Genomic DNA, 57,671 nt, shown 5'->3' on the forward strand with positions numbered 1-57,671 from the left:
CTCGACGACCTCATCCACCAGCTTGTCCTCGACCGGCTCGACAGCCGGCATCTCCTTGTCGTTCATGCCCGTTCCGTCCCAGCTGGCAAAGGCCCTGGCCCTGGCCCTGGCCCTGGCCCTGGCCCTGGCCCTGGCCCTGGCCCTGGCCAGCCTGTCATATCACGGACTTACACGATCTTTCAGACACGCTCGCGAACGGCCTGACATCACCCAATAGCTTTACAGACCCGGGTGAAGAGGGGAAACGGCATCCATCGTTGTGGTTATGTGGGTGGATGTGTCATTCGGTGGCATGAGGGTGAAGACCGGTGTGCCATCTTCGGTCATGTCGGTGCTGGGAAAGCCGAAAGCAAGGTAGCCGTCGCTGGAAACGGTCTGGGGATCTGGATAATCAACCTTTCCCAAGGTTTCGGCGTCAGCGGGGTTCAGTGAGTCGCACATCTTAGTCGAGCCGTCTTTCGCAGCCAGGGCGCATAGGGCAGTCGGACTCAGTGAATCGTATGCGAGGAGTTTCACGCCCGACTCTTCGGCTGTCAGTAGTCGCCCTATATAGCTGTTGGGGAGCATCTTCGCCCACAGTTGCTTGCCCGTATCCATGTTCACAGCCACCACACCGGTGGCCAGTTTTGAGTCCATGGACACCATGAAGTAAAGGGTGTTTTTGAACATGTGAATTTCGCTGTTCAAGCTCGCGGCTGTGAGCATGTTCGAGGTGCCGGTCGAGATGACTGGAACTAGCTTGGCCGAGTCGGCCCGCAAGGTGTAGAGGGTGTCGCCATTAAGATCCGCACTGCAGCCGATCAGCAAGTGGTTGGCACCCGTGACCAGGAAGTCCATGGTCTGCGCGGTTGACCTGACGGTGACCGGACCTGGTTCATCGCCCGTCGGGTCGCAGCCCGGGAGGTTCGCCACCGTAGAAGCCGGAGAAGGGGATCTTCCCTTGAATGCAAGCAGTTTGATGCGGGTGTAGTCGTCGCATAGTCCGAGCGTGTATACAGTGCCGCGAAATTCTTGTGCTTTTCCGGTGAGTGCGCACCCGTTGGGCATGGGGTTACCGCCATAGTCTGTCGACCAGTTGACGGTGCCGGCGTGCAGTGCAACATTGATAAGGTCGGTTCTGTTGTCGAATTTGTATTCTAGCGGTGCGGTTACTGTGCCGTCGCCGATGGAGAGGGAAGCGTTGTTTTCCCCGCCGAAGGTGCCAGGTTTGCCGCTGGCAACTCCTGTGACGGCCTTGGCCCAATTCAGGATGCCGGAGGAGAGTGAGATCGTTTGCAGATGGTCGCATTGCGGGCCGTACTCCGGGTCGTCTGTGCCGTAGATCAAGGCACCTATGCCTTCGGAACTGTGACGGCTCATCGTGCACAGTGCGCTGCCTTTGGGGGGCAGCCAGGACCAGACCTTCGCCCGGGTGGCAGGGTCGTACGCCGTCAGTCCGGTCGTGGTCCCGAGCACCACGCTCGAGGGTGTGGTCCACAGACCTACGTAGTCACCTGCCGCGCCCTTCGTCAACGACCAGAAGGCCCCCGGCGACGATGAAGCGCCCGGTCTGTTGCTCCGAGTGCCGGAGTATGCCGGCTCGTAGGCAATGCCGATGCAGATCGCTGCCAGCAGGGAGAGCGCGCTGGCCAACGCCGCGACCCCGCGGTGGACGGCCGAGGCAGGTCGGCGGAGGCGGAGACTGGGCCATGGGCGAATCCGGGCAGGTGGCCCTCCGGGGCCGGGGGCTTCGGGCGGTCGGGCCAAGGTCCCGTGCAGGTGCACCAATAGGCTCTCGGAGGTGGGCCGTCTCGCTGGATCCGTCGCCAGGCACGCGGAGATCGAATCCCGTAGGAGGTCGTCGTCGAGCCGGCTCAGGTCGGATTCGGGGTGCGCCGTGGGGTGGCCGAGTGTGCTCGCCCCGCCCCGGCCGCGCGGAGTCCTGCCCGTCGCCATGAAGTAGAGGACCGCGCCGAGTGCATAGATGTCCGATGCCTCGGACGGGGCCTCGCCCAGCAGCCGTTCCGGCGCGGTGTACGGGGATTCGGCCGTCAGCCGGACCGTGTCCGGGGCCAGTGCGCGGGGCACCGCGAAGTCGATCAACCGCGGGCCGTCCTTGCCGACCAGGATGGTGGACGGTCTGAGGTCGCCGTGGATCACCCGGGCGCGGTGCAGAGCGCCAAGCGCCTCGGTCAGTGCTGCCGCGAGCCGCCGCGCAGAGTCGGCCGACGGTGGCCCTTCCGCGGCGATCGACTCGTTCAATGAGGGCCCGGCGAGGTGGCTGGCCGCCACCCAAGGGTTCGTCGCGTCGGTGTCCGCGCCGACGACGGGTACGGCGAAACCCCCGCTCACCCGCTGAGCGGCCGCGACCTCACGCCGGAGCCTGGCGCGGAATGCGGGATCGCGCGCCACCTCGGCATCGACGACCTTGACGGCGACTCGGCGGCCGCCCGGAGAATGTGCCAGGTACACCCGGCCTGCCGCGTCCGCTCCGAGCCTGTTGAGCAGGAGATAAGGCCCTACCCGTACCGGATCGCCCTCGGCAAGCGGCTCTTCTTCGCCGAACCCGCTCTCGCTCATCGCCCCGCCTCAACATCCCGCCCGTCGGCCCGATGAGTCATCGCCGCCGTGCGATGATTATTCAACTGTTGCTGGTCACGCGGTAGTTGATAGAGAGGGGCGATGTGCGCGAGCTCGTCTACTTGTCGGAGCAGAAGCTTCAGCGCATGTTCGTGGCTTCGGGCCGGGGCATCGGGACGCCGAGTGCTGACGCGACCGTCGGCGTACCTGGACTCTCGGTCACACTGACCACCGCGTCGTCGACGCCGGCGCCGGACGGCCTGGCGGATGCGACCCGCAAGCTCGACAAGGTGATTCGGTTCCTCGAGCGGAACCACCGTCCTGTCGACTTCGCCGCACCGGGAGTCCGGACGGGCCACTGGGTTTCGTTCGACTTGCCGATGGGCTGGGGCATGGGTCCGGAAGCCGCCGAACCCGCTTCGGACGGCATCGCGTTGTTCGTCGGGACGGCGTCGGCCGATGCCGAGGGGCCGGGCAGCGCCACGGGACTTCTGCTGTGCGGTACCGCCGGCCACTTCCGCCACCGCACCGTGACCGCCTCGCGTCCCGGGTCCGACCGGGACGCGATGTATCAGTACCTGGCCGACCTTGGGGCCGCCGGGGACGAGGAGGACGGGCCTGAGACCGCATCCCGGGCCGATCGGCCGCCGGACGGGACCGACCTGGACGTGTATGTCGTGTGCAGTGCCTTCGACGCCCTGTCCGGACACTGGCCACCCCCGCAACGTGGCCGAATGCGAGGCCACGCACGGGTGCTGCTCACTGCCGATCATCCGGGCCGTGAGACACGCCTCGTCGTCGCGACGCCTCTGTATGTCGAGAATCCGCCTCCACGCCTTCCGTCCCGATGGTCCCGTCTTTGGCGTCGCGGCCATGCCCGTACGGGTTCGTGAGGCGGGCGCGCTGTGATTCCCCTGTCCCGTGACGATCCGACGGTGATCGGGCCCTACCAACTCCTGCAGGTGCTGGGGGAGGGCGGCATGGGCAGGGTCTACCTGGCCAGATCGCCCGGCTTCCGGCTGGTCGCCCTGAAGGTCATTCACCGGGAATACGCGAAGGACCCCGGCTTCCGAGAGAGATTCCGGCGAGAGGTCACGGCTGCCGGGAGCGTCAGCGAGTTCTGCACCACGCCAGTGATCGATGCCGATTTTGGCGCCGAGCAGCCATGGCTGGCCACCAGCTATTTTCCCGCTCCTTCTTTGGGAGAATTCGTCGACCGGTCCGGCCCCATGAAGGAACCCGAGCTGCGCGCACTGGGCGCCGGCCTCGCCGAGGCGCTCTCGGCGATTCACCAGGCCGGACTCATCCACCGCGATCTGCACCCTGCCAACGTGCTGCTGGCACGAGAGGGACCGCAGATCATCGACTTTGGCATCAGCAAGGCGCAGGACACGACGCGCGTCACCCGCACGGGCGCGATGATCGGCACGCCGGGCTACATGTCGCCCGAGCAGATCGTCCGGGAGCGTTCATCCGAGCCGGCCGCCGCCACCCGGGAATCCCGGGTCGGGCAGCCCAGCGATCTGTTCTCGCTGGGCTGTGTACTCGCTTTCGCTGCTACGGGATCGGACCCGTTCGGCCCCGGAAATGCCAGGGCTCGCTTGCGCCGTGCGGTGTACGAGGAGCCGATTCTGGAATGCCTGCCGGGCTCAATCCGTCCGGTCGTCGCAGCTTGTCTCGACAAAGATCCCGCGCGCCGTCCGAGTGTGGCCGACCTGCTCGAGAAGCTCTCGCCCGTCGATCCGCAGGCCCTTCAGACCCCGCGGCTGCGGGGCGAACTCGACGAGCGTGAACGACGCGCGGACCTGATCAGCAGAGGCCCTGTCCACCAGCTACCGGAGGAGGACCAAGAGGACCAAGGGGAGAGTCCTGCTGGGAAGGGCGCCGCGGGCAACGGCATTCGTCCGCCCGATTCCTCGTCGAGGCCGCGCGGGGGCGCCCGCCTGGCCTGGATCCTGGCCGGAGCGGTATCCCTGCTGACCGTCGGCGGCATTCTTCTTGCCCACGCGTTGTCCGGCTCGGACTCCGGTTCGGGCAAGTCGGACACCCCCAGCGCCAAGCCGAACTCCCCTTGGTCCTTGACCGTGAGCCAGGCCGACATTCTCACGGGCATGTGGAGCACCTCGTCGCACGTGGTACTCGGGTCTCCTTCCGGTCTGACGGCGTACGACCCGGATACCGGAGCGAAGTTGTGGTCCTGGAAGCCGCCTGGGAACAACGGAATTCTGTGCAACATGAGCCACACCACGTCGGATGGGATCGGCGCCATCACCTTTGGCACGTTCAACAACACCGTCGGCATGGAGGAGTGCGACCGGCTGCAGACGATCTCCGCGTCCTCAGGGGAGCTCAACTGGACCAAGGAGATCATTCTGAAAGGCCGCGGCTCGACAGGACTCCCGAACCTGACCGGCGGCGAATCCCTTTCCATCGGCGATGGAGTGGTGAGCGCGCCCTTCGCCGGCGGCACTGATCTGCTCAGCGTGGCCGTCGACACCGGCAAGGTGCGTTGGTCCACGGGGCCCGCGGAACCCGGAATCAACGCAACGGTCGACGGGTGCTCATTGAGCGGCCTGGCGCAGGTGCTCAAGGGCACTGTCTACGCGCTCGGCCAGTGCGTCGACGGTCAAGGGGAACTCCTCGCATTCCGTGAGGGTTCGACGCCCTCGGTCACACGAGTCGCGTCACTGGACGGCTGTGCCCGCGTGTCCAGTGCCACCATCTCGGGGTTCATGACGGCGAATGAGGACTACCTCTTGATCGGCTGCGGCAGCGGCTCTCCGGCGTCCAGGGTCTACACCTTGGCTGCTGGGTCGAGAACCCCGAGCACAGTGGATCTGACCGGTGTTGCCGCCAGCAGCATCGGAGCTCTCTACAAAGGCGACCTGCCGCCGGTGAACGTCCTCATGGCCGACAGCACGTTGTACTTGCTGAAAGGCCAGAACAGTTCCCTCGGACGAACGCAGGACGGCGTCGTCGCGGTCGACATGGCAACGGGCAAACAGCGGTGGGCGAGGACCGTGGCCGGAGCCTCCTCGGTGCGCCTGCTGGCGGCGGCCCGATCGGATGTCTCGATCCTGGCACGGGGGGCGGGGCCGCCCGCGCTGTACAACCTGGCTGCGGCGAACGGTGATGCTGCCAAGAAATACGAACTGAACACGTCGCAGGCCGACACCTTCAACAACCCTTACGAGTCGCAGACGCCGTATGCCGTGGCCACGCGCTCGCATCTGGCCATCGGCATTCCCTGGGCGCTCAAACCGGATCAGACGGTCCTCGTCGTCCTGCCCGTGGCACCCTCTGTCGATGTCCTGTGATGCGCGTCTGCCCTGACGTGTTCACGGGTCCCGCAAGAGCCGTGCGTGCCGGTCACGCCGGTCAACGCAGGGACTTGAGCACGTCCCGGGCGATTGCCGTCGAAGCGGCTTCCGCCTCCCGCTGGGAGACCGGCGCTCCGGTGCCTTCGCGAGTTCCGGAGTAGCTGACGGTAAACTCGGCGGTGCCGGAGAGGACGACGACTTCGGCCTCCGCGCTTTCCGGAACAGTCGAGATGCCGTAGTAGAAGTAGGCTTCGTCCCCAATTTTCGTGAGCGGGTGTGAAGCCTTGAGGGTGATGTGATCGCCGTCAAATTTGCGCGCGATGCCGTCCTTTTCCGTTCTGTAGCTGTCCCGCACGAGCGCGAAGGTGTGCGCGGAACTGTCCTTTTCTGAGCTGTACGTATCCAGTACGCCGGAACCGATGCGGAGATCGAGATCGATACTCACGTCTCTGCTCGTCCTGGAGAATGCGTCGGTGCTCCAGGAGGGCATCCTGATGGTCAGTCCAGGTGTGATCGGCCTGTCGAACGGTGACGGGGTGCAGGTGGCCCCGGGTGCGTATGCGTCGATGGTGGTCGGCCTTATCAGCGAGCATCCATCGGGAGCGTCGGTGAAGAACCGCCCGGAGGCCGCCTGGGGCTTCTTGGCCGAGTCGCTCCTTCCTGAGCCGTTGAGGGCGAGGACAGCGACAATCCCGCAGGTCACTGTCGCCGCACTGCCGCCGATCAGCCACAGCAGCTTCTTGCGGCGGGCAGGGACGCGCCTGCCGGGCGGCCGCCCCCCCCGGCCGGTCTTTGCCCTGCGACGGTTGCGACAGTCCCGGCCACCACGAGGGTGCGCCCGGCGAGGAACCCGCAGACTGCGACGACAACGCGGGAGTCGTCGGCCGCTCTGCCTCACCCTGGGGGACCTTTGGCGATGTGTCGTCCATCCCGAACTCTTCCTGCGTAGGCGAGATGACCACAATACTGAGCCGTTTCATCCGTCGCCTTCCCGGAGGCCGGCCGCAGCACCGCCGCCGCGAACCCCTCCCGGACTGTGGCTGGGTACACGAGAACCCCGCTCCGGAGCACTGCCAACGGCGGAATCACCAGTCCGGAACCCGACCCCATGGACATTGCGGTCACACCTCCGACCGCTCGAAACACCCCGCCTCGTTCAGCGGAGCACGAAGTCCTGCCCAACGGCAGCCTTCACGGCGGGACTTCACCGGGGCGAATGAAGATCACCAACAGCATCCGGAATCGCGGCCTGAACCAAATTCGCGACCGCTCACAGCAGTCGAGCAAGTACGGTCCTGGACCGCGCTGCTGGACTGAAACGCGCATCTGAGCAGCAAACACTGGCTCGCCGGAACCGACTGGTTCGACATGATCGACCGGGCACTGCATCCGCAGCGAGCCGCTGTCAGCGGCATCCTGCCCCAGAGTCCGCGAGACACCAGCCGCGGACCCGGTTGGCGACCTCGCGTAAACGAAAACCGATACAAATCAGCTGGTCCCACCGTCCATTCACCTCAAGACCCCGGGGAGAGTCGCGTTCGCCCGGTTTGATCACGGGACGCCGTGCAGGGTGAGGACGGCTTCGGGTCGGGTGTGAGCGCGTCGGCCGCTGGCGATGTTGATCCAGCCGGCGCGGTGGAGCCCTGCGCGGGCGAGGTCGCGAAAGACCCTCATGACCGCGGGGGTGTGGTGGCGTCGGACCTGGCTCAAGTCCTCGCCGAAGACGACGTCCTTGGACCAGTGCACGGTGGATTCGATCATCCAGTGGCCGCGGGCCCAGGTGGCGATCTCGGCGGGGTCGGCCTGGTAGGCGGCCAGGTCGGTGACGGCGTAGACGGCCTCGGTGCTCCACTTCTTCGTGCCGAGGCGGCGGCGTTTGCGGTGGATGCGCACGACCTGCTTGGCGTGCGGGAAGAGCAGGTTGTCGGCGGAGGCGACCTTGACCTCGCGTACCACCTCACGTCCGTGGCCGCGATCGCGGGAGCGGTCTTGGACCGGAATGTCACGCCACGGCAGCTGTGCCAACTGCCGGGCGAGCGTGGGCTGGTTGTGCTTCACGGACAGCAGGTAGTGAGCGCCTCGTCGTTCGACGAGCTAGCGGGCGTGCGCACTCTGCGCGTGCAGGGCATCGACGGTGATCACCGTGTCGGTCAGGTCGGTGTCGGAGATCTGGTCGAGCAGCGGGGCGAACTCCGGGATCTCGTTGGTCTTGGCGCCGATCTCGCGCAAGGCGGCGGACAGCGCGTCGTCGTGGCACACGGCGCTGAGCACGAACACCTTCGAGTCGTCGGCGCGCACCGCCCCGCGCAGGCACTTGCCGTCGACGGCGAACGCACGCCTGCGGGGCACCTCCCGCTTGGTGTCTTCGCGCCGGGCGCGACGGTGGGCGCGTCGTTGTTCCCGCTCGACGGAGCCGTCCGGAGCCAACGGCGTCAGGGGCGGGGACGTCAGCTGGGACAGGCGGGCGAAGCCGGCCGCCGTCAGGGCCGCGGGATCAACGCGGGCGAACGTGTCGCGCAGGGTGCGCTCGCCCGGAGCGCGGTAGCGCCCGGTGAACGGGTCGTAGGGGCAGCCGAGCCGGGCCCGGACCTCCTGCTCGCAGCGCCTGGCCCATTCGGCAGGGGAGACAAGGGAGTTGTGTCCGGCGCAGGTCATCGCGCAGACGCCGACGGCCAGCAGCGTGACCAGTTGGAAGCGTCGTCCCCGGCGGTCACTCGGGTCGGGCACCTGGGCCAGGGCATCAAGGAGTCCGGGCGGCACGACGGCCGCCGGATCGAGGGGCAAGGGCGCCGCAACCGGCGCGGGGGCAGTGAGGAAAGATGGAGCAGCGGGCACGGCGACCTTGCAGATCTGGGAGCGTAGAGAACTCCATGATCCACAAGAGCTGTGCCCGCACTGCGTCCCGGGCCTACTACGTGATCAAACCGGGCGAACGCGACTCTCCCCGGGGCCTTGGGTAGGCAGTTGGTGGCAGTCAACGGGACGTGTTTGGTTCGTCAAGCCGAGCCGGTGTAGGTGCCTGACACTGCGGTGACACGGTGACAGGGCACGGGTAGCAGGCTCACGCGGGTGTGGGGCTCCAACCGCTCGGTTGCGGCGGCCATGCGCGGCGGACGGTCGGGTCCAGCATGTGGAGCTGCTTTTCGTCCTGGGCGAGGGCGTCGAGCATGCGCAGCCTTTCCAGGGCCTGTTGCGGTGCGGGGTGGGAGTCCTGGAGAAGTTCCACCAGGTCGTCCCATGGGAGCGGTTCATCAAGGGCGGCGAGGTCAGTCAGGAGCGTGCGCATGTCAGGGGATGCCGTGAGCCCGAGGCCGTCCAGCAGGGCGGTGCCGAGCGCCCCAGAGGTGACTTCCTCGTCGATGTTCTTGCAGATCGTGAGAACGCGGCGACCCTGACGGGCCTGTACGAGTGCTTCGTCCAGGAGGATCGGCCAGCCCCCGGTGGTTTCCATGAGCCGGTTACGGGCTTCCGTCTCGGCGAAGGGCGCGAGCGCCTCCACGTCGGTGGCCCAACTACTGATTCCCTCAAGAGTGACCCGGCGCAACGGGATCAGGGCGTTGTCGGGATCGAATTCCGTAGCGAGGGCGAGATGTTCGGCCTTGCACGCGTCGGCGAGGGCGACGACGGTCCGGGTGACACCTGCGGGCGGCTGGATCGTCTCCGCCTGCCGGAGGCTGGCCCGGGCCTTGTCGATGTCGTTGAAACGGCTGAGCTTCACCACCACGATGCGGTGCAGTGGACCGGGCTTGCCCGTGCTTAGCAGCTCCTTGTAATGGGACGGTGATGTGGAACAGACGATCGGGTCCAGTTTGGAGGGGGCTCTCTTTTGCTGGTCGTCCAGGACGTTGGCGACGCTGCCCAGGCCGGTGGCGGCACTTCCGATGACGATCCGCAACTCGTTTCCCGGGGTGGTGAGGCGGGCGAGCTGCTGTTCGGTGAGCGGGCTGATGCGGTTGTCGGCGGCGATGGGCCGCCGCGCCTGAGCCGCGGTCAGCTTGGTCAGCGGCTTGGAGGTGTCGTGGTTTTCCAGTGCCTCCTCAATGGCATGCTGGTTGCCGAGGAGGCGAAGGACATTGGACGAGCGCAGCCTCCATCCCTGCGAGTCGCTGGCCAGAATGCCCAGGCCGGTCATTTCCTCCAGCAGCGCACGGAACTCGTCGGGCCCCTGGCCGGTGAACCCCTGCGGCCACCAGTCGTCGCACGCCCTGCTCAGCGCTCGGGTAGTTATCCGGCAGTCGACCCCGCCTGCGTGGGCTTCGAGGGCCACAACGAGCGCGATGAGCTTGTAGCGGGGATCCAGCTCAAGGGTCAGATTGATGGTGTTGCGCGTACGGTCGGTGAGTTCCTGCGACCCGATGACGCGTTCGAGGACGGCGTTGTCGACCCGCCACGGTGGCGTGCCGGGAGCAGGGGGCGTGCCGACGCGAGTGTTGAGGGACGCCTGCACAAGCGCCTGCCCTGCGAGCTGGAGCAGCTTGGGGTGGTAGTTGCAGTAAGCGAGGATCCGGTGGATGAGCTCGTCGGGGATCCGAGTCCCTAGGGCCTCCAGAGGCTGCCGGACGAGCCGGAAGGCCGGTGCCGGCGCCAGCGGCCCGATGACGACGGGCTTGCCGAAGTGGGCGTCGTAGAGGGGCTGGTTGGGAAGCCCGGAGAAGCGCTGCACCTGGTGGAGGCCGGCGAAGACGGGCTTGAACCTGCGGTTGGTGGTGCTCATGAGTTCACGCAGACGAGTCGTCTGGGGGAAGTTGTCCTGGGCTTCGGCATCGAAGAAGATGTCGCACTCGTCGAACAGCACGAGGAGACGGCGGGCGGCGTCGTCGTCGAGCCAGGTGGTGATGGCGGCTGTGACACGCTGTTGCGCGGTGCCGCGCCGGGTCTGCCGGGCCGGGACGACGTCCTTGCGGTCGAGTTCGCGGCCGATCATGTCCCACAGTTCGTCGGTCTTCTGACCGAGCCCGAGGGTGGTGGGCAGCGGGATATAGAGAGCGACATGATCCTTCGTCGTCTCGAAACGACGCGCGGCGGCGCGCAGGAGCGCCGACTTGCCGAGCTGACGTCCCCCGTACAGCAGCTGGGCGCCTGTCATGGAGGTGATGTCGTTGAGCTCTTGCTGGCGCCCGTAGAACATCTCGCTGGGGACGGATTCGTTCGCGTCGGGCCGGTAGGGGTTGGTGGCGGCGAACGGCGCGAGGATGCGCTCCGTGGTGGTGAACCGGTTGCTGGCCTTGGATGCCAAGTAGGCCAGGGATGCGGCGTCCAGGCACAGCAGGGGCTTCATGGGCTGTTTGGCGGTCTGTAGGGCGAGCTGACGTCGGGAGGCCGCGGGCAGCGTGCCCAGGACGACGACGAGGACGGGGAGAGTGCTGGTGTCTTGGTCCGCCCAGGCGGTCAGGGTGGTCACGTCCGATACGTCGGGGGTCAGCAGCACGCGCAGTCGGCCGCCCGCTTCGGAGCCGAAGGCCGGGAGCCGGCAGCCGCCCAGCAGCTGGACGTCGGTCAGTTCGCTCCACTTCCGGTTGGGGGCGTGCGGGCCGACCGGGTGTTCCTTGCCGTACTCGATGCCCGCGATGCGCAGTGCGCCGCGGAGCAGGTTGTTGCCGTTTTTGAAGGTGCGCCAGTTCTTGAGGAGATGGGCCCAGGAACGCAGCGTCTCGGTGGTGGTGTTGCGCTCGCGGGTACGCAGTTGGGAGAAGTCCAGACCGGAGTGTGTACCGCCGCTGCCGACGGCGTCGACAAGGGCGGGGGTGATGCCCTCGGGGAGGCTGTCGGGCACCGAGTGGAAGAACCCTTCGAGGTCGTTCTCGGGCGCCGAGGTGGGCGGGTGTTCCCCGGCGAGCGCGGTGAGCAGGTAGTCCTCCGCCGTTGCCAAGTCGCCTGCGTCGACGAGCTGCGTGATCTTCGTCATCACGTCGTCGGGGACGCCGCCCGGCGCGTTGTTGATCTCGCCCTTGGCGCGTTGCATGAGGTCGGCTCTGGCCAGGTCGGCCAGCTGGGGCATGAGTTCGTTGACGGAAGTGAGCTGCCGGTGCACGGCGCTGAAGTCGTCGCCGGCCAGGTCGGCTTCGGCGGCCTCGACCCGTGTCGTGATGTCAGAGCGCCCGGGTTCGGGGAGGCGGCCTTGTCGGGTAGCGGTCGCCACTTTGCCCCGGACCTTGTCGATCTCGGCGCGTGCTGCGGTCAGCGCATGGCCGCGGGACTGCTCGACGGCGTCCCGAAGGGAGTTGTCGTCCTTCTCGGACTCGCTCTCAGCGACCTCCACCGCGGCACGTGCCGCCGCGAAGTTTCCGGCGGCCGCCTGTTCCCGCGCCGCCTGTGCCCAGGTGCAGCTCTGGGCGCGCTCAATGTCGTCCAGGGACACCGCGCGCGCCGGTTCCAGTGTCCTGGTCAGCGGGAGTCCGGAGCAGCGCAGCAGGTCTGCGTTGAGCGCGTGGTCCGGCGCCGGTTCCGCCCCGGGCAGGGTGGCGCCGTCCAGCAGCCGGATCGTGGTCCGGACACTGTCCAGGACCGTCTCGGTGATGGCGGCACTGAGCGGCTGGGAGACCGTGTCGGCGTGCGCGCGCAGCTCGGTGCACGCGTCCTCGGTCTGCGCGCGGACATCGTTGCGCAGAGTGACGAGAATGCCGTTCAGCGCGGGGGTACGGGCCGCGGTACGGGTGGCCAGCACCCAGGTGCTGACGATGTCGAGTGACTCCGCCGCGTATTGAAGGATGCGGCGACGGGCGGCGCCCTGCAGCACGGCGCCTTTGCCGCGGAGCCGGTCGTCGATGCCCTTGAGGGCCTTGCCCAGTGCGGCGGGGGTGAGTTCGCGTACGTGGGCCGCGGCCTGGTCGGCGCGGTCGCGCCGGTCGTCAGCTGCCACCGCGACCAGCGAGCCGATCAGACCGTCGGCATCCCACCAGGCGCGGATGATCATCTCCGCGCGAGGGAAGTGCAGGTGCCGCGGTGCGGTGAGATGCAGACGGGCGTCCTCCGAGGCACGGCTGACCTCGGTGTCGGCCTCGGTGACGCTTTCGAGGACGTTGAGGCCCCCTGCCGCCGTGAGTTGGCCCCGTGCGGAGGCGGTTCCCACGGCACGGCACAGTTGCTGAAGGTGCGTCATGTCGGAGCAGGCGTCTGCCAGGGCGTTGACGAGTTCACCGGCGTTGGGGTCGGCGGTGAGCAGGGCGGCTCGCAGGGCGGCGGCGAGCAGCATGATGCGCTCGTCCTGACCGGTCGCGCTGGGCCGGCTGCTTTCCCAGTCGACGCGTTCGCGTACGGCGACGGCGCACGGACCTGTCTCCGAACGGACGCAGTGCGCCAAGTGAAGGGTCTCCAGCGCCTGTTGGAGGGAGAAACGGCCGATGGCGCGTGCCGCGTGGCCGGCCAGTGCGAGTTCGCCTGCCGAGATCAGACGCGTGATCAGGGCGGTGTCGGCGGGAGCAAGCGCCGGCGGCTCAGGCTGGGGGACGGGCGGTGCAAGGGCCTCCGGCTTTTGGCTGTCCGTCACTTCCTCCGCCGGAGGCACGGTGTGCGCGTCAGCGGGCAAGGCGGGAGGAGCGGCTACGGGCGTGGGAGCCGTCACGGGAGCGGGCGGCCCGTCGGATGGCTCCTCCGCTTCGGGTTCGGGGGCGGGAGCCGCGGGCGAAGAGGTCTCCTGCGGCGTCGGCAGGCCGTCAGTCGACTCCGTGATGTCGCCCGCCGGGGTAGCCGGCGCGGTCACCTTCCCTCGCAGGATCAGCGCGGCGACGCTGTTGACGTCCTGGGGAGCCTCCTTGAGGAGGACGAGGAGATCGTCCACGGCGGAGTCGTCGTCGCTGGTGTGGGCGTCGGCAAGTGCGACAAGCAGCCGCAGATGTTCCGTATCGGCCGGAGGGGCGTCGAGCAGACGCAGCGCCTGCTCCCGGATGGCCTCCAGGGGCGTGCTGCCCGAGGAGCCCTGGAGGGCGGCGACACGCAGCATCGCCGCACGATTCCGTGCCTGATCGGACTGCTCGGCCGCGACAGTACTCGCGGCGGCGCACAACGCCCGGACATCGGCCGGATCGGGCGGCACTGCGACGGAGGTTCGGGCGCTGAGATCTTCGTGCAGGGCCAGTGCGGCTGTCCGCAAAGCGGTGAGCGTGACGATGGCCTCGCGGGTGGGCGCCTGCTCCGAGGCCAGATGCGCGGTGATGTGCGCTGCGGCGGACCGCGCCGAGACGAGCAGCGAATTCAGGTTCTCGGCCCGGCTGCTCCAATCGGTGGGCTCCGGCTGCGACCCCGCGGATGACGGTCGGGAGGTGAGTCCGGCATCGTCGGGAGGCGGCGACACCGCCTCTGTGCTGCCGACGTTCTGGGCGGGCGGCATGAGAGGAAGCCAGGCGTTCTCCAAGGCGGAGCACGCGTCGATGACGTTCTGCACGTCCTCCTTCGGCCACGCCGGCATGGGGAACCGTTGTAAGGCGTGCCGCAAGAGGGCGGTGTGGCCGGGCGAGAAGAGCGGAGCCGAAAAGGCGGCCAGCATCAGTTCCGGGCGGGACTCGGAGAACGCGGCGACGGCATCGTCGAGGTGCTGGTGGCCGCCGTGGCAGTGGTGGTCGTGAAGGGCGTCGGCAAGCGCTCTGAGCGTGGGCTGGGAGATCGTGCCCGCGGCCCGCAGCTGTATCTCGGCGTTGCGTTTGCGCAGGGTGGCCAGACACTGCTCGGCGGCCCGCAGGCTGAGCCTGGCGGACGGCACACGCAGGTTCTGCAGCATCGCCACGCGGTCACGGTTGCGGACGCGTTGCAACAACTGGAGCAGGACGGTGGCGTCGAGTGCGGCGAGCACGTCCCCGACAGGGGTGCCCAGTTGCCCGACGGCCTGGCGAAGCTTCTCGGCCAGGTCGGCCGGCGGCCCAGGCAGCTGAGGTGCGTTGGATGGGTGTCGCGTCATGATGGACCTCAAGAGCATCCGGTCAAGTCGTCATGCCAGGCGGGAGGTTGTTCGTCACCGCGACGGTGACCGCGGACAAAGGTGTAGCCGTGGGGGAGGGTCGTGTCGGCTTCCGGGCCGAGCATGTCGATACGCCACCGCGCATAGGCGGCCCGTGCATGGTCACTTGCCTGCTGACCCGGGGGAAGCTTACGGCGATCAGGTGGTACGTAGTGTGCTTTTACATGATTTCGCAGTTCTTGGGGTTCGAAGGTGACCTGGCCCTTCGGGGCTGTGGGCGCCTTGTCGTCGGGCCACCAGATGAAGAGGTCCGGTTCGCCCGCGACGCTCTCGCGCTCCAGGAGCCCTCGGGCGGCCAAGTCCTCACAGGTGTGAATGACCGTCCACATCAGCCGGGGCGATACGGGGCCGGGCCCGAACAGCGCGGCACTGAGCCGGTGCCCCTGCATCGAGCGGGCCTCGAACATGCCTGGTACGCCGTGCCGGCGGAGCCCGGCGACGATGAGGGAACAGAGACTGCCGACCGCGGGGGCATAGCCGGTATGTGCTATCCGCCGGGGAGCCGGAGGTTGCGGTTTCGGCTCGGGCGCGGTGAGGCCGAGATGGCGCCGCAGTACATCGGTGTCGCAGTCCCAGAGGAACGGGCCGTTGCCGTCGAAGTGGAGCGGCTCGTCCAGCAGGGTCGTGACGGCGTGCAGACGACGGCCGCCGCGTGGCACGGTGACGGTCAGTCTGATGCCGGGGTAGAACGACCACGGCCAGCTCACTCCGGTCAACGCCGCTTGCGTGAGGACAAGTTCCTGTGCACCGTGCGTGTCGTCCGGGTCCCCGTCGTGATGGAGTTCGAGGACGACGGGGCCGTCCGCCAAGCCCTCGCGCACGGACGCCGGAAGCGGGAGCGTGTCGTGGTCGATGTGCCGCGGTTGCAGGCAGCAGGTGTAGACGGTGATGCTGTCGTCGAGGTGCTCGATGACCGGCATGGGTTCGTCGGGTCCGGACTCCTCCGGGAGGGGAGGAGGCGCGATGTCCTGCGGCGCGGCGAAAGACTCTTCAGCAGGCGCTTCTTGGGGTGGGGGCACCTGCGGGGACGGTGACGCGCCGGAGAGCGAACCGGTGTGTTCGCCGTGGCCGATCCCCAGCGGCGCCAGCGGGTCGGCGCCCTGGACATACCAGGGCAGCGGGGGCTGCTGGGCGCGCCAGATGCCGCCTTGCTGCCACATATCGTCGATACGCAGGTCGACCTGCGCCGTCGGCTCGGTCGCGCGGTCGGCGAGCGCGAGGTTGACGACCGCCAGGGAAGCCAGCGCCTTCGGACCCTCGGTGAGGTCGCCTGGTCCGGCCGCTTCGCAGGCGGCACACAGCAGAGGCCAGGTCGCGGTGTAGCGCGGCGGACCGGTGCGAGCCCGGTGGACCCGGTGCACGACCTCGCCGACCGCGGACTCGGGCAGGCCGGCTGTGTCCGTCTCGGCGACGGCGTACGGTCCCCAGGTACGCAGGCCGGGGGCACGGCGGAGCAGGTCACCGACGGTGTCGAAGCTCGCGGCCAGAGCCTGGGCCAGCAGGTCGGTGTCGTGCGGGTCGTCCAAGAGCCCGGCGAGCGGACCGGTGGCCAGCAGGGGACGCGCCTCGGTGAGGAGATACCGCTGGTAGAAGGCCGCGTCGTCGAGTAGGGGAAGGTCCGGTGTGGCGTACAGGGCGGTCGATGTGAGGTGCCCGCGCGCGTCCAGAAGCCCGGACCGGCGCAGTCTGGCGGTCTCCTTGACCTCGATCGCGGAGGGCGGGCCGAAGGCGCCGGTGTCCACGATCACGGTCTCCTCGCGCTCCCAGAGGCCGTCCGTCCGGGGGGAACCGGCACGGTCGCCTGACCTGGAGGCGGGGATCCAGCCGTCGTCGTCACAGTCCTGGGACGCGCCGAACTTCCCCACGGCCTCCGCCCACAGCCAGCGGGTGCCGCGCTCGATGCGGAGGAACGCGCCGACCGGAACCGCGACCCGGCCCGGATCCGCGGCGGGGAGGACCGCATGGAAGTGCTCCGGGTCCAGCAGCGCCGAGTGGTAGGCGCCGAGGGCGAGGTCGAAGCCGAAGTGCAGCGCGTTCCAGGCACCGGCGACGTGCAGGACACCACCGCGTGCGACGGTGACCTGGCGCAGATAGCGGCCCATACGATCCGCGACTGCGGCCTCCAACTGGTCCGCGCCGAGGAGCAACTCCGATACGAACAGCGGCTCGTCGTCGAAGGGGGCCCACGCGGGCGAATCTGTCCGGGGTGGCATGTTCACACCTCCTGCCGGGGGCGCTCGGCGTATCGGCGTAGCCGCCACAGGGCCCCGTCCTCGGTGGGCAGCACCTGGCCGGTGCCGTGAAGGCGTTGCAGCGCCGCGGTCACGTCTGTGGACCGGATCCCGGGATCCACGCCGCGCAGACGGTGGTACAGCAGGCGCGGCCACAGCGGTCTGCGGACGCCGTCCCGGCGGGACAGATAGGTCTCTTCGCCGCGCAGCACCCGGCGGATCATCGTCGGTGCCAGTCCTCGGTAGTTGTCCCAGAGCAAGGCGTAGACCCACTGGTCGGTCGCGCGTCGGTACGGTTCGCTGTCGCGGTGCACCGCCGGCCGTGGCCGCGGGGTGTTCAGGGCGCGCAGCAGCCGCGGTGTCGTCTCGGCCGACATGTGGGTGTCCCAGCAGGCCGAGCAGCGGGTCGCCGGGGTCGCGCACACGTGACGGGCGCGACCGAGCGGGATGTCGGTGAAGTAGACCTGGAACGCCGCGGTCGCGCATTCGGTGGTGTCGTACCAGTTGCGCAGGTCAGCCAGGTCCTGGCGGGCGCGATCCCGGGCGGCGCGCATGCGCGCGTCGAAGGCGTCCGGCAAGGGAGTGCCATCGGTCACCCGCACCGCGGTCAGGGTGCGCCGGTTGCCGGCCTGAGAGACATCGACCACTCCCAGATCGTGCAGGGCGGCCAGCGTGGTCCATGCGGCAGCGGGGTCGGGCACGGCCGCTTCCGTGCCGCTGTCCCGGAGGAGTGCGTACACGTCGGTCACCTGGTGGGTTCCGGGCCGCCGCTCGGCGAGCGCGCCGACGACGGCCGCAGCCGGGCCCCACTCGGGGTCGGACGGCGGCCGGACGCCGGGTATCGGCGTGATTCGGACGCGCTCGGGGAAATCCCCCAGGTCGGTGAGCGCGTCCAGCGAGGCCAGGACGGCCAGCGCCCGTACCACGGAGGTGCGGTACGTGTCCCACACCGAGGCCTGCTGTGCCTGCTGGGCGGGGAGTAGCCCCTCCTGGAGATCGGCAGCCATGCAGTCGGCTGCGATCCTCTCCGTGTCGAGGACCCCCAACTCACCGGCTCTCAGAACCGAGTGGCCCAGCCGGCGCAGGACGTCGGGGGAGAGACCCTGCGCCGCCAGCCAGGCCACGGTCCGCAGCCCACGCCCCGTACCCAGCGCCAGACCGGCCGACGGCGCGTCGACCTCGCTCTGCGCCCGCCCGGCCTGGTCCCGGCCTGCGCGTCCGAGTTGTTGGTAGAGGGCGGACAGATCCGTGGGCGGCGACACCACGAACACACAGCGGATGTCCCGCCGGTTCACCCCCAGCCCGAATGCGCTAGTCGCGACGATCAACAGCGGTGCGTACCCGTCCGCACCGCGGCCCGGCGCCTCCCGGAACTCCGTCAGCACCGCGGCCTTCTCTGCCTCCGACAGCCGCCCGTGGAAACGCCGCACGCGCTGACCGCCCTGGACCGCGAACTCGCGCAGATGGGCGTAGAGCGCCTCGACCTCCTTCACCGTCAGGCAGTAGAAGATCGCATGGTCCTCGCACGCTTCGGCGACCCGCTCGGCGAGCCCGGCGATTGCCTGCGGGCCGCCGGCCCGCATCGCCCGCCGGTAGACCGCCAGCTCGGGACGGAGCGGCGACGCTTGCACCGTCACCAGAGCCTCTTCGTCCGCCGCAGCGCCATCCAGACCGAGCAGACCCTCCCGAAGCCCGGCTCGCACCTGTCGGTTCGCCGTCGCGGTCACCGCCGTCACCCGCACCCCGAACTGCTCTCTCAGCTCCCCGAGCAACACCTCCACCCGGCGGAAACTCGGACGGAAGTCGTCGCCCCACTGCACGAACGTGTGCGCTTCGTCCACCGCGACCCGCTCCAGCACGCCGGTTCGCGCGGCCTCCCGCAGCAGATCTGCGAAACGGCGGTCCGCGAGCCGTTCCGGGGACACATACACCAGCTTGATGCCGTGCGGGCGACCGCGGAGCTGCTCGGCGACCTCGGTCTTCCCTCCGCGGCTGTTCGACTCCGCCATGGGGCCGACCAGCGCCCGCACCGCGCCCCCGACCGCCGACGACAGCTCCAGCGCCTGGTCGGCCATCAGCGCCACCAACGGTGAGACCACCACAGTCACCCCCGGGAGCACCAACGCCGGCAACTGGAAAGTGAACGACTTCCCAAATCCCGTGGGCAGCAGCGCGAGCACGTCCCGGTTCTCGCCCACCGCGCGGACCACCGCCCGCTGCTCGGGTTTCAACGCTAGCGGGCCATCCTTGAAGCGCAGGTATCCGGCGACCGCCTCGCACCGCTCGACCAGCAGCGAGGCGAGCGTCCCGTCCTTGCGGGCCCGCGCCACCTCCTGGACACTGAGCTCCGCCTTGCGGATCTTGAGCGTGGCAGGCAGTACTGTGTGCTCTTCCAGCGCCCGCGGTGTGCACAACTCGCGGGCGCGCGGCGCGTCGAGACGGCCCTGCTCTGCCAGAAATCGCCAGATCGTCTCCCAGCCCTGCGCCATCGTCACGACGTTCCCGCCCGCCGGCTCGCCTGTGAGCGGGTCGGCATTGAGCAGTCCCGGGTCCAGCGACTCCAGGAAGACCCGGCGGTAGGCCCGGCGCAGCGCGGTCCCACCGGCGAGTTTGCGGTCACTGATCACCACGACGCCACGGTGATCCACCGAGCGCAGCAGCCGTCCCACCGCCTGGCGCAGGTCCATCGCCGCCAGCGGCAGGTAGTACTCACGCGTCGCGGCTGCCTCGGGGTCGGCCGCCCCGGCAGCCCTCGCCCGCTCCGCGGCCGCCGCGCGCCGAGCGGCGATCACCGGGTCCGCGAACGGCGCGAACGGCAGCTTGTTGATCCACACCAAGCTCAGCCGACGCGCCGGGAAATCGACCCCCTGCCACATCCCGCGCGTGGCCACGCAGAAGCCGCCCAGGTCACGGAACTCCCTCGCGGCACGCGCATTGCCCAGCAGCGGCGCCACGGCCACCGGCAGCGAAGCTCCGTCCACGGCGAGCTGTTCCAGCAGCCGCTCCGAAACCGCCTCCGCGGCCGCCGTTGACGTCGTCAATACCAGCGCCCCGTGCTCGAAGGCCCCGTGCCGTTCACGGACGACCTGACGCGCGTACCCCGCCAGCTGGTGCGCGACCGTACGGTAGGCAGCCTGCGGGTGCTCGGCCCAGCTGGGAAAGTCTGCGAAACACAGCAGCCGGGCCTGCCGGGACGCGTCGAAAGGACTCGGCAGCGCGCACGCGTCCACCTCGCTGCCCAACCCCAGACGCTGCCGGACGAACGCCCAGGACCCCGCGACCTGGAGTGTCGCCGACACATACAGGATGCGGCCGAAGCTGTTACGGACCCGACGCCACTGCGGATCCGCGCTCAGCTCGATCGGCGCGGAGGACACCGAGAAGGGATAGCGGCGCGCTACCACCGCAGCGGTCACCTCCCCGCCCTCGCTTGCGAAAACCACCCGGTTCGCCACCGCCGCCGTCAGGCCACGAAGAGCCTGCTGCAATGGTTCCTCCCCCAGATCCTGCACACTCTCCGGAGGCTCCTCGTCCCACTCCAGATCCTCATCGTCATCCGCATCCACCTCATCCGCGGTGCCCGCCTCATCCGGAGACGTCCCGAGCACATCGCGGGCATCCGCCACCACCGTCGCGGCCTCCTGCGCCAGCAGCGCCACGCGCGCCACGAGCAGCGCGACACGTTCACGCTCCCACCACGGCGCCTGCCGCACCTCCGGCAGACCCGTCAGCCGGGCCAGCTCCCGGCCCGCCGCCTGAGCCCAGCTGCCCAACCGCTCAAGCCGCTCCAGCAGCTGACGGGCACCGGCCACCGTGACCAGCCCCCCGTATGGACTCGCCAACGTCGCCACGCGGCGCCCCGGTTCGCCGCCCACCGCATCGAATACCCCTTGTGCCGCACGCGGCATCGCCTCGGTCTCCAGTAGCCGCTGCCCCTCCCGCAGCAGCTTCGAGAACTCCGAGGCGTCGGCGCGCCGGAAATCACGAACCCACCGCTCTGCGTCCGCGAACAGGTTCTCCACCGCGCGGATGTCGACCTGTGCCGTCGACGCCACGGTCACCGCTTGTTCCAGCGCGTGTGCCTCGTCGGCCACCAGCAGGGTGGAACGGTCGAAGGCACCAGCCTGCACCTGGAGTAAGGCATGATTCGCGATCACCAGTCGATGGCCCGCGACGGCCTCGCCCACCGAGTCCGTCCACGGGGCGAGCGGCGAATCCGAACCACGGCGGTAGTCCTCCGCTTCCTGGCTCACGCTCGCCAGCCACAGTGGCAGCACCCCGCCGGACGCGGCCTGCACGTACTCGACCAGGAACGCCGGTAGATCCTGTATGTCCACGCTGCGTGCCGACCACATCTGCGCTCGCCCTCGTGCGGTCGTCAGACGGCGTAGGAACCACACCAGCACCTCACGGAATACCACGTCGCCGACGAAGCGGGTCCGTCGAGCCCGCCCCCCGCCAGCCGCCTCGGCCGCGTCTACCAGCGCGGCCACCAAGGCCCGCAACGACACGCGGTTACGCTGACCCTTGACTACAGCGGCGAGCGACTCCAGGCCTGGCACCACGCGTGCCAGGGCCAACACATCTCCCGCTAATTGCCCCTGCAACTGGCGTGTGAAGGTTGAGACGACCACCCGCCGGCCGGGTTCGGCCGCCAGCCAGTCCAAAGCCACCCCGAGCACTGCCAGACTCTTCCCCGTCCCCGTCGGCGCCTCGCACATCCCGTCCCGCCCAGCGTCGACCTGCCCGCCGAGCCATCTCGCCATCTCTTGCTGCGCCGGTCGCCACTCCACATCCCTGCCTGCTGCGACGGCTAGCGCGAGCCGATGCGGATCTACCCGCCCCTCAGGTCCCAGCAGTTGAGCTGGAAGCAGGAGAGCAGCCAAACCTGGACTCTCCCCGTCCGGCGAGCGCAGAGGCTCGCCCCATTCGCGTACTGCCTCCGCCAGCAACTCCGCGACGCTCTCGTCGTCCACGGTCCCGCCCGGCTTCCGGTCCATCAGCGACGCCACCAGCGCCCACGCTGCGGATCCCGCTCCGACGGATGCCACGAGTCGCCACCAGGAATCAGACCAGCCGACCACCTCCCGCACCGCTGCCCTAACGACCAGTGCGGTTACACGGGCGTCCATCACAGCGTCATGCAGCCGCCCGGCCTGCACTGCCGTTCCCGCGGACACGGCCACGTCTCCCAGCCGGTAGGAGTCCAACCACGGCCACACCGCCTGCGCCAGGTACAGAGCGTCCACCCGCAGCACTCCGTCGACAGCGGGAAGCTCCGCTCGTGAGCACTCGGCGTCGAGCCACCTGAAGTCCGCGACCGCGCCGTTGAAAGCCACCAGAACGTCCGCGTCCCCGAGCCACTCCCGGAAATCGCCTAATACATCACTGGCGGCCCGGGCTTCTTGGTGGTACCGGGTCGAGGCGTCCACACCGCGGATCAGCGCTTCCCACTTCGGGTCCGGCAGTCGCAGCCAGCCCTCGAACTCCGGAGCCTCGTCCACCCATCTCGCATCAGCGGACAGCCTCACTGCACCGAGCTGGTAAATCCGACGCTCCCCACCAGGATGTTGGGCACTGGCACGGACCGCGGCCTCGACATCCAACACCACCGCTCGCAATACCCCAGGCTTGCGCTGGTCCCCCTTCTCCGCGTCCGCGATGCCGGCCACCGCACATGCCTCAACTACCCCGTGACGCGTCCTCACGGCTCCCAGGCCCTCGGCGGTGCGGACCAGTTGCGCCAGACGCTGGCGGCTTACTCCGGGCCAGAACTCGCGGGCAGCCCGTAACAGGGAATCCGAGTCCATCGCACCGCGAACTCGCAGGAGTTCGGCCAACCGGTGAACCAACGCATCCGACACCCGTCGCCCCCTTGCCCTGGCTGAGTGTTAAGTTGATCACATTTGCGCCCGGGGCGACCAGTGATTCGTCGAACCTTCCCAACACGATCTGGGGCGCCTTCTCTCCCTTGAGCTCTGTGCCCGTTGGTGTGTGATGCCGCGCGCCTGCTCGATTGGCTGCCAGGCCTGGGAGCCTGCCAGCCATTGAGTAAGGCCTCGGCGTAGTCCGCAGATCATGCGAACACTGGTTGCTTCCGCGCGCGATTCTGGCCGCGCTCCTCTCGCGGTGCGCGTGAAGATGCCAGGAAGGGTGCCGGGCTGCCAGACCAACCAGGTAGGGGCGATTTGCTGCCACCTCACAGGCGCTCTGGCCGCCGTGGTCATCCCAGGAGGGTGCGACCACGCATTGTCGCTGGGTGGGGGCAATCCAGTTAGCCTGGGATTGCCTTAACGGAGGTTGGCGGATATCAATATCGACAATGTCAACCGTCAGGTGCGGTTGAGCTTCCTGGGCTAGAGCGGTTTGGCCGCGAGGGTGATGGGCGAAGACGAGGGCGGTTCTGGTGATGGAGACCGGATCCAACTGGTCAGTGCTTCACCCGCGAGTCACGCTGGCGTGGCCGCTGCCCTGCATCATCGGCAGCATCGGCTGAGACCGGTCCTGCGCCCGCACGTGTGCGGCCACGCCGAGTTCCGGCATCTGATCGCGCGGCGGGCGCGCGTCCAAGGGGCCGTGGTCCTTCGGGCTTGCGGGGCGCCGTCTCCTGGGTGAGTCGATCGAGGGTCGCGAACAGGTGGCTGTTGCCGCGCCGTCCACGTTTCGCGCTGGTTCGCCAGGCTTCGTGGGCCGGCCGTGGGGGCCGAGCGGAGTAATCGGTACGGATGGGCGGGGGCCGCATGCCGTCCAGCGAGGGGGCAGGAAAGGGCAACCGGTGGTGCGCACGGTCGGCCGCGACCACAACCGGGTGTCCGACGTTTCTCACTGCTTGCGGGTGAACCACGAGGCCACGCCCTCGTGCCGACCGAAACTGGACGATTGCGCCCGTTATTGTCAGTTCTTGTGCCTTTGAGTTGTGCTTTTGTGAATCTCAAGCCCGGTGTCGGAAAGACGACGAGTGCTGTGTGGCTGGCCCACGCGTTCCATGAGTCGGGTATGTCGCCGCTGCTGGTCGACGGTGACCCGGCCGCTTCCGCGCTGCGCTGGAGCGAGCTGGCCAGTGGCTTTCCGTTTCCGGTGATCGCCCTGCCGGTGGGGGACGTCCACCGTCGCGTGAACGACTTCCTCGGCAACCGGCAGGCCGTCGTGCTCGATGCGCCCCAGCTGGAGGACCATCCCCGCATCGCCCGCAGCATCATGAGGTACGCCGGCGAGTGGATTGTGCCCGTGACCCCCGCCCCCATCGAACTGGACCGGATGGCACCCATCCGTGGCGAGATGGCGGACGTGCAGTCCCTGCGTGCCGAGCCAGCCCGCTCGGCGGTACTGCTCAATCGCACCAACCGTCCCGATGCCACGCGCACCGGGCCCGATGCAGACGCTCGCGAGGCGCTCACCGAGCGGGGTTTCGAGGTGCTGGTCACCCAGATCGCGCGGCTCGACCTCTACGCCCAGTCTTTCGGGAACTCGGTCCAGGCCAAGGGTTCGGCGTATATGGACTTCGCGGAGGAACTGATTAAGCGTCAGGAAGAGGCATGAGCCAGCGCAAGGAGAGCTACCGCGCCGCATTGCAGCGCGGGCAGGATGTCCCGGCACCCCGATCCACCAAGGTCACCACGCTGAAGAGCAGATACATCCAGGTGACCGTCGAGGTCGATCCCGACCTGGGGGGCGATCTGATGCGATGGATGGGACGGCCGGTCTCCTCGGTCGTGCTCGCCGGCGCGACCGTCCTGCGTACCCTGGCCGCCACCGCCGGTTGGGTCTCTCGGCCCGGAGACCAGGCTGCGTCCTCCCCGCGTGAGGTTCCGGATTCGGGTCGCTGAGCAGGTGGCTCGCACGGGAGGGCGGCCCTTCCTGAGGTAGCCGTCGCGCAGCGCAGGCCCCGGCCGTGTTCCGCATTCCGGATTGCGCCTGGAGAGACGACGAGGTTGTTGTCGCACTCGGCAGGTGGTCGGTTCCGGCGGGTGTCTGCGCAGCCGCTCGACTCCGTTCCTGCGAACACGGCGCGCCGCATCGAAGCCGGTGGGCCTGCTGCTCACGGCGTTCGGGAATGGTGTGCTTGATCTGGCGACGCCGCAGGTAACGGCGATTGCGGCGTGATGAGCACGCTGTGTCGTCGCCGAGATGGTCCGGCCGGGTGCGTTCACGCCGGACCCCGGTAGCCCGTTCGGGCTGTGTGCCTGAGACCGGTCGGCGTCCCCTCTCCGATCGCCCGGTCCGCGGCCACGAAGGGACGCGTTCCCTGTCGACCAACCGGGCAAGCCGGCGATCGGCAGGGCGTAGTGCCGCACCGGGGGCGCATCGGTATAGCTCGGGCCTGGCGAGGGGGTGGGGTGGGCCGGACATCGCCGCGCCAGTAGGGTGCCGCCATCTGGGGGGACGGGGGCGGCGACCGGAGGAAACGGACAACCGCATGGACTACTGCGTTGGATGCGGGAACTATCTCGATCGGGCGGAGGTGTGCCCGACGTGTGGCCATGCCCACGGTGGCGTAGCCACCAGGTACCCCCCGGCACGGCCGCACCCCCTCTACCAGAGCGGCGTTCCGCTGATGCCCGAGCCGCCGGTCTACGAGCACACGGGAACGCCCGGGTACGGCGGGGGCCTCGGGGCCCCGCACACGTACGAGCAGACGCCGGCGTACGAGCCCCCGGAGTCGTACGAGACAGGGCCCCTTCCCGAACCGGGCGGCGAGCCCTACGGACCCGGCCTGGCCGATGGAGACTTCGACCCCGGCACGGCCACCGGCTTTGACGCGGCTGCGGCTGCCGCTCCCGGTGACGGCGACGAGGCGTACGCCTCCCACCGGACGTCGGCGACGCGCCGCCGCGGCAAGGGCCCGCGCCGGGCACGACGCCGCAAGGGCGGCAAGGCCAAGCTGGCCCTCGGCGTCGCGGGTGGGGTGGTACTGGTCGGCGTCGTCGCGACGGGCCTGTCGGGGGAACTGCTGCCCACTGGTCCGACGCACGGACGGCACACGGAGTCGCAGGCGTCGCCCACGCCCGTCGACGCGTCCGCCACCGCGCAGCCCGCACCGGGCCGGACCGCGGGAGAGCCGGCTCGTCCGTCACACGCCGCGAAGCCGTCGGCATCGGCATCGGACGTCGCCGTCTCCCACTCTGCGATTCCCGCATCCGCGACCACGGCACCGCCTGCCGCCACCCGACCCACTGCCAAGGAGCCGCCCCGGCCAAAGCCGTCACCCACGAACGCGGGGTCGACCCCGGCGCCCGCACCACGCCCCACACGGTCGCGGACCTGCTTCCTCTTCTGGTGCTCCTAGGCGATCGATGCCAAGGGGGCTGGAGCCGGAACAGATGCGACGGCAGGGGGCACGGTCGGCCGCACCGAGTTCGGACGACCTGTTGAGGCGACTCCGTGCGGAAGAGGGGCGATGCGCCGGGGAAGGCCGCGGCACCGGTGCTGGGTGCGCGTCCGCAACCCGGTCAATCTGGGTTTGTCCCAACGGAGTTGCGCGGATACCGATATCGACGATGTCAACCGTCAGGTCCGCCTGAGCTTCCTTGGTCAGGGCGATGTCGCGGTGAGACCGTAGAGCGGTGAGACCGTGGAGGCCCCCGATGGCGGGTGGCCTCCACGGGATCCGGTCAGCTCGTGTAGAAGCGCTTGACCGCCTTGAGGAATTCCTTGTCGCTCAGCTGTCCGTCGCTGTCGCTGTCGAGCGTCGCGAAGTAGGTGGATGCCTCAGCCGCCGGCATACACAGGAAGTCGGCCGCGCGGAGAAACTCAGCCTGGTTGATGGTGCCGTCGTCGTCACCGTCGAGGACGGCGAAGAGGGACTGGCAGACCTCGCCCTTGCCTGGACGGTTCGGGGAACGGAACTCGGGGGAGGTGCGGGTGGTCACGTACTCGTCCGAGGTCAGGGCCCCATCGCCGTCGGCGTCGCCCAGGGAGAGGAAGGAGGCCCACTGAGTCTCGTTGGCCCGCATCAGGGCCTGGGCCTTGGGGGCGTCCTCCGGGATGTCGAGGGTGGCGAGGAGCTTGCGAGGAGCGCGCAGGAAGTCGGCGAGATCGACGATTCCGTCGCCGTTGGCGTCCATGCGCTGGAATTCTTCAACGATGGCAGCATGTGCGTTGTTGCCGGTAGTGGTCATACCGCCACAGACTGCCAGCCGCGGGTTCCGGCACCGGGCCACTGGACGTCCGGCTACCCCTCACGGGTGATCGGAGACGTGCACGTACGTGGTGGCCCTTGCCAACAGGGGTCGGGTCGTGGAGCGGCTGCTGGTGGCACCGGCCCGGACTTCCGGGGCCCAGGAGTCGACGAACTGCTCGACATTCCTGGGGCTGGCCCGGCGCTGGGGGAGTGCGGGGCTGCACTACCCGTACCGGCGCCTGTCGGCGCACGTTCCAGACCCCAAGAGGCCTGGGTTCCGCCCAAGTTCAAGATGCGGCACCGCACTACGAGCGGTAGCGTCGGGGCTATATGAGCATTGGCGAGGCGCTCGGTCGTGGGGAGGGTTCACGGCCTGAAAATCCTCCATGCCCGCTGAGCGTCTGCTGATTTCTCCTTCGTTTTTCTCGAGCGCCTTCTCGGTTGTTGTTATTTCGGGAAACTTGTTCTCCGAGCTCTAGGGGAAAAGGAAGTTCGGAAAGGGGAGACGATGAACCAGGCAGACACACTCATCGACATCGAAAGAGCCGAGGTAGGGTATCGCGAAGGTTACTCGAACGGTCACTACAACAACCATCAGAAATATTCCCCCGCAGTCCCCGGGCTGGAGTGGTCGCAGAACCAGGCGTGGTGCGAGACGTTCCAGTCCTGGGCCTTCCAACAGGCCCATGAGAAGGACCTCTCTCCGGTCACTGCCTCTTGCGTGACCGCTGTCGGCTGGTACAAGAGCCGGGGCAGGTTCTCGTACTATCCCGCGATCGGTGCGCTGGCGTTCTTCGGCCCCGGGGGAGGCGAGCACGTCGGACTCGTCTACAAGTACGACGCCGACAACGCGTATACGATCGAAGGAAACACCAACGCCAGTGGTTCGACCGAAGGCAACGGTGTCTATATGAAAACGCGTCCTCGTAGGGACAGTTTCCTCTACGGCTATGGGCTGCCGGCCTTCACGGAAGGTGTCGTCACGGCCGATCCCGGCTTGAAGGGCAAGCCCGGCTTCACCTACCAGGCCACCGCCTCGTCCAGTGCGGCCGGTTCGCCCCCTACGACGCCCGTCGAATCCGTCGCGCCGTGGGTGTCCTCGAACCAGATCATCTGGGCGGCTACCCACTCCCCGGACGAACAGCGGGCCGTGGAGCCCGGCAACAGCAATCCCGCTGACGATGTGGGGCTGGTCCAGGACGCGCTGGAGAAGGTCATGGGCGTCGCCCCGGACGACCCGCACGGCGTGTTCGATGCGGAAACGCAGAAGCTCTACGACACATTCCGCGGGGAGCAGCTCGGCTATTCCGGGGCGGATGCCATGAGCACCCCCGGAACACAGTCGCTGGTCGAACTGGGGAAGCGGTCAGAGCTGTTCAACGTACGCGCGGGCGTGTCTCCGGCTCTCACGCTGCCCTTGGTGAACCTGAACCAGGTGAAATGGGCCGCGACGCACAGCGCCCAGGAAGAAGAGGCGCAGCCGGCCGGGGTTGCCAGCACGAAGGCCGATGTGGCTCTGGTGCAGGACGGACTGAAGAAGGTCATGCACACGGTGGTGGCCGACGCACCCGGAATCTTCGAGCAGGCCACGCAGTCTCTCTACGACGATTTTCGTCGTACGGTGCTGAATCTCACCGGCGACGACGCCACCGGGAGCCCGGGCGAGCAGTCGCTGAGAGAACTCGGGCAGCGTTCGGGACTGTTCCAGGTCGATGTCGGTTCGCCTGCGAGCGGGCTGCCGGCCGGCGCGGGTGTCAGCGGGGCAGGGGTGATCGACCCCAAGGACGTGACGTTCAACCGGCATGTGAGCGGCGGCACCCTGGAGGACTGGATCACTCAGGCGTGTTCGGCGGCCGGAGTACCCGCGAACCACAACTGGATACGGGGCATCAAGACCGCCGCCGCGCGCGAGTCTTCCGGAAATCCCAACGTCTGCAATCTGTGGGACACCAACGCCATCACACCGCATGGCTTCAGTGCGGTCCACGACTTCGGAGACGGTGTCCGGAAGGATGGCATACCCCGGAAGATGAACGGCTCTTTGGCCCCGTTCCAGTGTTCCCGCGGTGTCCTACAGTGCATTCCGCAGACATTCGCCACACGCCACGCCCCCGGTACGTCGGTGAACATCTACGACCCCGTGGCCTCGATCGCCGCCGCAATCGGGTACGTCCGCAAGCAGTACGGCGTCGCCGCGGACGGCTCCAATCTCGCCTCGAGGGTCCGGCAGTTCGACCCCAACCGGCGGGGCGGGGGCTACTGACAGCCAGGAATCCCGACCGACGGGCGACCGCCGCCAGCCACTCGGTCCTGGTCGCCCGTCAGGTGTGAGGGCCGCATGAGGCTCGGTTCACCTCAACGGGGTTTGGCGGACACGAACGTGGATAATCCCAACCGGGAGGTGCGGCTGAGCTTCCTGGGCTGACCGAGATCGCCCTGGGGGTGCGCAGCCGCGGTCGGCAACTCGCTTCCAGAGGTGTGTGATCGGCTCATGGACCCGATGACAGTGATCTTGCCCGGTGCGCAGTCCCTGGTGACGGCGATCCTCGCGGACGGCTGGACGCGGGTACGCACCGCGCTGGCCCGTCGCTGGAGTCGGGAGACCCGGGAACCGCAGGCCGCGATCGAAGAGCGTCTGGACGCCGCGCACGCCCAGGCCGCCGAGATCACCAGCGGCGACGCAGACGGCGACCAGGCCCTGCTGCGGGCGTACTGGGCCGGCTACCTCGCCGCCGTCCTGGCCGAACGGCCTGCTCTCCTCGGACTCGTCCGTGACCTGCGGAGCGCGGTGGCGGACCCGGGCGCGCACGACGGGCCGTCCGTGCACAACACCAACAGCGGCACGGTCACCACTCTCATCCAGGGTGGCGACTTCAGCGGCAACATCACCTTCGGTACGCAGTAACGCCGCGGTGGGCCCTCTCCCGACGCCGGAGCGAGCGCTGAGGGTCCCTCAGTCGTGGCTATCGGCACGGCCGTTGAAAGGCAAGCCACTGTAGGGGCTTCATATATACGATGTGTCCCATCGAGGCAGAGGCGACCTTTGGGGGGCCGATGACCGAACGGGGCGCGGCGGGCGGGGATTTCAGCGGGGATTTCGGCGGCGGTTTCCACAACGTCTTCAACGGCAGCGCCGACATCGTGGTGCAGTTCCGGGACAACTACGGCGGCATCCACTTCCACGTCCCGCCGGCCGAGACGGTGGAGGAAACGGCGACGCGCGCACTGGCCGAGGCCGTGTTCCGGCAGTGGCGCGAGGAGGCCAAGGTCTGGGACATCGGGGGCGACCGGCCGACGCTGGCCGTGCGGTGGAAACCGCGCATCCAGTGGGCGCGACGCGCGAAGTTCGCCGAGACCACCGATGCCGCACACGGTGATCAAGTCGCCGACATGGTCGAAGGGTTCCTGGACCTGCCGCAGCGGCGGCTGGTCATCCTGGGCGGTGCCGGGTCGGGGAAGACCGCGCTGGCCATCCTGCTCACTCTGGAGCTGCTCAAGCGACGGCTCGTGCCGTCGGGCGGCAGTGGGCCGGGCCGGAGTGTGCGACAACTGCCGGTGCCCGTGCCGATGTCCATGGCGTCATGGGACCCGGAGCGCGAGACGTTCGACGCGTGGTTCGTCCGGCGGCTCGCGGCGGACTACCCCGGGCTTCCGCGCATCGCGGGGCAGCATCCGGCCGCCGAGCTGTGGAAGCGCGCCGGATCCGTGGTGCTGCCGGTGGTGGACGGCCTGGACGAGATGCCGCCCGCGCGCCGGGCCTCGGCCCTGCACGCACTGAACCGGGCGCTCTACGACGGCAGGCCACTGATCCTCACCTCGCGGACCGAGGCGTTCGAAGGCCCGGCGCGCGATGTCATGCTCAGGTCGACGGCGGTGTTGGAGGCCCAGCCGGTCGGTGCCGACGATGCGGTGATCTACCTTGCCAGCAGTACGGCGCCCCGCCTGCGACCGCGATGGCAACCGCTCTTCGACCGGATGCGGTCCACGCCGACCGGCCCGGCGGCCCTGGCCCTGTCGACGCCGCTAATGCTCTGGTTGGCCCGCACCGTCTATGCGGACCCGGCGACCGAACCGTCCGAACTCGCCGATCCGGCGGTGTTTCCCACACGGCAGGCCATTGAGGACCATCTGCTGGACCGGTTCGTTCCTGCCGCGTTCGACGGCGAGGTCCCGTCCGATGACCGTTGGGAACCGCCGCGTCGCTGGCCGGTCCACCGCGCACAGAAGTACGCCGAGGGACTGGCCGACCACCTCGCCCGGACCGGCACGCCGGATCTGGCGTGGTGGCGACTGCACGAGGCGACCGCGCTGGCCCGGGTGGCCGCGCTGCCCCTGCTGGGGCTGGCGGGGTACGTGGCACTCCAGCTGTCGATCTTGGCCGGCCGGGTGGTCTGGCAGATCGCCGGCGAACCGAGCGTGGCGGGAGCGTTGTTGGCCCCGGCGGCCTACGGGGCCGGGGTGCTCATCGGGTTCGGTGCCCAACTGGCGGTCCGCACGTGGTTCACCGACCTCCGGTTCGGCGAGCCCAGACGGCGCATCAACCTCCTACGTCCAGGTGCGGCGCTGCGCTCAGCGGTTCGGTCCACCGGTTGGAAGGGCATGCTGGCGGCGTCGTTCATGGGTGGCCCCGCCCTGGCGACGAGCCTGTGGGCGGTGACGTCCGACGGCCCGGTGGCCGCACGGATCTGCGGAGGGCTCTGTCCGGTCCTCTGCCTCGTGCTCGCCGTGATGTACGCGGCGCCGTCCGACCCCGGCGAAGAGGCGACGACGCCGCGGATCCTCATGCGGAGCGAGCACGCGGCCGTACTGCTCGGGGTCGCCGTCATCGGGCCGGTCGCGGGGCTCGGCGTCGGGGTCACGCACCTGTCGTTCTCCGGTACGTACGCGCTGTCCGCCGGCATCGCCGCGTGGTTCGGCGCGTCCATGATGCTCGTGCTCATCAGCCCCTGGAGTCGCTGGCTGCTCGGCCGGACGATTCTGGCGCTGACCGGTCGGGCCCCGTGGTCCCTGCTGCGCTATCTGTCCGACGCGCACCGGCAGGGCGTCCTACGGCAGATCGGCGGCGTCTACCAGTTCCGCAACATCCGCCTTCAGGAGCGGTTGGCGGATACCACCTCCTACGGCGCGAGACGCCGTCGGCGGGCGGTCGGCGGGGACATGATGCCGCCCGATGCGATCACACACACCAGCGACGCGGGCATCGCCTTCCGGCTGCGCGTGCGCAGGACCAACCTCGTGCCGCTGAAGCGGAGCGTCACCTCCGCGATCATCATGACGCTGGTCTGCTCGATGTACGGCGGCGTCTGGTGGCTGATCGGACCTGGTCTGCTGCTCGCAGGGTGCTTGCTGACCGCGATCACGTGGGTCCTGCCGCCCTACGTCGTCGATCTGCGCCTGAACCGCGACACCTTGCAGTGTCGGTCCCGCCGGTACTCCGCCCGCTTCGAGTGGAGGCACGTCGAGGAGATCGCGTTGCACGGCTTCACGCACCGCGGTGTCACCACGGGACGACGCCTCCTCAAGGTCCGCCTGCGACCTGATGCGTTGACCACCGCTCAACGACAGGCACGCGACACGGGGTGGCGCCTGGTCTGCGACCTCGGGTTGATGTCCTCCCTGCCACCGCAGATCGATGCGGCGCTGAAGGAGTACAGCGCCTTCGGCCTCCAGCCGGAGAGCTTTGCCCTGTGGGAAGAGCAGTTCGACTCCGACTGAGTTTCCGCCGCACGGTACGGCGGTGCGCAGGCGCGGCGGCGAGGGCCTACGCGCGGGTAATCAAAATGTAAAGCTCCTGGTATGGTCGGAAATTCACTGAGCGTTTCGGCTGAAGGGTTCGCATGACCACGCCCGCCTCTCCCGACGGCCCCACGACCGGGGACCCGGCGCCGCAGGACCGCGACCCGTGGGCCCCGCCGACCACCGAGAGTGTTGTGGACCGGGCGCCGTACCCGCCGCCGGCCTGGACCTCGCAGCCCTCCAACGGCATGCCCGTCACCGCTCTGGTCCTCGGTCTCGTCGGCGTCGGCCTCGGCCTGTTCGTCATCCTGTTCTGGGTGTCCTGGCTGCCGGCCCTGCTGGCCGTGGTCTTCGGCGGTATCGGGTTGAGCCAGGTGCGCAGCGGCCGGGCCACCAACAGGGCCATGGCGCTCAGTGGCGTCATCCTGGGCATCGTCGGTCTGCTACTGGCCCTGGGGGCGGGGGTGTTGACGGTCGTGATGGTCAAGGGGGCCGCCGACCGCGCCCGTGAGATCACCGACGACGCCCGCGCGAAGACCAAGAAGGCCAAGGAGTCGGCCGCTGCCGCCGAGAAGGCCCGGCACCTGTCCTTCGGCAAGCCGTACACCTTCGGCAACGGTCTGAAGGTGACGGTCGCCAAGCCGGAGCCGTTCGTCCCGGACGGATTCGTCCTCGGCCACGCCAAGGGCAACAAGGCCGTCCAGATCACGGTCACGGTGGTCAACACCGGCGGCAAGCGGATCTCCGTCGAGACCGGACTGCCCAGCGTCAACGACGCCGACGGCGCGTCGACGGAGCTGGTGATCGACGGAAGCGGGCGACAGAAGGTGATCACCGGCTACGTCCTCCCCGGCAAGGAAGCCGTGGGGAAGTACGCCTTCTCGCTGCCGCCCGATGCCGCCGACCGGATCGAGGTCGAGTTCAGCCCCGACGCGATGCGGTGGGACGACGCCTACTGGAGCGGCCCCACCGCCTGACGGAGGGTGCTCAGTCGGTCCCGGGCCGCGGAACGGTGACCTTCATGATGCGGCCGGAGGCTTCGGAGACGAACAGGGCGTGTTGTGCGCTGTGCTCACCGAAGCCACGGGCGAGCCGCACGCTGGTGGGCATGCGCAGGCCGGCTGCGAGGGTGCAGGAACGGCCGGTGGCAGGATCCACCTGGATGAGTTCGCCGTCCCGGAAGGAGGTGACGATCAGCTTGCCGTCGAAGACGGTGAGGTCGTCAAGGAGCTTGATGCCGAAGGGGTGCGGGCTGAGAGTGGCGACCGTGGTGTGCCGCGCCGGGTCGTCGAGGGGGATCCGTACGACGGGAGAGGTGGCGTCGGTGATGACGCTCGCGTACAGCTGGTCACCGGCGATGTGCAGGCCGTTGGTGCCGAAGACGTTCGCGGCCCGTGTCCACTTCTCGTCCCTCGTGCCGTCCGGGCGTATCTTGAGGACGCCGGTGGCCAGTTCGCGGCTGAGGTAGAAGTTGCCGTCGGCGTCGATGGCCAGGCCGTTGATGCCGGACACGCCGTCCACGACCTTGACCGGCTTCGGTGCGGCCGCGGTCGGGTCGAAGCGGATGATGCCGCCGCCCGAGATCGCTGAAGTCAGTGGATTCACGCCGTAGTTGACGTACATCATGCCGTCGGGGCCGCGCCGGATGCCGCCGGGGCCGTTCACCGGAACGCTGGTCCTGAGCGTTCCGTCGGGTGCGTACCCCTCGACCCGGTGCCGGGTGACGTGCGAGACCCAGAGCGTGCCGCGCCCGTCGAACTCCAGGTTCTCCCGCCAGTCGAGCAGCGGTGGGCCGCCCTTCCGGAACACCTCCGTGTGCGCCTGCCGGGCACACCGCTCCAACGGCGCGGCGGTGGGTGACGTGACGACTGTGGCGGCGTGGGCCGTGGCCGCCGGTTCCCGGGGCGTGAGCGCCGAAGCCGGTGGGGCGGTGAGTGTCAGCGCGGACACCAGGCCTGCCGCGCAGACCGCCCGACGCAGAAAGGCCGCCATGGGTGGTCGTGCTGTCATGTCGCGGCGGGCGGAGCGTCCTCCACGGGGTGGGACTCGGCGAGGTAATGCGCGGGGGTGGGCCACTGGTTCCCCTTCCGGTCGCGTTGCAGGCTCGTCGGCGGGCTGCGGTGCGGTGCCAACTGACGTGATGGGAAAGACAGTTGGAGCGTATCCGGGTGGCGCTCGGTGGGCTTGGGCGGGCCTCGTGAGGCTTGGGCGGTTGGGCGGTTGGGCGGGCTCATGGCACGGCGAGGTGGGGACGCACGCCGGTCCGGGCGTGCGGATGCGGGGCTGTGCGCAGGGCTGTCGACCGTCGCGCAGCGTGCTCGTCGGTCGGTGTCGGCCTGTGGCGAGAACTCGGTTGAATCCTTTTTGGAGTTTGTTCCGTATACGTGATTGATGGATGGTTCAAGGGGGGTTCGCGAGGAAGGAAGAGCCTTGGGAGTCTTCGAAATCCTGACTCCCGCGCTGGGCCGTAGCCATCGTGATCGCTTGACGATGGGCAGGCGCCGGGACTCAAGCGCACAAGACCACATCCGGCGTCGGCGCCGTCGTCGGCGTCACGACCACGGCCATGGCCACAGCAGGGGCCATGGAGGGAGGTACTGAGCACTTCGTGCCTGTCAGCGGCCGGGCAGCCCTGCCCGGCCGCAAGCAGTCGGTGAGGCGATATGAGCAGCGCACCGGCAAACGCTCCCCGGGGCGGCCGACGCTGGCTGGTGGTGATCCTGGCCTTCGTCGTGCTGGCGCCCGTCGTCGACGGTGCTGTTCTACCTCCAGTGGGACCTGACGGTCCTCGCGCTCGTCATCGTGCCCCTGCGAGCGGTTGTTGCAGGAGGACCGCTGGCTCCGGACGTTCACCCACCCCCACCTGGTCCGCGGCTACGAGACGGGGGAATCCCCGGAGCCCTCCGCGGTGTTGGAGACGCTCACCGGGGAGACGCTGTCGCGCCTCATCGACCGCCGGTGGCGCCGTCTGGCCCGCCGACGACCTCGCCCTCCCGGGTCTGCACCTGTGCTCGGCGCTGCACTACCTGCACGGCAACGGCCTGCTGCACTTGGACCTGAAGCCGGCCAACATCGTGGTCGGCTGCCGGCGCGCGAAGGTGCTCGACCTGAGCACCGCCCGCCCACCCGGTCCCGCCCCGCCGGGCATCGGCACCTTCTGGGCGAGCGGGCCCCGTCCGTCGCCGCTCACCGGCGCCTTCCCCGCGCCTTCCCCGCGGGGATCGACGGCTGCCTCGACCCCGACCCGGGCGCCCGCCCGCCGCTCGTCCGGCTCGCAGCGCAGTTCGACGGGATGTTGCCGCACGGCCTGCGTCGGACGGCGGTCGACCCCTCCGCAGGCGCGGAGCGGGCACCGTAGGCCGGTCCGGGATCCGATGCGTCACGTGCCGTTGCCGGGGGCCACCGCGCAGTGCGCGGTTCCGTCCGGCCCGGGGCCGGCACGCCGCGGGGACGATCATGAACCATTCGCCGGGCTCGTTACGTACACCGGGTAGATCCGGTCCGGTGAATTCCCGGAGGCTCCGATGTCTTCTCGTCCGGTCGACGCTTCGCTACCGGGGGGCTGCTGCCGTCTGCGGGCTCATCAGCGCCGTGGTCCACCTTCTTCTCGTCCCCGAACACCTCAAGGAAGTGGCGTACGTGGGAGTAAGTACTGTTCCTGGTCGGCGGCATTGCGCTGCTCCTCGCCGCCGCCGGTCTCGCGCGGCGGAACCCCGTACCGGCCTGGCTGCTGGGCGCCCTGGTCAGTGGCGGCATGGTTCTCGGTTTCGCGCTGTCCCGCACCGCCGGGCTGCCGGACTACAAGGAAGAAGGCTGGGAGCCCCCCTACGGAGCGCTGTCCGTCGTCACCGAAATGTTCCTCGTTGCCTTCGCCGCCTGGTACGGCGCCGGGATGACGCGCACTCCGCCCACCGCGGTCAGCCGCCCGGCCGCGTCCGTGGGCGTGCGGTAGCCAGCGCGGCCACCGAAGCCACGGGAAGCACTGTCGTGAGTGGGGCGGCGCGCTCGCTCTGCACGCCGATGGGCGGCCCACCGGGGCCGTGCGACGGGTCCGTCGCGCTCGGTGCGCGGGCGGCCGCGGTCCATGCAGCGGCGGTGGCGCCGAGGGAGAAGAGGGAGAATGGGTGCGTGGTCTTCCGTAACCGCCAGGCAACCCGCTGGCCGGGGCGGACCGTACACAAGGGCATGCAGAGGTTGCAGCTCCCGGTCGGACGCATCCCGGACGAGGCGCTGCTGGCTGGTCTGGCCACCGGCGACCCGGAGCTCGCCGTCACCTTTGTGCGGCGTTTCCAGCACACCGTCTACGGCGTGGCCATCGCGGTCACCCGCGATGCGCAGCTCGCCGAGGACGTCGCCCAGCAGACGTTCGAGCGTGCGTGGCGGCACGCGCAGATCTACGACTCCCGCCGCGGGTCGGTGACGACGTGGCTGACGACCATCGCGCACAACCTCGCCATCGACGCCGTCCGGGCGCGCCGTCCGGAGCCGGTGGCCCCCGAGGACCTCGACGCGCTCCTGGGCGCGGTGACCGACACCCCCGAGGACCGGGCGCTCGCCGACGAGGCGTCGTCCACCCTGCGGGCCGCGGTGGCGCGGCTGCCGGGCGAACAGGGCCGCGCCCTGGTGATGGCGGGCATCTACGGGATGACGGCCCAGCAGGTCGCCGACTGGGAGCACATCCCCCTGGGCACCGCCAAGACGCGGATCAGGACCGCGATGGGGAAACTGCGGGCCACCCTCACGTCGCCGGATTCCCCCGGTTCGAACCCCACGTCGGCGCATCCCGCGCATCCGAACGCCGCGTCGGCGCATCCTCCGAATCCGCCTTCCGCGTCTCCGAAACGAGGCGGCCATGACTGACCACCTGTCCTGCGAGGAGCTGCACGAGACCGGTGCCGAGCTGGCGCTGGGCGTGCTCTCGGGCCGGGAGCGGGCCGAGGCGGCCGCCCATCTGGACCGCTGCGCGGACTGCCGGGAGTACGTCGAGCAGCTCGTGCTCGTCGGCGACGGGTTGCTCGGTCTCCTGCCCGAGGTCGAGCCGCCGGCCGGCTTCGAGGCCCGGGTGGCGCGGCGGCTGACCGAGGCCCAGGCCGCGCGCGACGGACGCGAGACCGGGCGCGCTTTCGCGGCCCGGCGGGCGGGGTTCCGCAGGAGCCTACGGATGCGGGTCGCGGCTGCCGCGGCCGTGCTCGCGCTCGGCTTCGGCTTCGGCAGCTGGGCCCTCGGCACGGCCATCGAAAGCGTCGTGGCCGGCCCCGCGCACCCCGCCCGGGCCTGGTCGGGGGTACTGTACGGACAGCTGACCGGAGCCGCTGTGGGGCATCGGCAACCGGCCGGTGAGGTCTATGTCCTTCCAGGGAAGCCGGGCTGGGTGTTCATGTCCGCCGACCTCGCCGACGCCGGCATTCCGTACAACGGGAAGGTCACCTGCCTGTTGGAGCGTGCCGACGGCACGACCATCCGACTCGGCGACTTCACCCTGCACGACGGGTACGGCTACTGGGGCGCCTCCGCCCCGGTGAACCAGGCCACGCTCTCCGGTGCCCGTGTGACCTCGGCCGACGGCCGCGTCCTGGCGACCGCGCACTTCACAAAGGTGTGATCACTGCGCACCGCTCTTCGCCCACCGGTCACCGACCACAACGCACCGTATACGATCACCGACCACCACCCACTGCTCACCGCCCACGACCACCGACCACAACGCACCGCTCACGATCACCCGAGGCCGTGGATGTCGAGTTCCCGCTGCCGGTCGGGCACTATCGGATGTCGGTCGAGGCGATCGCCGCCCGGCGCCTTGAGCCCGGTCCGATGGTGTGTGGAGGCACAGGTGGTTGAGTCCCTGCGGAAGGTCGCCCGGCCCGGGCCGTTGCCCAGCGGCCGGCACCACCTCAGCCGGGAACAGGTGGTCGCGTCGCAGCGGATGCGCATGCTGACCGCCACCGCGGAGGCGATGAAGGACAAGGGGTACGTGGGGACTTCGGTCGCCGAGATCATCCGGCGCGCCGGGGTGTCGCGGGAGACGTTCTACCAGCAGTTCCGTTCCAAGGAGGACTGCTTCGTCCAGGCCCTGGACGCCGCCACGAAGCGGCTGGCGGGCCTGCTGGAGGTCGCCCGGCAGCCGGCGGCCGACTCCCCGGAGGCGACCCGGCCGGCCGCCCCGGACGAGACCTTCCGCCGGCTGCTGCGCCTCTACCTGAAGACCCTCGCCGAACAGGCCGCCTTTGCGCGGCTGTTCCTCGTCGAGGTGTACGCCGCCGGGCCCGAGGCGATGGCCCGCCGGATGGAGTGGCAGCGATGGTTCGCGGACGCCATCGCCGAGATCTTCCAGGTGCGGGCCGGGGGCGGTGCGGACGAGCGGCGCTTCGCCTGCGAGGCCCTGGTCGCGGCCGCCGCGCACCTGGTGACCGCGCACCTGGTCGCGGACGACCCGAAGGGCCTGTGCGCGCTGGAGGATCCGCTCGTCCGTCTCGCGGTGCGGCTCCTCGGCTGAGCGGCCCGGGGCCCGGCGGTACGGGGCAGGAGGGAGTGCGACGACACCCCCTCGGGACACCCCTCAGCCGGCCACGGGGAGCCAGGGGAAGTACGCCAGTCGGTCCCGCAGGTCGGCGGGCAGCAGCGGTGTGACCAGCGTGCGGTATCCGGCCACCTGCTGCCGGGCCGCTGTGCGGTCGCCGTTGAGCAGCTCGTTGGGCGTCCTGCTCGGGATCGGCAGCCCCGGGCCGCAGAGCGGGATCTTCGGTGCCTGCCGGTTGAGTTGGTCGCCGCCGCCCGAGACGGCGTGCGGGTTGATGTCGTAGCCGTGGTCGCCGGTGAAGTAGCCGACCACGCCGTTGGCGAAGCAGGCCAGGTTCGTGATCACGTTCTCGGAGTAGCAGATGCCGTCGTTGGTGTTGCAGATCTCCTTGACCGTCAGGTCGCCGAAGCCGCGCGGCCCCTTCATGGTCATGCCGGGCAGGATCGTCGGCAGGTTCGTCTCGATGCCGCCCGGGCCGCCGTCCACGCCGGGTCGTCGGGGATCGCCGTAGAGGACGCCGTTGATCTGGTCGTGGGGGACGACGTCGCTTGCGGAGAGGGCGGCCAGCTCGTCGCCGGCGACGATCGCGCCCTGCGAGTAGCCGGCGATGGTGAGGTGGCCGGCGGAGCATGCGTCGTGGAACTGCTTCACCGCGGCGTCGAGTTTGGCGATGCCCTCGGCCACGGAGTCGTCCAGCGACACGGTGTCGCCGGGGTACGGGGCGATGGACGCCGAGTAGTGGATCTTCGTGAACGACACGCCCTCGGGGAGCGCAGCGTTGCTGCGGTCGTAGATGGTGGCGTCGCCGTCGAGGTGACCGCCGACCTCGAAGATCATCGTGTTGGGGCAGTCGGCCCGGGTCCGTGCCTGTGGGGCGGCCGCGACGGCTTGCGGTGTGGTCAGCCCCAGGACGGGCAGTGCGACAAGTAACGCGAGTAGCGATCGTGCCCTGCGCATGTGCACCTCGTCTCGAATTGGCTTGGGGGAACGGGAGTTCCGGCCCAGTGCGACGCCAAAGGTAGCGCTGGCGGGCGTTCTGCGAACAGAGGTGTTCGTGAAAGTGCGGTGTGTGCGGTGGGCATATTGGAGGAAGCCGGTGTGGAGATCGATTCGCCGGAGGGCCACTTGGCCGGCGGTCCGGGCCATGTGCGCGGGGGAGGAGGAGGTGCCGGTTCCGGAACGAGTACGTCAGTTGGCGGATGTAATATCGCCGTCAAATGCGGAGAATCCCACCGACTTGTGAGGAACGGTCCGGCGCAAGCCGGCGAGAAAGGGCGGCCGTACGTCGTGCGCGGTGAGGTGGCCATGCAATCCCCCGCTCTCCGATGGAAGGTCAGCGGCGGCGAGGTGCGGCCGGGCGACGCTTCGGGATCGACGTCCGTCGGCCGCCGGGGGGAGCGTGATGACTGATCGAGGTCACTGGCCGCTGGTCGGACGGGATGCCGAGCTGGCTTCGTTGGAGGCGGTGGCCGGCCGGGTGCTGACGGGGGGTCGGCCCCGCGTGGTACAGATCGAAGGGCCCGCCGGCATCGGGAAGTCGGCGCTGCTGAGCGCCTGGCGGCGGCGGGACGACAGGTTCCGCGTGCTGCGGGCCCGTTGCCATCCGCTGGAACGGGAGAGCGCCTTCGCGGTGGCCCGGCAGCTGTTCCAGCCCGTCGTCGGCGCGGCCGGCGAAGGCGCGGGGGCGGGGGCGGGGGACGGCGGGGCATCCGCGCCGCAGGTCCTGGACGCCGGGGCGTCGTCGGACCCGGCGGTGTACGGGCCCGGGGCCATGGCCGCCGCCCTGGACGGGCTCGACGGGCTCACCCAGCGGCTCGCCGCCCGGCAGCCCCTCCTGTTGGTCGTCGACGAGTTGCAGTGGATCGACCCGCCGTCGCTCCGCTGGCTCGTGCGACTGGTGCGGCGCGTGCAGCCGTGTCGGGTACTGGTGGCGGTGATCACTCCCACCGCTGAGTTCCGCAACCCCGATCCGCTGCTCGCCGAGCTCCTCCACTGCGCGCACTGCCACACGATCGGCCTGGGGCCGCTCGGCGTCGTGGATGTGCAACGGCTGGCGCAGGTGGTGTGGGAGGGGGCGGACCCCGATCCGTCGTTCTGCGCGGCCTGCCACGCCGCCACGGGTGGTCACCCGATGTTCCTGCGCGCCCTGCTCCACCACGCCCAGCTCAGCGGTCTGCGGCCCACCGCCGAGTGTCAGGACCGGATACGCAGCGTCTCGCTGCCGACCCTCAGACGGGAGATACGCCACCGGCTGTCCCAAGGGCCCCCGGAGGCGGTCGAACTGGCCCAGGCGGTGGCCCTCCTGGGCGACGGCAGACCCCGGTCCCTGCTCGCCGCGCACTGCGGGCGGGGGGAGGCGGTGGTACGGGCGGCGGCCTCGGACCTGCGGGGGCTCGGCCTGCTACGGGCGGACGGCGAACCGGGTTTCGTCCACCAGGTGGTGCGCGACACCGTCCTCGCGACGATGTCTCCCGACGAACTCAGCAGGGGGCATGCCCGCGCCGCCCAGGTGTCGTACTTCAGCGGACGGCCCGACGAAGAGGCGGCCGCGCACCTCCTGGCGGCCGATCCGGTGCAGGGCGCCTGGGCCGTTCCGGTCCTGCGCGGGGCGGCCCGCGAGGCCCTGCGCCGCGGCGCACCGGAGCGGGCCGCCGACTATCTGCACTGCGCCCTGCGCCAGCCGCCGCAGGCCGGGGCGTGCGGCCCCGTCCTACTGCAACTCGCCACCGTCACCAGCTGCTACAACGCCGACCAGGCCGGGGCGTACGTGACCGGTGCGCTGGAGACGCTGACCAACGACGCCGACCGTCGTGCGGCGCTGGGGCTGCTGACCTCCTGCCTGCTGCTGGCCCCCGGATCGGGAACCGCGCTCGCCGCGGTGGATCGTCTGATGGTGGACGGGCCGATGCAGGCGGACGGCCAGGGCGCCGAGCGTGAACTGGCCCTGCGCGTAGAGGTGTTGCGCTCCCTGGTGGAAGGGGAGCGGCCCACCGCCCGTCCGGCGACGCCGGCGGTCGACGTCGAGCACCTGCTCGGCCGCACACCGGGCGAACGCCAACTCCTCGCCCTGCACGCGTTCCGTGCACTCAGGGCCGGGCGCCCGGCGTCGTACGTCGGCACGCTCCTCGACCGCGCCTCGGGCACCCTGCCGGTCCTGTCGCACGAGACGTTCCCCCTGCACTACTTCGTCGCCCAGACCCTGCTGCACCTCGACGAACTCGACCGGGCCGACCGCTGGCGCGCCCAACTCGCCCAAGGGATCGAGGGGATGGGGAGGGACCTGCTGGCGGGCGCGGTGGCGACCTATCAGGCGGCGTCGGCCCTGCGCCGGGGGGACGTCACGGAGGCGCTCGCCATGGCGCGGCAGGCGCTGGGCCCGGGGCGGGCCGCCGGCCGGGTGCCGTACGCGACGACCCTCGACGCCATCAGGATCGACGCACTGCTGGCACAGGGCGACGTCGACGCGGCGGAACGGGTGGCGCTCGCCCGTTCCGGGGAGGGGCTGGGCAAAGGGGCCTGGGAGCCGCCGCTGTTCCTGATGAGCTCGGCGGCGCTGCGCACCGCCCAGGGAGACGCCCGTGCGGCACTGTCCCTGCTGCACGAGTGCGGGCATCACATCGATGCCTCCGGGACGGTCAGCCCGGCCGTCTGCCCGTGGCGCTCCCGCGCCGCCGCCCTGCACCTCGCGCTGGGGGAGGCCGACGCGGCCCGGGACCTCATCGACGAGGAGCTCGAACTGGCGCGGCGGTGCCAGATCCCACGCGCCATCGGCGTGGCCCTGCGCATGGCGGGAAAGGCGGCGACCGGAGCGCGACGGCTCGCCCTGCTGGACGAGGCGGTGGGGGTGCTCACCGCGACCCCGGCGCGGCTCGAACTCTCCCGGGCCCTGCACGACCTGGGCGTGGCCTCGATGCACCGCGGGGACACGGCCGGCGCACGCAGAGCGCTGCGGAAGGGCCTGGTGCTGGCGACCGAGTGCGGTGCCACGGTGCTCGCGACGCGCCTGCGGCAACGGCTGCACGACGCCGGCGGGCGGGCCGGGAGGGACGGGAGCGGTCTGCTCACTCCCGGCGAGGAGCGCGTCAGCACGCTGGCCGCCCAGGGCCACAGCAACAAGGAGATCGCCGAGCGGCTCTTCGTCTCCCTGCGGACCGTGGAGACCCATCTCACCGGCGCGTACCGCAAGTTGGGGATCGCCGGACGGGCGCAACTGGCCGCCGCGATGACGTCGTCGACCGCCGGGACGGGGTGAGCGGACGCGGAGCAGGCACACCGGCGAGCGGCGCGCGACCACGAGGGAGCCGCCGGGCGGCCCCGCCGCCTCCTCGGCTGATCGACGAACACCCCGCCCAAAGCCCCACCCGTATTGGGTGGGGCTTTTGCGTGCGGAACGGGAAGTCCGGGCAAGGCCGAGGCGCCGTGCTCCCGCCGATGCATCTCGTGGTCCACTGGGCCGTTCCTCGGGGGTGCGCCACCCGAAGGCCGTGGTCCCACGGGCCATTTACCGTCGGTCGTCCACACGGATTTCCCGCACGACCGAAGCCTTTGCCTTTCGCTGTTCCGGGGGAGTTGTCCGCTGGCTTTACTTACATCCGACGAAGGGCGTGCCGGTCTCGATCGAGCAGCGAACGGCGTCGCCTTCCGTGGTCATTCCGAGAAAGGACCGAACCATCATGAAGAGGCGCAACAGGGCCGTGCTCGGCCTGATCACCGCTGCTGGTGCGATTCTGCCGCTGGGGGTGTTCGCCACCTCGGCGTCCGCCGCATCGGGCACGAACGTCCAGATCCGGCAGCACGCCGCAATCGCCGCCACCACCTGCTACACGTTCGTGGGCGCGGAGGACAAGAACTACTGCAACTACTCGCGCCCCATGGGCGATGTGTACACGGTGGGCATCCCGCCGAACACCACACAGGTCCTGATCGACCTGAAGACCTTCCCCTGGGAATCCCCGGCGGACAGCATCGCCGTGAACCCCGACAAGAACCGCTGCGTCGAGGTGAGCGGCACCGCCTTCAACGCGAAGCTCCTGGAAACCGGCTGCTGAATCCGGTAGGTGCCGGAGCAACCGAAACTCCCGAGCAATCGGCTCGTGTTGCCGAGAAAGCGAGAACGTCCCATGACCCTCCCCTACCGGGCAGGAATCGCCGCCGCGGTCTCCGTCATGGCACTGGCCATGGCCATGCCGACGGCGTCCGCAGCATCCCTCCAAGACGTCAACGGCCACACCGACAACTGGCTGAACGAGGGCAGCGCAACCGTCACGTTCGACAACGGCACCACGCTGACCAGGCAGTCCGACGTCCTTGAGGCACTCCAGCAGTGCGGCGCACTGTCCGTCTCGTGTGCTTCCACGACCACCCAGGACGCCGGCCAGGTCACCAAGTGGTACGACGCGGAGAACACCGATCTGGGCACCGGACCCATCCAGAACTGCAGCCCGAACGGAAACGACATCACCCAGACCATCACCGCGGGCCACACCTTCTCCTGGGGGTGGAACATCGGCGCCAGCGTCGATGTGACCCTCGTCAAGGACAGGCTGGGAATTGGTGCCAGCGCGGGATTCTCGCAGTCCAGCACTGAAGCCAGCACGGGTGCCGTCGGAATCACCGTCAAGCCCGGCCAGAAGGGCATGCTCAAGATGGGCTACGACATGGACCGCAAGGTCACCAACGTGTCGATCCAGGGCGGCCGGTTCGGCGGTGCGCAGATCACCGGTCTCCGCACGGAAACGCCCCTCCCGGGCGGAAAGCGCGTGGGCCAGGACATCGTCCCGTGCGACCAGCAGTTGATGAACGGACGCTGAGTTCCCCCGCAATGCAGAAAGGACACCCCGTGCGCAAGACAAAGCGGTCCATGGCCTATAGCGCCGCCGCCACGCTGTTGCTGGCCCTCGGCGGCACGGCCGTCACGGCGACGCCCGCCTCGGCCGATTCCGCCGGGCACATAGGCTTCTCCAACAAAGGCTGGTTCCTCGTCAAGACCTGCTACAAGTGGCAGGGATCCACCACTCCGGACAGTTGCGACGACAACAAGGCCATCGGCACGGACTGGGGAGTGGACATTCCCGCCGATGCAACGGGAGTACGGCTCACCGTACTCGTCCACGGACAGGCGATCGGCGACCTCGAAGCCCCGCAGATCACCGACCTGAAGAGCAACCACTGCTACGAGTTCAGTGGTTACACCTGGGGCCCGTCCATCACCGAGAAGAGCTGCTAGTCCCCCTCCACAACGAGGACAGGGACGAGGAAGGGAATTCCAGCGTGCGTGCAATCAAGAAGTCGATGATGCATGGTGCCGCCGTCGTGGGCCTGGCCCTGGTCGGCACCCTCACCGCGGCACCGACCGCATCCGCCAGCCCGGGCAACTACATCCAGTTCAGCAACAACTCGGGCTTCCTGGTCGACACCTGCTACCAGTGGCAGGGGCCGGACGGCATAGAGAGCAAGAACTACTGCCACACGTCCAAGCCGGTCGGCCAGACGTGGAAGGCCTACTTCCCCGCAGAGGCGACGGGAGCCACCGCGACCGTGACCTTCGCCATGGGCAACGGCGGCGCCAAGGAGTACCTGTACAACCTCGACGCCAACAGCAGCCACTGCTACCAGACCACCGGGCTGTGGCCGAACGGCGGCGAGGTGCTCCGCACCAACTGCTGAGCAGCCGGGCCGGGGCCTGCCGCCACCCCCTCGGCAGGCCCCGCGCCCCGCGCGCTCAGACCGCCCCGGGTACGTCCTCCCGGTGCCCGCGACGGATGACCTCGGCGGCCAGTTCGATGCGCGAGGACATCTGGAGCTTTTGCAGGATGTGCGACACATGGGTGCTGACGGTGCGTCGTGAGATGCACATACGGGTCGCGATCTCGGGGTTGGAGCGGCCGGCCGCGACGTGTTCGGCGACGGTGCGTTCGGTGCCGGTGAGCGCCTCCCAGCCGTGCCGGGCCCGGTTCCGCGGGCCCCGCCGGCTGCGGTGGACGTCCATGGCGCGGAGGCGGGAGGCAGCGCGGGCCGCCTCCGGTGGCCCCGGCGGCGGCGGAGAGGTGCGCGGCGGCCTCGTTCTGCCGGCCGCGGTGCACCGCGATCAGGCCGGCCACCGCGTGCAGCGCCCGGCTCGTGGAGAAGTGCTCGCCCGGATCGAGCCCGGCCTCGACCTCCGCCAGGGCGTCGTCCCAGCGGCCGGAGTGGAAGGCCAGCAGGGCGCTGGACAGGTGGTACCAGGGCAGGAACATGCCTCCGGTCCGCTCCGCCGCCTCGTGCGCGGAGGCCAGGGTGCGCTGTGCGTCGGTGCCGTGGCCGAGCTCGATACAGCTGTGGGCCAGGGTGAGTTGCAGCGCGATCCGCTGAGCGGGATGCGGGGACTGCGCGGCGAGTCGGACGGCGTGCCGGGTCAGCTCCAACGCCGCGGTTCCCGGCGCTTCGAGGAAGTGCTTGGCGGCCAGCACGTGCAGGGCGTCGGCCAGGGCGAGGCAGCCGCCCGTCGCCTCGGCCGCGCGCCGGGCGGCCGCCGCGACCGCCCCGGCCTCCGGCAGCCGGCCCAGCGCGAGCAGGCACACGGCGCCGAAGGCCCGGAACCGGGTCGCCTCGGCCGCCGGGACGTCCACACGGCGGCACGCGGCCCGGGACTCCACCAGCGCCAGGTCGGGCCGGCCCCGGCCGAACGCGGCCTGCACCATGATCCAGCGCAGGGGCCACTCCCGCTCGGAGCCCCGGGCCCGTAGGAGCGCGCTCCGCGCGGTGTCCTCGGCGTCCGCGAGGTGGCCGGCGGAGAGCTGGGCCCGGGCGAGGTGCAGCTCCAGAGGGCAGCGGCGCGAATCGTCCGGGCCGGTGAAGTCCAGCGCCCGGTCGATCAGTTCGATCGCCATCGCGGGCGCCCGGGCGGTGAGAGGGGCGGCCGACGCCATCAGCCAGGAGAGCACGAAGTCACCGGCGGCCGGTGCGGCGGCGAGCAGGTGCACGGCGACGCGCTCGGGTGCGGCCCCGGCAGCGGCGAGGGCCCGTGCCGTCCTCAGGTGCAGCAGGGCGCGGGTCGAGCCCGGCACCGCGTCGTACAGGGCGCGCCGCATCAGATCGTGGCGGAAGACCAGGCGGTCACCGGTGTCCCGGAGGACGCCGGAGGCCTCGGACCGGGTGACGATGTCGAGCAGTTCGTGGGTCGGTCTGTCCAGGACGGCCGCGAGTTCGGTGACCGTGCAGTCGGGGCCCAGGACCGACACCACGCGGAGCGCCTGGAGCACATCGTCGCCCAGGTGGCGCAGCCGGTGGCCGATCAGCCCCGTCAGCGGCGGCAGGGGGCGGCCCACGGTGACCTCCGCGACGCCGGCGCGGACCTCGATCGCCTCGGCACGGACCAGGGCGGCGGCCAACTCCGTGACGTACAGGGGGTTTCCCGCCGCGCCCGCGGCCATGGCCCGCAGCCGTGGTCCCGGCTCACCGCCGCACAGGCCGGTCAGCAGGGTGGACACTGTGGGCGGATCCAACGGCGCCGGTTCCAGCACGCTGTGACTGCCGGGCGCCCCGCTGCCGGCGAGCCGATCGGCCGCACCGCTGTGGCCCGGCCGGCACGCCCCGATCAGCAGGAGCGGGAACTGGTGCGCCGACCGCAGCAGCCGCTGCACCACGTGCAGGCTCGCCGCGTCGGCCCACTGGAGGTCGTCGAGGAGCAGTGCCAGCGGGCCCTTGGCACACACGTCGTCGACCAGGCCCAGCAGCGCTTCGACGCCGGTGAAGTCGGCCACGCCCGGGCCGCCGAGGGCACCCGGCACCCCGTGCCGTCCGTCGCCCCGGAGCACCGCGGCGACCCGGGCGCGGCGGGCGTCGGTGGACCTCCCGTCCACTCCCAGACAGCCGGCGATGGTGGCGAACGGCCGCTGCTGTTCCGGTTCGTGTGCCGTCCCGCGGAGCGTCCGGAAGCCCAGCCGCTCCGCGGTGGCCGCGGCCGACTCCAGCAGGGCGGTCTTGCCCAGTCCGGCCTCGCCGACGATGACGGCCGTCCGTCCCGCGCCCGTGGCCGCGGCCGCCGCCAGCCCGGTCAGTTCCGTCGTCTCCGCGTCGCGGCCGAGCAGACGCGTCGTGCCCTGTTCCATGTCCGTGCCTCTGTGCGCCCGGTCCGCCGCAGCACCAAGCTCCGCGGACCGGTTGATGTGGGGGAGTCAGGTCGCGTGCAGCGCGACCGTGGGATGCAGCCGGGACGCCCGGATCGCCGGGTAGAGACCGGCCAGGACGCCGATGACGAGGGTGGCGCCCAGGCCGCCGCCGAGCGACCAGGGCGGCACCACGACCGCCCAGCCCTGTGCCGTGGCGAAGGCGAACGTCGCCGCCGCGCCGAGCACCGCGCCGGCCGTCCCGCCCAGCGCCGACAGCAGCAGCGACTCGGTCAGGAACTGCAACCGGATCGCGCCCTTGGTGGCACCGATCGCGCGGCGCAGACCGATCTCCTGGCGGCGCTCCAGCACCGAGATGACCATGGTGTTGGCCACGCCGACGCCGCCGACGAGGAGGGCGACCGCACCGAGGCCGAGCATGAGGCCGGTGAGCCCCTCGTCGGCGGCGGCCTTCGCCGCCAGCGCGTCGGACGGCCGGGACACCTTCACCGAACCCTCGTTGCCCGGACTGACGCTCCGCGCGAGGACCGCGCGGACGTCCTCGACCGAGGTGTCCGGGGACCGCTCGAAGACCGTCGTGGGGTGGCCGTCGAACCCCAGGTACCGCTCCGCCGCCGGGAACCCGACCAGGGCCACCCGGTCGAGATTGGGGACGAGTTCGACGGGCTTGAGGATGCCGACGACCACGACGTACCGGTCGTTCATCATGATCTTGCCACCCGGCTCGGTGATCCCCATCCGCGCGGCGGCGACCGAACCGAGGACGGTGACCGGCAGCCGCTCACTGGCGCTGTCGAGCCAACGACCCCTGGCCACCGAGGCGTTCAGCGCGGACAGCAGGTCCGTTCGGGCGGCCTGTGCGGTGACTCCGGCCGGCTGCTCCTCGGGCACCACGTCGCTACGGCGGATCCGGGCGTCCACCTGACCGGTGGCCGAGGCCCGTTGCACCGGGCCGATGCGCTCGACCATGGCCACCGCGCTCTTCGGGAGCTTCACCTCCCGGCCCAGGGCGTCCTTGCCGGCCTCGGCGGTGAGCAGGTTCGTCCCCAGGCGGTCGAGCCGCGCCATCAGGTCGGCCCGGCTGGACGTGGAGAGGCCGACGACCGCGACCATCGTGGCGATGCCGATCGCGATGCCCAGGGCCGAGAGCAGCACCCGGGCGTGGCGCGCGCGGAGTCCGACGGCGCCGACCCGCAGCACGTCGGCCGCGGCGAGGCGGGCGGGTTGCAGCGCGGGCCCGGTCATGCGGCCGCCTCGCCGGAACGGGAGTCGGAGACCACGGACCCGTCCCGGAGCCGGATGCGGCGGGGCAGCGAGCCGGCGATCTCGTTGTCGTGGGTGATCACGCAGATCGTGGTGCCGGTCGCATGGAGTTCGTGGACGAGTTCCATGACGAGCTCGCCGGACGCGGTGTCCAGCGCGCCCGTGGGCTCGTCCGCGAGCAGCAGGTCCGGCTCGCCGACCAGGGCGCGGGCGATGGCGACGCGTTGCTTCTCACCGCCGGAGAGCTGGTGCGGCCGGTGCGCGAGCCGATGGCCGAGGCGTACCCGCTCCAGGGCGACGCGGGCCCGCGCCCGCCGTTCCCGCAGCGGGACGCCCGCGTACAGCAGGCCGTCCGCGACGTTGTCGACCGCGTCCCGGCCGGGGGACAGGTGGAAGTGCTGGAAGACGAAGCCGATGTGGCGTGCCCGCAGCGCGGACAGCCCGCTGTCGGAGAGGGCCCCCACGTCGTGCCCGGCCACCCGGACCGTGCCCGACGAGGGCCGGTCGAGGGTGCCGACCAGATGGAGCAGGGTGGACTTCCCGGAGCCGGACGGGCCGACGATCGCGAGGAGTTCGCCGCGGTCGACACGCAGGTCCACGCCGCGCAGGGCGTGCACTCCGCCCGGGTAGGACTTGCCGGCGGCCCGTAGTTCGATCACCGTCATCGCTCGGCCACACCGACCTTCATGCCCTCGGTGATGCCGCCGCCGCTGACCTCGATGCGCCCGTCGGCGGTCATGCCGGTCGTGACCCGGACCATCCTGCTGGTGCGGCCCTGGACGATCTGGAGCCCGTAGCCGCCGTGTTCGCCGCGCAGGGCGACGACCGCCTCGACGGGTACGGTCAGCACGTTCCGCCGGCTCTCGCTGATGAACCTGACGCTGGCGGTGGCCTTGGAGTCCTCGGAGGCGAGGGCGGACCGGGGACCGTCCGGGGTGACCTCCACCGTGATGCCCTCCTGGCTCGAACCGCCGGCGCCCTCCGACGCCTCCGGCCTGACGGTTCCCGCCACCTTGCCGCCGACCGTCCGGCCGCTGGGCAGGGTGACCTCGACCTTGGTGCCCCGGGACGTCAACGCCACGTCGTTCTGGTCGAGTTGGGCCCGGACGACCGGTTCGGTCGAGGCGACGGTCAGCACGGTCTTCTCCGGGCCGATCTGGTCGGCGAGCGCGGCGTCCGCGGCCACCACCCGCACCGCACCGGGCTGGAAGACGACGTCCCCCTTGCCGACCGTGCCGTCCGCCGTCTCGATGCCGAGCGACTTCTGCCAGCTCTTGACCGCGGCTTCGGTGCCCCGGTCGTAGCGGGTGTCGACGTACAGGCCGGAGCCGAACCCGAGGTCGCGGAGGTTGCGCTCCAACTGGAGGACGTCCGGACCCCGGTCGCCGACCTTCATCGCCCGGAACGCCGGAGTCTGCCCGTACATCAGGATCACCGGCCGGGCGTCCCGCTCGTAGAGCCGCTGCCCGAGCCGGACCGTCCGGCCCTCCTCGGCGGCCTTGGTGACCGTCCCCTCGACCGGGGACTTGACGGTGCGGCGCCGGGCGTAGTCGAGGTGTCCGTCGACGGTCTTGCTCTGTACCAGGTCCGTGCGGGTGATCCCGGTGGTGGCGGGCGGCAGGTCGCCCTTCCGCTCCGCCGGGGCGTCCGGGTCACCGCCCCCGAGGAGCAGGGTGCCCGCCCCGATCGCGGCGGCGGCCGCCACCGCACCGACCGCCACCCGTGCCGTGCGCCGCGTCACTGCATGCCGTCCAGACCGTCGAGCAGCTTGTCCTTGCACGCCTGGCGGGCCCGCTGGTAAGCCGGGGAGTCGGTGTCGATCCGCGACGCGATCGGGTCGGGGTCACCGCCGGGCAGCACATTGCCGCCGGACAGCGTGGGGTTGGCGAACGCCGAGACGCCGTGCTGCCGCATGCAGGTGGCGTGCGACAGCAGCGACTCGTACTCCTTCTGCACGTCGCGCTTCGGCTCCAGCCGCATGGCAGCGGTCATCTCCTTGCCGCAGACGCCGTTCTTGCCGCCCTTGGACGCCTCCTCGTTCCCGGGCTTCCGGGCGATCTCGTCGATCTTCGTCCAGTCGAGGTAGCCGCTCAGCTTCGGATCGGGAAAGTCCTTGATTCCGCCCTTGCCGCGCATGCACCGCACATAGGCCAACTGGGCGTCGTAGAACGCGCCCTTGTCGCCGGTACCGCTCTGCTGCCGCGAACTCCCGGTGTCCTTGCTGCCGGAGGCGGCGTCGCCGGGCACGGAGGCGACCTCCTGGCCCGTCGTGGGGCCGTCGTCCGTGGCGCCGCAGGCGGCGGAGAGGAGCAGCACGGGGAGCGCGACGAGTGCCGCCGAACGGAGCCGGCCGCCGCCGCGGGAGGGGATTCGCTTGTCCATGGTGTCCACGCTCGGCCGGTCACATGATGAGCGCTGGATGCGTGGATGATGGGGACGTAACAATTGCCCGCGGGGCCTGAATCCTCCGGCGGACCCGGTCTGACATGGGCAAACGCTCCCGCATAATCAAGGGCATGCCGCACGTGCTGCTGATCGAGGACGACACCTCCGTACGCGACGGGATGGAGCTCGTACTGCGCCGACACGCCTACGACGTCTCCGTGGCCGGCACCGGGGAGGAGGCGCTCCCGCTGTTGGACGGCCTTCCCGGGAAGCCGATCGAGCTCGTGGTCCTCGACCTGATGTTGCCCGGCATGGACGGCTTCGAGGTCTGCCGCGGCATCCGGGCCCGCAGCACCATCCCGGTGATCATGCTCACGGCGCGCGGCGACGACCAGGACATCGTCACGGGGCTCGAAGCGGGCGCCGACGACTACGTGGTCAAACCGGTCACGGCCCGGGTGCTGGAAGCCCGGATCAGGGCCGCACTGCGCCGTGCCGAGCCGGCGCCGGGCTCGGCGCCGGGAGAGCAGCACGCCGGGCTCGTCATCGACCGGGTCGGCCTGACCGTGACCAAGCTGGGCGCGCCCGTCCCGCTGCCGCCCATGGAACTGCGGCTGCTGCTGGAGCTGTCGGCCGCGCCGGGCCGGGTGTTCAGCCGCGAGCAACTCCTCACCTCGGTCTGGGACCTCGACTACCTCGGCGACTCGCGACTGGTGGACGCCGCCGTGCGCAGGCTGCGCACCAAGATCGAGGACGTCCCCGCCAAGCCCCGGTACATCCAGACCGTCCGGGGCTTCGGCTACCGGTTCGGCCCGTTGTGAGGCACGGATGAGACGCCCCCGGGGCCGTAGGTTCGGGCTGCGTACCCGACTCGTGGTCGCCTTCGTCCTCGTCACCCTGATCAGCGCGGTGACCTCGACCGCGCTCGCCTACCGCGAGTCCCGCAGCGCCGTGCTGGAGCGGGCCCAGAACGCGGTCCTGACCGATTTCCGCAACCGGGTCGGCGAGGTCGCCGCCGACCTCGACATACCTCCCGACCGGAGCACCCTCACCCGCTTCGCCGGGAGTGTCTCGCGCGGACTCGGCGACGACATCGTCGTCGCCCGCTACCACGACCTCACGGCCACCTCGGACTCACTGGCGGACCAGACCCGGATCACGCCGGAGCTGCGGACCGCGGTCCGGACCACCGGCCGGTTGCGCTACCAGCGCGTGGCGTGGCACGGCGAACCGTTCCTGGTGGTCGGCGCGTCCGTGGCCTTCGCCTCCGGGCGCACCTCCGACCTCGACGTCTTCACCATCGCCCCGCTCCGGGCCGAGGAGGAGGACATCGCCGTGCTGCTCTCCAGCGTCCGCGCGGGACTCCTCCCGGTCGTACTGCTGGCCGCGGCCCTCGCACTGCTCGCCGCCCGCACCGTGCTCAGACCCGTACGGGACCTGTCCCGGGCCACCCGGAAGCTCGCCGCGGGGGAACTGTCGACCCGCGTCACGGTGAAGGGACGGGACGAACTCGCCGAACTGGCCGAGACCTTCAACCACACCGCCGAGAGCCTCCAGGCCTCCGTCGCCGAACTGCGGGACCAGGAGGAGCGCGCCCGCCGCTTCGTCGCCGACGTCTCCCACGAACTGCGCACCCCGCTCGCCGCGATGACCATGGTGTCGACCGTGCTGGACGAGGACGCCGACCAGTTGCCGCCGGACTCCGCGCTGGCCGCCCGCACCGTCAGTGCGGAGGTCGCCCAGCTCACCCGCCTCGTCCAGGACCTCATCGAGATCTCGCGCTTCGACGCCGGGACCGTGGCGCTGGACGCCGCGGAGACCGACCTGGCGGAGCTGGTCCGCCAGGTGCTCACCCGGCGGGGCTGGTCCGCCGAGGTGCACACGGACCTCGCCGAGGGGGTGCGGGCGGTGGTCGACCGACGCCGGATCGACGTCGTGGTGGCGAACCTCGTCGGCAATGCGCTGCGCCACGGCGCCAAGCCGGTGGCGGTGGTCCTCCGCGCCACGGAGGACGAGATCACCCTCGACGTCACCGACCGCGGCCCCGGCCTGCCGCCCGAGGTCCTGCCGCACGTCTTCGACCGCTTCTACAAGGCCGACACCGCCCGCAGGCGGTCCGAGGGCAGTGGGCTCGGTACCGCCATCGCCCTGGAGAACGCCCAGTTGCACGGCGGCACCCTGGTCGCCGCCAACCGTTCCGAGGGCGGTGCGGTCTTCACGCTCCGGCTTCCCCGCAACCGTCCGGAGGACGCGCGATGAAGACGCTGCGCACCGTCGTCGTGGTGGTCGTGCTCCTGGCGGCCGCCGCCGGCTGCGGGATCCGACCGACGGGGGTGATCGACGCCGGCGAGCCGGTGGCGGGTCTCACCAAGGGCATGCGGATCTACTTCGCCTCGGACCGGGGCCTGCGCGGTGTCTCACGGCCCGACCTGAAGGTGCGTCACCTCGACTCCGCCATCAAGCTGCTCTTCGCGGGCCCGAACGAGTCGGAGCAGAAGAACGGACTCACCAACCTCGTGGCGCTCTACGGCGCGTACCACGCCTCCGGGAACGGCAACCGCGTCACCCTCGACATACCGGACACCCACCTCTCCGCCGACGACCGCCTCCGCAACGGACAGCTGGTGTGCACCCTGGCCCGCGCCCAGGCGGTCCTCCACCCCACGCTCCGCCCCGACGACATCCAGGTCACCCTCCGCCCCAAGGGCGAGCCGCTCGGCCCGTACCAGTGCGCGTACTTCCTGCGGAACTGAGGCGGCCCGGCGCCGGTTCCCTCGCCCGCCGGGCGATCTCGCCGCACCGGTTGCAAAATGAAGGTGACGGACGTGCAGTTCACCGACGGTGACGCACCGGTCGCGCCCGCGTGACAGGCAGAAACGGCAGGTCGTCGATGGCGGACATCAGGGCCGAAAACATCGCGAAGCTCATCGAGCCGCTGCGGGTGAAGCCGGGGACGCGGGTGGACCTGGGCGAGGACTTCGATCCGCGCTACCGGGCCGAACTGAACAAACGGGAGGGCATCGAGCTGCTCCAGCGGGGGGTGGCGCTGCTCGCCGAGTACCAGGAGCGGCTGGCCGCCCAGGACACCTACGGCGTGCTGCTCTGTCTTCAGGCCCTCGACGCCGGAGGCAAGGACGGGACGATCCGCCACGTCATGAGCGGGGTGAATCCGCAGGGCGTGAAGGTGAGCAGTTTCAAGGTGCCGTCCGTGGAGGAGCTCGACCACGACTACCTCTGGCGCTACGCGGCCCGGCTCCCCGCCCGCGGCGAGATCGCGATCTTCAACCGTTCCCACTACGAGGAAGTGCTCGTCGTACGCGTGCATCCCGAAGTCCTCGAACGGCAGCGGCTGCCGCAGCACGCGCGCGGGCCGAAGATCTGGGACCGCCGCTACCGGGAGATCAACAACTGGGAGCGCTACCTCACCGACAACGGGTTCAAGGTGGTGAAGGTCTTTCTGAACCTGTCCAGGGAAGAGCAGCGCATCCGCTTCCTGAAGCGGATCGACCTGCCGGAGAAGAACTGGAAGTTCTCCGCCGCCGACGTCCGGGAACGGCGGCGCTGGGACGACTACCAGCGCGCGTTCTCCGAGATGCTCTCGGCGACCAGTACGCGGTGGGCGCCCTGGTACGTCGTACCGGCGGACCGGAAGTGGTTCGCGCGCATCTGCACGGCAGCGGTGCTGGCCCACACGCTGATGGACCTCGACCCCCAGTACCCCATGGTGAGCGAGGAGGCCCGCGAGGACCTCCAGGACGCCCGGCACGAACTGGAGGGGGAGGGGCCCCAAGGGACTGCGGCCGGGCCCTGAACGGACGGACCCGGGGTTCATCGGGGTGCGGCGGAACGGTTCGGATCGGAGGCCCGACGATGACGACGCAGCCGGACCAGGCGGGCCGGCCCGGTGTGCCGGAGCCCTGGTACGCGCGGACCCCCGAGGACGTGGCGGAGGCGCTGGGCGTCGACCCGGCGGTCGGGCTCTCCGCGGCCCGGGCCGCTGAGCTGTGGGCCGAGAACGGCCCGAACGCGCTGCCCGAGGAGCGGCCGCGGCCGGCCTGGCTGCGCTTCCTCGACCAGTACCGCAGCTATATGCAGATCGTCCTCGTGGCGGCCGCCATGGTCTCGATGCTGATCGCGCAGTGGGGCACGGCGATCCTGCTCCTCCTGCTGACGCTGCTGAACGCGGTCGTCGGGCTGCGCCAGGAGGGCAAGGCCGAGAGCGCGATGAACGCGCTTACGTCCATGATGCGGGCGACGGCCCGGGTGCGGCGCGAGGGCACCGAGTCGGAGGTCCCGGCGGAACGGCTCGTGGTGGGCGACGTCGTGCTCGTCGCGGCCGGCGACCAGGTCCCGGCGGACGGCCGGATCGTCGAGGCGCACGCCCTACAGATCGACGAGTCGGCGCTCACCGGCGAGAGCGTGCCGGCCGCGAAGGACGTCGGCACGCTGACGGACGAACGGCTGGGCCCGGGGGAGCAGTCCGACATGGCGTTCATGAACACCCCGGTCACACACGGCAGCGGTCTCCTCGTCGTCACCGCGACCGGCGCGGAGACCCAACTCGGCAAGATCTCGGGGATGCTGTCGGCCACCGAGAAGGAGGAGCCGCCGCTCACCAAGGAGCTCAACACCCTGACGGTGTGGATCACCGTGGCGGCCGGCCTGACCATGGTCGTGATGTTTGCCCTGGGGCGCAGCCGCGGTCAGCCCTGGGACGCGCTGTTCGTGAGCGCGGTCTCGCTGGCCATCGCGGCCATCCCCGAGGCGCTGCCGACGGTGACCCAGGCGATCCTCTCGGTGGGCAGCCTCGAACTGGCGAAGCGCCATGCGATCGTGAAGGAGCTGCCGTCGGTGGAGACCCTGGCGTTCACGTCCGCGATCAACTCGGACAAGACCGGCACCCTGACGAAGAACCAGATGACCGCCGTCGAGGTGGTGAGCCCCACCGACCGGTACACCGTCTCGGGCACCGGCTACGCCCTGGAAGGGAGGGTCCACCACGTGGCGGGGGCCCGTGCGGGCATCGAGGAGGCGATCCTCCCGTACCTCGTGGCGAACGACGCCAAGCTGGAGGACGGCACGGTCGTGGGCGATCCGACCGAGGGCGCGCTCCTGGTGCTGGCGCACAAGGCCGGGCTGGACACCGAAGCCACCCGCGCCCGGCTGGCCCGCCTCGCCACGCTGCCGTTCGACCCGAGCTACAAGCTGATGGCCACCTTCAACGCGGCCGTCGACACCGCCGGCCGGCCCGTGGTGCGCTGCTTCGTCAAGGGTGCGGCGCCGGCAGTGCTGGCCCGCGCGACCACCGCGCTCTCCGCCGGCAGGAGCATTCCGTGGGACGCCGAACTGCGGCGGCGCGCCGAGGAACAGACGGCGCGAATGGGCGGTGCGGGCCGCCGGGTGATGGCCGCGGCCACCCGGGACCTGGACCCGTCCGGCTTCGACGCGGACGGTGACCTGCTCGCCTACGTCACCGACCT

General features: G+C 70.1%; 37 protein-coding genes and 5 pseudogenes (1 of these 42 running past the window's edge). 25 read left to right on the plus strand and 17 right to left on the minus strand.

Features of this window, described 5'->3' with window-relative positions; translation table 11 throughout:
• Positions 1-217, plus strand: a 217-nt coding sequence (locus AB0C96_RS02690) for a hypothetical protein (RefSeq protein WP_362912928.1), incomplete at its 5' end; no start/stop codon positions are given.
• Between the two features lie 2 nt (positions 218-219).
• Here AB0C96_RS02690 and AB0C96_RS02695 read toward each other — a convergent pair.
• On the minus strand, positions 220-2,559 hold the full coding sequence (locus AB0C96_RS02695; protein WP_362912930.1) for a serine/threonine-protein kinase: 2,340 nt from the start codon (positions 2,557-2,559) through the stop codon (positions 220-222).
• A gap of 104 nt (positions 2,560-2,663) precedes the next feature.
• Here AB0C96_RS02695 and AB0C96_RS02700 point away from each other — a divergent pair, with 104 nt between their 5' ends.
• Both AB0C96_RS02700 and AB0C96_RS02705 read left to right on the plus strand, forming a co-directional pair.
• The gene (locus AB0C96_RS02700; RefSeq protein ID WP_362912932.1) at positions 2,664-3,452 is read left to right on the plus strand and encodes an SAVMC3_10250 family protein; all 789 of its coding nucleotides are present in this window, start codon (positions 2,664-2,666) and stop codon (positions 3,450-3,452) included.
• A gap of 12 nt (positions 3,453-3,464) precedes the next feature.
• The gene (locus AB0C96_RS02705; RefSeq protein ID WP_362912934.1) at positions 3,465-5,876 is read left to right on the plus strand and encodes a protein kinase; all 2,412 of its coding nucleotides are present in this window, start codon (positions 3,465-3,467) and stop codon (positions 5,874-5,876) included.
• A gap of 61 nt (positions 5,877-5,937) precedes the next feature.
• On the opposite strand, the gene AB0C96_RS02710 is transcribed toward AB0C96_RS02705, so the two are convergent.
• From AB0C96_RS02710 to AB0C96_RS02735, 6 genes and pseudogenes are all read right to left on the minus strand, one after another.
• A complete protein-coding gene (locus AB0C96_RS02710) occupies positions 5,938-6,324 on the minus strand; it encodes a hypothetical protein (protein WP_362912936.1) in 387 nt (128 codons plus the stop codon).
• 1,106 nt (positions 6,325-7,430) lie between these two features.
• Positions 7,431-7,955, minus strand: a pseudogene (locus tag AB0C96_RS02715) (ISAs1 family transposase); the annotation flags it as partial.
• A gap of 18 nt (positions 7,956-7,973) precedes the next feature.
• On the minus strand, positions 7,974-8,714 hold the full coding sequence (locus tag AB0C96_RS02720) for a transposase family protein (RefSeq protein ID WP_362912938.1): 741 nt from the start codon (positions 8,712-8,714) through the stop codon (positions 7,974-7,976).
• A gap of 226 nt (positions 8,715-8,940) precedes the next feature.
• Entirely contained in the window at positions 8,941-14,769 is a 5,829-nt protein-coding gene (locus tag AB0C96_RS02725) for a hypothetical protein (RefSeq protein WP_362912940.1), read from the minus strand.
• Positions 14,770-14,777: 8 nt separating this feature from the next.
• Positions 14,778-17,042 carry a hypothetical protein gene (locus AB0C96_RS02730; protein WP_362912942.1) on the minus strand — a complete coding sequence of 755 codons (2,265 nt, stop codon included), beginning with the start codon at positions 17,040-17,042 and terminating at the stop codon, positions 14,778-14,780.
• A 2-nt stretch (positions 17,043-17,044) separates the two neighbouring features.
• Positions 17,045-22,732, minus strand: coding sequence for a DEAD/DEAH box helicase (locus AB0C96_RS02735; RefSeq protein WP_362912944.1), 5,688 nt, complete (start codon positions 22,730-22,732; stop codon positions 17,045-17,047).
• A gap of 1,252 nt (positions 22,733-23,984) precedes the next feature.
• Here AB0C96_RS02735 and AB0C96_RS02740 point away from each other — a divergent pair.
• On the plus strand, positions 23,985-24,599 hold the full coding sequence (locus AB0C96_RS02740) for a ParA family protein (RefSeq protein ID WP_362912946.1): 615 nt from the start codon (positions 23,985-23,987) through the stop codon (positions 24,597-24,599).
• Positions 24,596-24,886 carry a hypothetical protein gene (locus AB0C96_RS02745; RefSeq protein ID WP_362913365.1) on the plus strand — a complete coding sequence of 97 codons (291 nt, stop codon included), beginning with the start codon at positions 24,596-24,598 and terminating at the stop codon, positions 24,884-24,886. The genes AB0C96_RS02740 and AB0C96_RS02745 overlap by 4 nt, the downstream gene beginning before the upstream one ends.
• Before the next feature lie 184 nt (positions 24,887-25,070).
• On the opposite strand, the pseudogene AB0C96_RS02750 reads toward AB0C96_RS02745, so the two are convergent.
• Positions 25,071-25,211, minus strand: a pseudogene (locus AB0C96_RS02750) (IS5/IS1182 family transposase); the annotation flags it as partial.
• A 403-nt stretch (positions 25,212-25,614) separates the two neighbouring features.
• Here AB0C96_RS02750 and AB0C96_RS02755 point away from each other — a divergent pair.
• Positions 25,615-26,346: a hypothetical protein gene (locus tag AB0C96_RS02755; RefSeq protein WP_362912948.1), complete on the plus strand. Its 732-nt coding sequence runs from the start codon at positions 25,615-25,617 to the stop codon at positions 26,344-26,346.
• A gap of 325 nt (positions 26,347-26,671) precedes the next feature.
• Here the strand turns inward: AB0C96_RS02755 and AB0C96_RS02760 are convergent, their stop codons facing one another.
• Positions 26,672-27,178: an EF-hand domain-containing protein gene (locus tag AB0C96_RS02760; RefSeq protein ID WP_362912950.1), complete on the minus strand. Its 507-nt coding sequence runs from the start codon at positions 27,176-27,178 to the stop codon at positions 26,672-26,674.
• A 1,908-nt stretch (positions 27,179-29,086) separates the two neighbouring features.
• On the opposite strand from AB0C96_RS02760, the pseudogene AB0C96_RS02765 reads away from it, so the two are divergent.
• The 5 genes and pseudogenes from AB0C96_RS02765 to AB0C96_RS02785 all read left to right on the plus strand — a co-directional run.
• Positions 29,087-29,443: pseudogene (locus tag AB0C96_RS02765) on the plus strand (hypothetical protein); the annotation flags it as partial.
• Between the two features lie 69 nt (positions 29,444-29,512).
• A pseudogene (locus tag AB0C96_RS02770) lies at positions 29,513-29,605 on the plus strand (YjbQ family protein); the annotation flags it as partial.
• Between the two features lie 75 nt (positions 29,606-29,680).
• Entirely contained in the window at positions 29,681-30,085 is a 405-nt protein-coding gene (locus AB0C96_RS02775) for a hypothetical protein (protein ID WP_362912952.1), read from the plus strand.
• Between the two features lie 149 nt (positions 30,086-30,234).
• Positions 30,235-32,895, plus strand: coding sequence for a hypothetical protein (locus AB0C96_RS02780; RefSeq protein ID WP_362912954.1), 2,661 nt, complete (start codon positions 30,235-30,237; stop codon positions 32,893-32,895).
• Between the two features lie 122 nt (positions 32,896-33,017).
• The gene (locus tag AB0C96_RS02785) at positions 33,018-33,893 is read left to right on the plus strand and encodes a DUF4190 domain-containing protein (protein ID WP_362912956.1); all 876 of its coding nucleotides are present in this window, start codon (positions 33,018-33,020) and stop codon (positions 33,891-33,893) included.
• 10 nt (positions 33,894-33,903) lie between these two features.
• Here the strand turns inward: AB0C96_RS02785 and AB0C96_RS02790 are convergent, their stop codons facing one another.
• Entirely contained in the window at positions 33,904-34,908 is a 1,005-nt protein-coding gene (locus tag AB0C96_RS02790) for a hypothetical protein (RefSeq protein WP_362912958.1), read from the minus strand.
• Positions 34,909-36,670: 1,762 nt separating this feature from the next.
• On the opposite strand from AB0C96_RS02790, the gene AB0C96_RS02795 reads away from it, so the two are divergent.
• The 4 genes from AB0C96_RS02795 to AB0C96_RS02810 all read left to right on the plus strand — a co-directional run bounded on the left by AB0C96_RS02795 (position 36,671) and on the right by AB0C96_RS02810 (position 39,412).
• On the plus strand, positions 36,671-36,868 hold the full coding sequence (locus tag AB0C96_RS02795; RefSeq protein WP_362912960.1) for a hypothetical protein: 198 nt from the start codon (positions 36,671-36,673) through the stop codon (positions 36,866-36,868).
• Between the two features lie 233 nt (positions 36,869-37,101).
• Positions 37,102-37,776: a sigma-70 family RNA polymerase sigma factor gene (locus AB0C96_RS02800; RefSeq protein WP_362912962.1), complete on the plus strand. Its 675-nt coding sequence runs from the start codon at positions 37,102-37,104 to the stop codon at positions 37,774-37,776.
• Positions 37,769-38,518: a hypothetical protein gene (locus AB0C96_RS02805; protein WP_362912964.1), complete on the plus strand. Its 750-nt coding sequence runs from the start codon at positions 37,769-37,771 to the stop codon at positions 38,516-38,518. Before AB0C96_RS02800 ends, AB0C96_RS02805 begins: the two co-directional genes overlap by 8 nt.
• 231 nt (positions 38,519-38,749) lie before the next feature.
• Positions 38,750-39,412, plus strand: coding sequence for a helix-turn-helix domain-containing protein (locus AB0C96_RS02810; RefSeq protein WP_362912966.1), 663 nt, complete (start codon positions 38,750-38,752; stop codon positions 39,410-39,412).
• A gap of 63 nt (positions 39,413-39,475) precedes the next feature.
• On the opposite strand, the gene AB0C96_RS02815 is transcribed toward AB0C96_RS02810, so the two are convergent.
• Positions 39,476-40,273, minus strand: coding sequence for a PE-PPE domain-containing protein (locus AB0C96_RS02815; RefSeq protein ID WP_362912967.1), 798 nt, complete (start codon positions 40,271-40,273; stop codon positions 39,476-39,478).
• 565 nt (positions 40,274-40,838) lie between these two features.
• Here AB0C96_RS02815 and AB0C96_RS02820 point away from each other — a divergent pair.
• From AB0C96_RS02820 to AB0C96_RS02840, 5 genes are all read left to right on the plus strand, one after another.
• Positions 40,839-43,688, plus strand: a complete 2,850-nt coding sequence (locus tag AB0C96_RS02820; RefSeq protein ID WP_362912969.1) for an AAA family ATPase — start codon at positions 40,839-40,841, stop codon at positions 43,686-43,688.
• A 421-nt stretch (positions 43,689-44,109) separates the two neighbouring features.
• Positions 44,110-44,484 carry a hypothetical protein gene (locus tag AB0C96_RS02825; RefSeq protein ID WP_362912971.1) on the plus strand — a complete coding sequence of 125 codons (375 nt, stop codon included), beginning with the start codon at positions 44,110-44,112 and terminating at the stop codon, positions 44,482-44,484.
• 72 nt (positions 44,485-44,556) lie between these two features.
• The gene (locus tag AB0C96_RS02830) at positions 44,557-45,246 is read left to right on the plus strand and encodes a hypothetical protein (protein WP_362912972.1); all 690 of its coding nucleotides are present in this window, start codon (positions 44,557-44,559) and stop codon (positions 45,244-45,246) included.
• A 29-nt stretch (positions 45,247-45,275) separates the two neighbouring features.
• Positions 45,276-45,662 carry a hypothetical protein gene (locus tag AB0C96_RS02835; RefSeq protein WP_362912974.1) on the plus strand — a complete coding sequence of 129 codons (387 nt, stop codon included), beginning with the start codon at positions 45,276-45,278 and terminating at the stop codon, positions 45,660-45,662.
• Between the two features lie 44 nt (positions 45,663-45,706).
• Positions 45,707-46,102, plus strand: a complete 396-nt coding sequence (locus AB0C96_RS02840) for a hypothetical protein (protein WP_362912976.1) — start codon at positions 45,707-45,709, stop codon at positions 46,100-46,102.
• 55 nt (positions 46,103-46,157) lie between these two features.
• Here the strand turns inward: AB0C96_RS02840 and AB0C96_RS02845 are convergent, their stop codons facing one another.
• The 6 genes and pseudogenes from AB0C96_RS02845 to AB0C96_RS02870 all read right to left on the minus strand — a co-directional run bounded on the left by AB0C96_RS02845 (position 46,158) and on the right by AB0C96_RS02870 (position 52,188).
• Positions 46,158-46,424 carry a LuxR C-terminal-related transcriptional regulator gene (locus AB0C96_RS02845; protein WP_362913333.1) on the minus strand — a complete coding sequence of 89 codons (267 nt, stop codon included), beginning with the start codon at positions 46,422-46,424 and terminating at the stop codon, positions 46,158-46,160.
• A gap of 1,597 nt (positions 46,425-48,021) precedes the next feature.
• Positions 48,022-48,525, minus strand: a pseudogene (locus tag AB0C96_RS02850) (ATP-binding protein); the annotation flags it as partial.
• A 66-nt stretch (positions 48,526-48,591) separates the two neighbouring features.
• A complete protein-coding gene (locus tag AB0C96_RS02855) occupies positions 48,592-49,788 on the minus strand; it encodes an ABC transporter permease (protein ID WP_362912978.1) in 1,197 nt (398 codons plus the stop codon).
• Positions 49,785-50,471 carry an ABC transporter ATP-binding protein gene (locus tag AB0C96_RS02860; RefSeq protein ID WP_362912980.1) on the minus strand — a complete coding sequence of 229 codons (687 nt, stop codon included), beginning with the start codon at positions 50,469-50,471 and terminating at the stop codon, positions 49,785-49,787. Before AB0C96_RS02860 ends, AB0C96_RS02855 begins: the two co-directional genes overlap by 4 nt.
• Complete coding sequence (locus tag AB0C96_RS02865; RefSeq protein WP_362912982.1) at positions 50,468-51,547, minus strand: peptidoglycan-binding protein; 1,080 nt, start codon at positions 51,545-51,547, stop codon at positions 50,468-50,470. The genes AB0C96_RS02860 and AB0C96_RS02865 overlap by 4 nt, the downstream gene beginning before the upstream one ends.
• Complete coding sequence (locus AB0C96_RS02870) at positions 51,544-52,188, minus strand: hypothetical protein (RefSeq protein WP_362912983.1); 645 nt, start codon at positions 52,186-52,188, stop codon at positions 51,544-51,546. The genes AB0C96_RS02865 and AB0C96_RS02870 overlap by 4 nt, the downstream gene beginning before the upstream one ends.
• 134 nt (positions 52,189-52,322) lie before the next feature.
• On the opposite strand from AB0C96_RS02870, the gene AB0C96_RS02875 reads away from it, so the two are divergent.
• The 5 genes from AB0C96_RS02875 to AB0C96_RS02895 form a co-directional block, all read left to right on the plus strand.
• Positions 52,323-53,012 carry a response regulator transcription factor gene (locus AB0C96_RS02875; RefSeq protein WP_362912985.1) on the plus strand — a complete coding sequence of 230 codons (690 nt, stop codon included), beginning with the start codon at positions 52,323-52,325 and terminating at the stop codon, positions 53,010-53,012.
• Between the two features lie 7 nt (positions 53,013-53,019).
• Positions 53,020-54,450, plus strand: a complete 1,431-nt coding sequence (locus tag AB0C96_RS02880) for an ATP-binding protein (protein WP_362912987.1) — start codon at positions 53,020-53,022, stop codon at positions 54,448-54,450.
• Positions 54,447-54,944: a hypothetical protein gene (locus AB0C96_RS02885; protein WP_362912989.1), complete on the plus strand. Its 498-nt coding sequence runs from the start codon at positions 54,447-54,449 to the stop codon at positions 54,942-54,944. The genes AB0C96_RS02880 and AB0C96_RS02885 overlap by 4 nt, the downstream gene beginning before the upstream one ends.
• A 137-nt stretch (positions 54,945-55,081) precedes the next feature.
• Positions 55,082-56,002 carry a polyphosphate kinase 2 family protein gene (locus AB0C96_RS02890; RefSeq protein ID WP_362912990.1) on the plus strand — a complete coding sequence of 307 codons (921 nt, stop codon included), beginning with the start codon at positions 55,082-55,084 and terminating at the stop codon, positions 56,000-56,002.
• Positions 56,003-56,061: 59 nt separating this feature from the next.
• A protein-coding gene (locus AB0C96_RS02895; RefSeq protein WP_362912992.1) for an HAD-IC family P-type ATPase crosses the window boundary here: on the plus strand, positions 56,062-57,671 show its 5' portion. 1,132 nt of this gene lie beyond the right edge of the window; only the first 1,610 of its 2,742 coding nucleotides appear in the window; it begins with the start codon at positions 56,062-56,064; the stop codon falls past the right edge of the window.

The organism is Streptomyces sp. NPDC048506, assembly GCF_040651315.1.
Lineage (GTDB): Bacteria > Actinomycetota > Actinomycetes > Streptomycetales > Streptomycetaceae > Streptomyces.

What these genes read in the sequence shown, in the direction of transcription:
- AB0C96_RS02880 (WP_362912987.1), top strand. Translation starts at nt 53,020, where the DNA reads ATGAGACGCCCCCGGGGCCGTAGGTTCGGGCTGCGTACCCGACTCGTG.
- AB0C96_RS02815 (WP_362912967.1), bottom strand. Translation starts at nt 40,273, where the DNA reads ATGATCTTCGAGGTCGGCGGTCACCTCGACGGCGACGCCACCATCTAC.
- AB0C96_RS02725 (WP_362912940.1), bottom strand. Translation starts at nt 14,769, where the DNA reads ATGACGCGACACCCATCCAACGCACCTCAGCTGCCTGGGCCGCCGGCC.
- AB0C96_RS02855 (WP_362912978.1), bottom strand. Translation starts at nt 49,788, where the DNA reads ATGACCGGGCCCGCGCTGCAACCCGCCCGCCTCGCCGCGGCCGACGTG.
- AB0C96_RS02745 (WP_362913365.1), top strand. Translation starts at nt 24,596, where the DNA reads ATGAGCCAGCGCAAGGAGAGCTACCGCGCCGCATTGCAGCGCGGGCAG.
- AB0C96_RS02885 (WP_362912989.1), top strand. Translation starts at nt 54,447, where the DNA reads ATGAAGACGCTGCGCACCGTCGTCGTGGTGGTCGTGCTCCTGGCGGCC.
- AB0C96_RS02830 (WP_362912972.1), top strand. Translation starts at nt 44,557, where the DNA reads ATGACCCTCCCCTACCGGGCAGGAATCGCCGCCGCGGTCTCCGTCATG.
- AB0C96_RS02875 (WP_362912985.1), top strand. Translation starts at nt 52,323, where the DNA reads ATGCCGCACGTGCTGCTGATCGAGGACGACACCTCCGTACGCGACGGG.
- AB0C96_RS02780 (WP_362912954.1), top strand. Translation starts at nt 30,235, where the DNA reads ATGACCGAACGGGGCGCGGCGGGCGGGGATTTCAGCGGGGATTTCGGC.
- AB0C96_RS02695 (WP_362912930.1), bottom strand. Translation starts at nt 2,559, where the DNA reads ATGAGCGAGAGCGGGTTCGGCGAAGAAGAGCCGCTTGCCGAGGGCGAT.
- AB0C96_RS02820 (WP_362912969.1), top strand. Translation starts at nt 40,839, where the DNA reads ATGACTGATCGAGGTCACTGGCCGCTGGTCGGACGGGATGCCGAGCTG.
- AB0C96_RS02775 (WP_362912952.1), top strand. Translation starts at nt 29,681, where the DNA reads ATGACAGTGATCTTGCCCGGTGCGCAGTCCCTGGTGACGGCGATCCTC.
- AB0C96_RS02845 (WP_362913333.1), bottom strand. Translation starts at nt 46,424, where the DNA reads ATGGACGTCCACCGCAGCCGGCGGGGCCCGCGGAACCGGGCCCGGCAC.
- AB0C96_RS02790 (WP_362912958.1), bottom strand. Translation starts at nt 34,908, where the DNA reads ATGGCGGCCTTTCTGCGTCGGGCGGTCTGCGCGGCAGGCCTGGTGTCC.
- AB0C96_RS02805 (WP_362912964.1), top strand. Translation starts at nt 37,769, where the DNA reads ATGACTGACCACCTGTCCTGCGAGGAGCTGCACGAGACCGGTGCCGAG.
- AB0C96_RS02795 (WP_362912960.1), top strand. Translation starts at nt 36,671, where the DNA reads ATGGTTCTCGGTTTCGCGCTGTCCCGCACCGCCGGGCTGCCGGACTAC.
- AB0C96_RS02785 (WP_362912956.1), top strand. Translation starts at nt 33,018, where the DNA reads ATGACCACGCCCGCCTCTCCCGACGGCCCCACGACCGGGGACCCGGCG.
- AB0C96_RS02755 (WP_362912948.1), top strand. Translation starts at nt 25,615, where the DNA reads ATGCCCGAGCCGCCGGTCTACGAGCACACGGGAACGCCCGGGTACGGC.
- AB0C96_RS02760 (WP_362912950.1), bottom strand. Translation starts at nt 27,178, where the DNA reads ATGACCACTACCGGCAACAACGCACATGCTGCCATCGTTGAAGAATTC.
- AB0C96_RS02890 (WP_362912990.1), top strand. Translation starts at nt 55,082, where the DNA reads ATGGCGGACATCAGGGCCGAAAACATCGCGAAGCTCATCGAGCCGCTG.
- AB0C96_RS02825 (WP_362912971.1), top strand. Translation starts at nt 44,110, where the DNA reads ATGAAGAGGCGCAACAGGGCCGTGCTCGGCCTGATCACCGCTGCTGGT.
- AB0C96_RS02860 (WP_362912980.1), bottom strand. Translation starts at nt 50,471, where the DNA reads ATGACGGTGATCGAACTACGGGCCGCCGGCAAGTCCTACCCGGGCGGA.
- AB0C96_RS02870 (WP_362912983.1), bottom strand. Translation starts at nt 52,188, where the DNA reads ATGGACAAGCGAATCCCCTCCCGCGGCGGCGGCCGGCTCCGTTCGGCG.
- AB0C96_RS02730 (WP_362912942.1), bottom strand. Translation starts at nt 17,042, where the DNA reads ATGCCACCCCGGACAGATTCGCCCGCGTGGGCCCCCTTCGACGACGAG.
- AB0C96_RS02800 (WP_362912962.1), top strand. Translation starts at nt 37,102, where the DNA reads ATGCAGAGGTTGCAGCTCCCGGTCGGACGCATCCCGGACGAGGCGCTG.